Raw genomic sequence first — 57671 nt, 5'->3', positions numbered from 1 at the left:
CTATGGGTGCCGCTGTAAGCCGGTGTGGATACATGCACCAGTGGGGGACCCTCCGCTTGGTGATTATCCTGATAGGTCTTGATCATGCCGAGCATGTGATCCCCGATGGTTTCAGAGAGGCAGGTGGTGGCGACGCCGATCAGTTCGGGCTGGTATTGGCTGATGACGTTTTCGATCCCCAATTCAAAATTGCGGGCACCTCCGAAGATCGCGTCGTCTTCGCTAAAGCTGGAAGAGGCGATATCGACCGGCTCGCGAAAGTGGCTGATCATGTAGCGACGGATATAGGTGGCGCAGCCTTGGCTGCCGTGTAGAAAGGGGAGGCAGCCGCGGATGCCTTTAAAGACCATGGCCGCACCCAGTGGGGCGCAGAGTTTGCAGGCGTTACGAGTGGCGGCTTCGGGCTCAGGGCCGAGGGCAGGTGTGCCTGCGGTGGTGGTGCAATCTGTATTCGTTGCGATCAATCGTTGCCTGGGTTTAGGTGGATGTTTGTTTTGAAGCTCCGGCGCGGCGCGAATTTCCAAACGGGGCTGAGCACGCTGCGGGCGACCTCATCGGCGAAGTGCAACATGCCCTCGAAGCCGGCCAGTGGGATCTTGCGCTCGTGGTTATGGTCACAGAATGCAACGCCCAGCTTGTAGGCGATGGGGCGCTCTTTGACGCCTCCGATGAAGAGATCGACGTCCTTCTCCAATACGAATTTGGCCAGTTCGAGTGGATTGGAGTCATCGACGATGACGGTGCCGGGGTCGCAGATCTCTTTGAGTTGCTCGTAATCTTCGGCATTGCCAGTCTGTGTGCCAGCTAGCACGGTTTGCATGCCGAGTGCGCGCAGTGCCAGCACTAGGGAAAAGGCCTTGAAGGCGCCTCCGACATAGAGTGCTGCTTTCTTTCCCTTCAGCTGCTTTTTATAGGCTTTGATCCTGGGCGCATACTTGGCGATTTCTTCGCGCACCAGTGCCTCGGCTTTATCCATCATCTCGGAATCGCCGAAATGTTCTGCGGTATCGTAAAGTGCTTGAGCGGTGTCTTCAAAGCCGAAGAAGGAGACACGCTTCATGGGAATGCCGTGCTTGTCTTCCAGTAGTTTGGACAGTTGCGTCATGGAACCAGAACATTGCACTAGATTGAGCGAGGCTCCATGACAGCGGCGTAGGTCATCGACGCGGCCGTCGCCGGTGATGGTGGCCACGACTTGCACGCCGATGCGTTCAAAGTATTTGCGTATCATCCAGGCCTCACCTGCGATGTTGAATTCGCCCATTAGGTTAATGCTGTGTTTTTTTATGCCATCCGTCTTAGCGGTGCCGACCAGTTTATAAGCAGCTTCGCAGGCGGCTTGGTAGCCGCTTTTATTGGTGCCTTTAAAACCTGGAGAGTCGACCGGGATGCAGTCGATGCCAGTCATTTGCGTGACTTGTTTGCAAATGGCTTCGACGTCGTCACCGATCAAACCGACAATGCAAGTTGAATACACAAAGGCGGCTTTAGGCTTATAAAACTCGATCAACTCGATCAGCGAGGCTTTGAGTTTCTTTTCGCCGCCGAAGATCACTTCCTTTTCTGCAAGATCGGTTGAGAAACTGTTGCGATGTAATTGCGGTCCCGAGGAGAGGGATCCGCGTATGTCCCAATTATAAACGGCGCAACCGATCGGACCATGCACGATATGCAGTGCATCGGCGATGGGGTAGAGCACGACACGTGAGCCGCAGAATGCACAGGCGCGTTGCGTGACGGCGCCGGCAGTGCTCTTGCGGTCACAAGCAAACTCCTTGCTGGAGCCTTTGGTCCAGACTTGAGCCGCCCTGTCGTCAAGAACGTGGATGCTTTCGCCTGTTTGGTCTGGTGTCATATGGCTGCTGTCGCGGTAAGTGGAAGTCGGTATTCCTCATTACGCTGCGTCAGCAGCGTTCAGTTCTTTAACGATATGACGATCGAGATTATAAATGGCTCCAGAGCATTCGGCGCGCTTTGTGAGCGTGACCATGGTGGATGCCCAGGACTCTTCTTCGACTTGCTCTTCAATCAGTGACAGCAGCAGTGGAAAGGAGGCGAAGTCGCTGACTTCTTGGGAAATGGCGTAGCATTGGTGAATGTTGGCGCTATTGCGTTGTTCGAGCGTTTCGGCCAGTTGCGCGACTTCAATCAGTTTGGTGAACTCGACGGTGGGTGCCTCCAGCGCAGTGAGTTTGGGCATGACACCACGGTCCAATAAGTGGCGAATAAATTTGTCAGCGTGCTCCAGTTCTTCGGCGGCTTGTGCAAAGAAAAATTTGGCGAAGCCGTTGTAGTCCCGGTCGTCGCACCAGATCGCCATGGCGCGGTAGGCGTGAGCAGCATAGAGCTCGTGATTGGCTTGATTGGTGAGCGCGGCTTGAATGGATGGATTCATGTATGTGATGGATTATGTTGGTGTTGATTAAGGATGAACCGGGCCCGATGCCGTGTTTTTTCGTGTCATGAGTGAGTGCTTACGCGGCACGCCATTGAGCCCGGGGCATCCGAAATAACGTTTTATTTGCCCAGTGTAGATTTGATTAGCCAAATCTCCTTTTCTAGTTTGATGATCAGGCCACTTAGCATGTCCTGAGTTGGAATGTCGCCTTCGGCGAGGCCATCCGCTTTTTTCGCGGCTTCGATGAAATGCTGGAAGTCCTTGATCAGGCTCTCCATTACGAAACCAGGTTTGAAATGGTCTCCGCTTTCATCTTCGAGTGTGGCTAATTCCAAATAACCACTGACTGTCGCGACAGGCTTATCTTCAAGTTGTAGAATGCGTTCAGCGACGTCGTCGAATAGTCCAAAGAAGTAGTCGTAGTAACCCTCCGTGATTTCGTGGATGGTATAAAACTGCATGCCGTATACGTTCCAGTGATAGTTATGCAGTTTGGCGATCATGACGTGCATGTCGGAGAGAATCACATTTAACGCTTTTGTTAGTTCAGTTTGTTTCATTGTAGATTTTTGTAATAGGCGGTTTTGAAAAAAAATATCCGGCACTTGTAGCAGGCTGCAGTATGGCACGAACAGGTGTGAAAGATCTGCTACAAGGCCGGAAAGTTGATTTAGAGCACGAGCTCGATGTTCTCGTCGGCGTCCTCGCGGTCGCGTTTGTCCAGGAAGGCATCTGTGATCTTTTCGACGATTCGTAGGCCACCGGCATATCCCAAAGTGGGGAAGGCACGGTGTCCGACGCGGTCGAGAATCGGGAAGCCGAAGCGGACGAAGGGGAGGTTTTCGGACTTAGCGACGAACTTGCCGTAAGTGTTGCCCATCAGCAGATCAACCGGGTTGGCCTTTACCCATTGGTGTAGATAATGGATGTCCGAGAAAGAACGTACTTCGACGTTCTCATTTACCGGTTTGCAGATCTCGCGAATCTTAGCTTCCCACTTTTTGCCACGTGTGCCACTCACGACGATGGCGGGCTCCATGCCGATCTCGACCAGGAAGCTGACCATGCTGGTGAGGTTGTCTGGGTCGCCGAAGATAGCGACTTTCTTCTTGTGCAGATATTGCGACATGTCGCTGATCATATCGATTAAGCGGCCACGTTCGCGCTCGAGTTCGCGTGGTACTGAAGTATCACCGGCGAGGCGTAAGGCGTTGAGATACGCATCGGTAGCGGCGACACCGATTGGGAGTTCTAGGACCTGACTTGGGACTTGGCACTTTTTCTCGAGTGTGGTTGCTGCGGTGGTGCTCGCTAAAGGACCCATGGCAAGGGTCAAGAAGCTGTCACCCATTGCTTTGAGATCGTCGATGGTGGTGCCACCTTCGGGATACATTTCGTATTTACCGTCCATCGCGCTATCCAGCACATCGGAGGTGTCGGGTGTCATGATGAACTCGACGCCGACCAGCGTCGCGAGGCGTTTGAGCTCGCGCATATCGGCTGGCTCGACCCAACCAGGGAAGAGGTTGATCACGTTTTTGGTTTCCCCCGTCGATTCTGACAGATACTTGACGAAGGCCTCGCATTGATTGGCAAAGCCCGTGACGTGGCTGCCGACAAAGCTCGGAGTGTTGGCGTGGATGGCGATCTTACCCTCAGGGATGATGCCTTCGACGGTGGACTTCTTGATAATGGTCGGGATGTCGTCCCCTATCACCTCGGAGAGGCAAGTGGTGTGGACCGCGACGATATCAGGATTGTAGATCGAGAAGATATTACTGAATGCAGTCTTCAAGTTGGCGAGTCCGCCGAAGACGGATGCCCCTTCGGTGAAGGAACTGGTCGTGGCGACGATGGGCTCCTTGTGGTGACGGGTCAGGTGACTGCGATGATACGCACAGCAACCTTGTGAGCCGTGTGAGTGTGGCATGCACTTGTGAATGCCGAGAGCGGCATACATGGCGCCGATCGGTTGACAGGTTTTTGCCGGATTGACGCGAAGTGCTTTACGTTCGCGGATTTCAGCTGTGGTTCCTTCTAACATGATTATAGTTCTCCAGTGTTCGGTGGTTCGGTTTTAGTTAAGCGTTGACCGGTTCTGGGTCGGCTTCGGCTGCAGGTGCTTCGTCGATGTCCTGCCAAGGCGCGCGGGTGAGTTTCCAGATGTTGGAGGAAGTCATACGGTCAATTTCCTTGAAGAAATTGATGGCTCCCTTGAAGCCGGCATACGGGCCACCGTAGTCGTAGGAGTGCAGCTGCTTACAAGGCACGCCCATCTTCTCGATGACATATTTATCCTTCACGCCGGAGCCGATGATGTCGGGCTTGTAGAGTTCGATTAACTTCTCCAGTTCGTGGTGCGAGATGTCGTCGATCACCAACGTGTCTTTTGCCATTTGGCGCATCATGCCCTCGTAGTCTTCGAAGGTGAATCCAGCTTCTTCCAGTGATTTCTTACGCTCGGCATGGCTCATGTTGTAGCGTTCCGGATCGGCTTCGACTGTGATCTCTTCGATGTTGCGGCTGTCCGCATCGACTTTAATACTAGGTAAGACGTCGCGGCCTTCGTAGTCATCCCGGTGGGCGAACTCGTAGCCAGCGGCGATTACTTGCATGTCCATGTCGGTGAACAGATCCTGATAGTGGTGTGCACGGCTACCACCCACAAAGAGGGCAGCGGTCTTGCCGGCAGTGCGTTTTCTCACATCTTCCACAACGGGGCGAACCTCCGCCATCTCCGCGGCAATGACTTCCTCAACCTTGTCGATGAGTTCCTTATCGCCGAAGTATTCTGCAATCTTACGTAGCGACTTCTTGGTGCCTTCGATGCCGATGAAGTTCACCTTAAACCATGGGATGCCGAACTTCGTTTCCATCATTTCCGCCATGTAGTTGATCGAGCGGTGGCACATCACCACGTTGAGATCTGCCATGTGGCAATTGGTGATGTCGTCGTAGCTGACCCCGCCGGAGAGCGTGCCAATAATCTTGATACCACAACGGGCAAAGATGCGGTCGATCTCCCAAGCATCCCCGCCGATGTTATACTCACCGAGGATGTTGATCTTATACTTCGCTTCAACCGGCGTGTCGTCGAGACCGATCATGTGTTTGAACACACCGTTGTTGGCGATGTGGTGACCGGCGGATTGGCTGACACCCTTATAACCTTCGCAAGAGAATCCGAATACATTGATGCCCAGCTTTTCCTTCATGTTGCGGCAGACCGAGTGAATGTCGTCACCGATCAGACCCACCGGGCAAGTGGCATATACGCTGATCGCCTTCGGCTTGAACTCGTCGTAGGCCTCTTGAATCGCAGCGGCGAGTTGTTTCTCACCACCGAAGACGATGTGGTCTTCTTGCATGTCGGTGGACATGCTGTATTGCAGATAATTCGTTTCCCCCTCCTTGCGGATCTTGTTCATGTTCCGGCGGGAGAGCCAACTATACCAACCGCAACCGATTGGGCCGTGTGTGATGTGAAGCACGTCGTAGATGGGGCCGATCACCACACCCTTACAACCGGCATACGAGCAGCCACGTTGCGTGATGATGCCAGGCACGGTGCGGCTATTGGCGCCGATCTCCGCAGGTGATTTTGGGTCGGTGTTGACCAACATTTGCTTGCCGCGCTTGCGGAGCGTTTTCTTGGGATAGGCTTCGAGCATTTGCTCGCGCGCCTCGGCCGCACTAGGGCCGTGTGGCCCCATCGGCGATGGATTTTCTTTTTCTTCAGACATGGTTATTTAATGGCGAATGAATGATTGATGATGGCAGAGTTGCTGATGACAGGTGGGGGGATGAGAAATGTCGGTATGGTCCATACCCCGTCTCGGTCTTATTCAAAAAGGCCATATTCCATGAGGAGTTGTTCGAGCTCTTCGATTTCCAAGGGACTTGGGATGACGCGCATTTCGTTGGCATCGATCTTACTTGCGAGCGCACGGTATTCCGCTGCTTGCTCGCAGTCCGCATTCCAATCGATCACCGTCTTGCGATTAATTTCAGCGCGTTGCACGTCGTTGTGACGTGGCACGAAGTGAATCATCTTAGTGCCGAGGCGGCTGGCGAACTCTTCGATCATTTCCGCTTCACGGTCGCAGTTACGACTGTTGCAGATGAGACCACCGAGGCGCACGACGCCCGTTTCTGCGAATTTCAAGATACCCTTACAAATATTATTAGCCGCATACATCGCCATCATTTCACCGGAGCAAACGATGTAGATCTCTTCCGCCTTACCTTCGCGGATCGGCATGGCGAATCCACCGCAGACCACGTCCCCGAGCACATCGTAGAAAACGTAATCGAGCTGATTCTCTTCATCGTATGCGCCGAGCTGTTCCAGCATATTAATGGAAGTGATGATGCCGCGTCCGGCGCAACCCACGCCAGGCTCCGGGCCGCCTGATTCCACGCAAAGCGTTTCAGAGAAACCGCCTGAGCGAATATCTTCCAGTTCGACGTCTTCACCTTCTTCGCGTAGTGTGTCGAGCACGGAGCGTTGAGCCAAGCCGCCTAGCAGTAGGCGAGTGGAGTCGGCCTTAGGATCGCATCCGACGACCATGACCTTCTTGCCCATTTCTGCCAGAGCAGCGACCGTGTTTTGTGTTGTAGTAGATTTTCCAATACCACCTTTCCCGTAGATAGCGATTTTACGCATTGCTTTTTCAGCGACCTTTTCAGCCGTAGGTTGTTCAAGTGTTGTGACCATTGTTTGTATTTATTTTTGAGTGATGATTGCTTGTGACTCGGTAGCAGTCATAACAAGCTACATGCCAATAAATGTTGTGCATTCGTAAGTGCTTTGCATTCAGTAGAATGTAATTTTATTAAAATTCCTTAGCAGGATTTTTACGTTTTGGGCGCACTCACAGCCCTGCGATTTCCTACATTTAGGTAGTGCGGTCGCTGTGAATCCTACAAATATGTAGGATCGCAGCCGGCGGTGTTCAGTTGGTGGCTAACAGTGTGTATTATTGTCTGTTGTAGCGGGTCTAATTGCTTGTTTAAATTGCGGCAGATCTTGTACAAAAAGCTCAGTCCTGGCGGTCAGGCATTCTTTTAGCTGCATTGAGGACAATGAGTTTTGCTACAAAATGTAGAGGTAAGGAATGCGATCTAGCGATCGACGGACCCTCGTCGGAGATCTTGGATCGTGGATTTGGTGTGCATTGTCGTTCGGTGCAGGAATTGAGCTTACTTTTTGCCGTCAGTCAGACATTAGATAAGAGCTTTGATCTTTCGGAAATAGTGAAGCCGCTGCTGCGACGATTACGTGATATGATGGGGATGGAACGCGGTATGATCGCGATTTTGAATCGCGATGATGGGCAGATTTTACTCTCGGACGCGATCGGTGTGCCACGCGCCGTGCCAGCGTCGCAGTATTTCGACCTGATCCATCCTCTACTTCAGCGTACCGTGGAAAAAGCAGCTCCGGTGATTACGCCAAATTTTCGCGAGTGGGTTTCTGAGAAATCTGAACGTGCACAATTATCGCACGGCCTTGAAATCGATGCCGCTACAGGACTGATCAGTGTGCCACTCAAGTTTGGTGAGAAAGTAATTGGCACCTTGAGTGTTGAGCGCCCGCGCAATTCGCGTCAGGGTTGGGAGGCGGACTTGCGTCTACTGACGATGATCGCCTCGGTCATCGCACAGGCCGCGCGTTTGCGGCAAGATGCGGCTGAGCAAATTCAAAGTCTACGACGCGAAAATACACGCCTGCAAGAGGCCATGGCGCAGGATTTCCGTCCGAAGAATATGATTGGGACGGCCGATTCGATGCGTTCGGTGTATTACCACATCGAACAAGTCGCGCAGAGTAGCACGACAGTATTGATCCGTGGTGAGAGCGGGACCGGCAAGGAGTTGGTGGCTAAAGCCCTGCATGAAAAAAGCGACCGTCAGAACAAGTCATTTGTGAAGGTGAACTGCGCCGCACTGCCGGATTCGATCATTGAGAGCGAGCTGTTCGGGCACGAAAAAGGCGCTTTTACTGGCGCGCTTTCCATGCGTAAGGGGCGCTTCGAGTTAGCCAATCGAGGCACGATTTTTCTGGATGAGATCGGTGACATTTCGGCCTCTACTCAGGTCAAACTCTTACGTGTATTGCAAGAGCGTGAGTTTGAGCGCGTCGGTAGTCAGGAGACGATGCAAGTCGACGTGCGCGTGATCGCCGCCACCAGTCGAAATCTCGAACAGATGATCGCGGATGGAAGTTTTCGCGAGGATTTATACTACCGACTCAATGTTTTTCCAATTTACATGCCCGCTTTGCGGGATCGGAAGTGTGATGTGATGTTGCTCGCCGATTTCTTTATCGAAAAGTTCGCCCAACGGCAGGGCGTAAAGCCGATGCGTATCTCGTCCGCTGCGATAGATTTGCTCGTCAGTTATCACTGGCCGGGCAATGTGCGTGAGATGGAAAACTGCATGGAACGTGCGGTGCTGCTAGCTAAGGGGCAGTCGATTAAAGCCCACCACTTGCCGCCCACCTTGCAAAAGAAGTCGGCGAAGGAAACCAGTGAAGTCTCTACATTAGAAGATGCGATGGTGGCCTTGGAGCGAGAGATGATCATCGATGCGCTCAAAGACACTGGTAGTAATATGGCAGAGGCGGCGCGTCGACTCGGTTTGACGGAGCGCAAGATGGGGCTGCGCGTGAAGAAATACGATATAGAATTGAGCCGTTATAAGTAGCTTGGAGCTATTGGCGGTTCGATTTGGGAAGATGTTCGACGTTCATTCGTTTGCTGTCCACTTGCTTTCTGCGGCTTGGAGTTCTTGGGAGAGTTGGTAAAAGCCGGCGCGTTCGGCGATGATCGCGGCCGTGCGGCCGGGGAGATTCTTAGTCGTTGGATTGGCTCCTGCAGCTAGTAGTCGTTGGCAGCGGTCTGCATTGCCTGCGCTCGCTGCGTTCATCAAGGGCGTGTAGTAGGGCTTTTTCTTTCTGAGTTCTTCTTGGGTGGCGTAATTGGGGTCCAGACCTTCTTCTAGAAAGTAGTCGACCATGGCTTCGCGTGACTTGTGAAATCCACTGTGCACATGTCCGAGTGGGCTGCGGCCACTTAAATCGCGGACGTTTAAATCGAGGCCGTATGTGCGCAATTTACGGATCAAGGTCAGGTTGCGTTTATTGATCGCATTGAAGAGGATGTGCTCTCCATTCATATCGGTCGCGTTGGGGCTGGCTCCGGCATCGAGTAGTTTGTAGGCTTCACTATATTCCCGTCGATAGATGTGGTAGACGAGCTGTTCATCCAGCGATAATTGATCTGGTTCCCACTCAGGAACCCCGTGGTTTAGTAGGGTTTGAATGAGGCTTTTGCTGTTACGATATTTGGCAGCCATCATTGGTGTGAAGCCGGCGTTGTCTTTGAGTGTGGGGTCGCCATTATAATCGAGCGCGATTTGTAGCATGCTGGCTTTGCCATGGCGGACGACTTCGTGCAGCATGGTTTCGCCACGATTGTCGGCAATGTTCGGGTCGGCGCCATGCTCTAGCAGAAACACGGTATATTCGTCGGCCTTATTGTAATTATGGGCGCGTCGATTGATTACTTTGAGTAGAGGAGTGTTTCCATATGCGCCGCGGGCATTCACGTCGGCTCCGTTTTCGACTAAAAGGCGGATCGCTTCGTAATGACTGGAAATACAAGCCATCCACAAGGCAGAATTACCACCCGCTGTGCGAATCTCTAAGTCGGCGCCTCGGTCGCAGAGCAATTTCAACACGCGCAATTCACCACTGGTGGCGGCTTCCGCGACTGCAGTATACTTGTTGCGGCCTTGCACATTGATCGGCATGCCCGCGCGCAGGTAGAGTCGGACGACTTCTTCGCGACCTTCGCCAGCGGCTTGCACAAAGTCGATGGCATTGAAATCGTAGCCTTGTAGCCCAAGCACCTGTAAAATACTGATCAGCTCGTCTTCGTGTAAGTGAGCTTCTCCCTCAAGCTTACTAAGCTCCGAGAGTGGACGTGAAAATGTGGGCCGGGCGCTGATGAGCGCCTGTGACTGATCGGCTGTGGCTTGTTCTTGTACGCTCGCGATCAAGGGATTTTCGGGGGCCAATGGATCGCCCAGTAGGGATGCCAGGTGTGTAATGCTGGCCTCGTTTTGTGGACTCGGGGCAGTCAGTTCTATCAGCGATAGAGCGCTCACTGCGACGGCGCCCTCTAGGCGGCGTAGTACGATATGCTTGGCATTGGGGTATTCCGAGAGTGGAATGACTAAGGAGGTGAGCGATGCCTCGTCTACGGTGGTTCTTGCGGCCAGTAGATCGACCGCGAGTGTACGTTCGTTGGCATCATAAAGTTGTACTGCGATGTTGGCAGTGCCTTGACTGAAAAAGCTGAGAGCGAGGTCGTGTGTGAGTTGGTTGCGATCGAGTGAAAGATAGAGTCGCCCAATTCCAAAGGGCTTGCTGGCATCTAGTTGCCAGCCAAATTCTGGATCAAACTCTCCGCTGGATTCGGTGATCTCCTCGAGCCAGTCGGGGAAATTGCCTTGTTCTCCATCGAGCTTTCTGAGGTCGAGCTCGAAGTAATTAGGACTTTGTGCAGAGGCAAACAGCGCGCTTAGGCAGAGTAGGAAGATAATTGGGGCATGGGATCGCATGCGTTAGTTCATAACGGTCTATTGTTTTTATCAAGAGTGAACTGTCACTGATTGACTGACCGTTTAGAGGGCTTGTGAGAGCATATGCTTGAGTCGTATTTTAATAGATACGCGCCGCATTGGTCTTGAAGACGATGTAGACTTGCATTTTGGGTGCGAGTTCGAGCTCTTGCACGGCGCTGGCCGTTAGTTCTGCGGCGAGTTCGGTCTGGGCGGCGTCGTGTAATTTGACGATCACTAAGCAGGCGGAGGGGAGGCGTTTTATGCGCTCGATGCGGCAGGCTATGATGTTGCGCGCGGAGATGTCGACAGGGGGCGTTCGTGCGATCAGTAAGTCGCTGGCGGCGATCCCAATTCTGATTGGGTGTTTTGTGTCTTTCTTCTTGCTGTCTGGAATTGGAGGCAGAGCAATCGTTTGAGATGTAGACTTCGCTTCGATCAAATATGCGATGGTTTGTTCTGAACTTTGCTCCATTAGGTCCAGCTCTAATATGTTTTCGAAGGCCGTCGCGATGCCGGGGTAGATGTTGGCTTGGGTGAAGACTTCCATCGGACTGCCTTGTGAAACAGCTTGGCCGCGCTCTAGCACGACGACTTCTTTGCAGAGCAGTTGTAGTTCGATCGGGTTGTGAGATACGATGAGGATGGGGAGGCTCAGCTCTTCACGCACACGCACTAAAAAGGGGAGGATTCTTTGTTTGAGCGAAGCATCGAGTGAGGCCATGGGCTCATCCAGCAGTAAGAGCTCGGGCATGGCGCAGAGTGCTCGGCCAAGGGCGACGCGTTGACGCTCGCCTCCGGAAAGTTGCTGAATACGACGTTTTAATAAAGGCTTGAGCTCCAATATTTCGACTGCTTCCTGAAAGCGCGTCGCTCGCGCCTCAGCCTTGATATGTTTTTGTGGTCGTCCAGCGAGTAGGTTGCGTTCTACGTTCCAGTGTGGAAACAGGCAGTGGTTTTGAGGCACGTAGCCTACGCCGCGCTCAGCCGGATCCAAGTCGATCGAGTTTGTTGTATCCAGCAGCACATGCGAGCCGCAGCGAAGGTAGCCGGAGGCCTTGCGTAGGCCTGCGATGGCTTTTAAACAGCTGCTTTTTCCGCAGCCCGACGGGCCAAAGAGGCCGAGCACTGGGCTATTGGATTGGAGTGCGAGCTGCAGATCAAACTCGCCCAGATTCAGCTGAAGATCGAATTCGTAAAACGCTTTCATTGTAGGCCTTTCTGGTGCCTAGATTTGGGGCGTAGGCAGATCTCAGTGAGAAAAATCGCTGCGAATCCGACCGTCAGAGCAATGGCGACCAGTAGTAATGCCCGTTCATCTTCGCCCGATTGTTGTGCGCTGTAGATCGCGGAGGCCAGAGTTTGAGTTTTGCCCGGAATATTGCCTGCAATCATCATGGTGGCTCCGAATTCACCTAAGGAACGAGTGAAGCCCAATAAGATGGCGGCCAGCAGGCCTTTCCAAGCCAAAGGGAGCGTGACTTTGAGGAAACTTCTCAATCGGCTGTAACCGAGGGTGCGTGCCATCTGCTCTAATTCCGGGTCGACTTCTTCGAAACTGACACGAGCGGTTCGTATTAATAGTGGGGCAGCCATCACACTGCAGGCAAGCACCACCGCCTTCCAAGTGTAGAGAATGTCTAGGTCGATGTATAAGTTATCTCGGCCCAAGAGGCCGTGGTCCGCTAGTAATTGAAGTAGCAAGAAACCGACTGCCGTGGGAGGCAGTACCATGGGCAAACTGAGTAGAGTTGATAGAATGCGATGGCCGAAGAATTGATGGCGTGCTAGTAGATAAGCGATTGGGAGGCCAGGTATAGCCACCAGAACTGTGGCTGTACTCGCCCAAAGCACAGTCGACAGGATGATTTCTATGGTGGTTGACATGCGCTTAGTCGAGGCGTGTGAGCGAACGGTTTATCGGAGTAAAGCCGTATTTCTCGACTACCTGCTGGTTTTGCTTCGATTGAAGATAGTTTAGAAATGCAGTCGCTGTTGCCGCATGAGGACTGTTGTTAATGACTGCTCCGTAATAGTGGATAGGAGCGGTGGCCTCTGTTGGGATTGTATGCAGCAGTTGCAACTTGTTCACTTGCGTGAGGTAGTCAGTGAGATAGACGATTCCAATCATGTCACGGTTTGCTTGCACGCGCGCAAGGGCAGCATGCGCATCCGTGGCTGGTATCACTCGTTCTTTGACTGCTTCCCATGCGTTGCTTTCTCCGCAACTTAGACTTTGCAACCAAGCGCGCGCATATTGACCGGCTGGGACGTAATCGGGATCGCCTATAGAGATGCGAGTTGTTGCCATTGTTGTTGCGTGGCAGATGTCTAGCGGTTCCATCGTTTGGATTGGAGCGTCTGTGTGGCTGACCAATACCAGTTGATTGGCAAATAAAGCCTGCGCGCTTGTGCGATCCACCGCGTTTGCTTCCAGAGCTCGTTGCATCCATTGTTGATTGGCGCTGAGGTAGATCTCGCCGCGCGGAGCGGCGATTAATTGACGTGCTAGAGCTCCTGAACTGGCAAAGTTATAATTAATACTGAGATTATGCTTTGCGCTGAAACGATCCCCTAATTCGCGAACCATTGCACTTAGACTGACGGCTGCATGAATGGTTATTTCTTTCTGCTTGCTGGTGCCCGCTGAAGGCTCATTTGAGCAGGCACAGACCGAGAGTAATAGAAGCAGCAAAGGGATTACTTTTAGAGGTGCACACATGAGAATGAGGTGGAGCAATATGTGTGCCCACGGTGCTTGCTGTCCATCTTCATTATCAGTAGTTCTAGCAAGAATAAGCCCGTCAATTGCGCTTTGATCAATTATTAATACGACAGCATCATTGTCTAATTATAGTCTGCAAAGTGCGTCCACTTGTTTTCGTTTTGGTAGTGCGTTGCGTGCACCTGCTTTTAGGCAGGTCAAAGCTGCGGTGGCGCAGGCGCGTCTGAGATTTTCGCGTAGCGGCATGCCTTGTGCGAGTCCTAGTGCGAAGGCGCCGTGAAAGGCATCGCCTGCTCCGGTGGTGTCGACGGCTTCGATGTCGAAGGCCGGCATGTGGTGCTGGCCCTCCTCATCTTGCCAATAAACACCCTCAGCGCCCCAAGTCACTGCGGTGAACGGCGCCGCACCGTCCAGTGAGGCCAGTGCCGAGCGTGGCGCGTCTTCTCCACTAAACTGACGGGCAAATTTCTCTGAAGTGATCAAGTAGTCGACCTTGTTATAGAGCAGTTGAGTACCGTCGTTGATCGAGCCGGCATCCAACACACTGGGTATGCCCAGGCTCCGTGCCTCGTCTACCAGCTTTAACGAGAGGAGTGGTTGGTGACCATCGACCAATAAGACACGGGCGGGGCTGCTGTGCAGGCTTATGCTGTCATCGGGGGCGAGTGCACTGGGTGCACGATAATCTATAATCGAGCGTTGGCCGTCTGGCTTAATGGTGACAGCAGCCACTGGGGTGGGGGCGGCGGCGCGATGGACGCCGCTGCTTTGGACGCCCGCTTCGATCAGCTCGCGCAGGTGGGATTCACCAAAGGCGTCGCTGCCTAAATAGCCGGCAAAAGCGGCATTGCCTCCCAGGCGTGCGATCGCCACGGCTGCGTTGGAGGCGGGGCCGCCACCGCAGCTATGCATCGACAAAGCACGCACTTTTTCGTCCGTTCCAGGGTGGTGGGGTGCTGTGAAGTTAATGTCGACACAGGCGTAGCCCACGCAAAGCACATCAATGATGGGGGAGTTCGTTGTCATAGCGAAAACTGTATAAAGAGCGCATACGCATAGACGGCGAGTAGGCCGGCCGCCACTAATTTGGGTAATTCCTTGAGCAGTTGTAGGCAGAGCAGGTGCACCAGTGCGAGCGCGGATAGGAATAGCAGGCCGTCTAGTAAAAATGTCGGCAATGCCAGAGGTTTGAAGATCGCACACAGAGCGAGGCAAAGCGGCATGCAAATATGAGCGTCGCTCAGTTGCGAGTGGTAGACCGCGTCCGCACGTAGTTGGCGCGCGTAGTGCCAGGCTAGCATTGCATTGGGCAATAGCATGAGTGCTCCCGTGAGCAGGCCTAGCTGTTGGATGCTGAAGAAGCCTGTTTCTTGTGCCATGAGCGTCGTGACGATACCATCGACGGCGAGTAGGCTGATAAAGCCACCCACCAAAATGAGTAGGCCATCGAGCACGCTCAGAGGGATACTTACAGTGCTTGCAGCAGGTGTTCGTTTGAGCGCTTGAAAGATTTGTAGGCATTGCCACAGGGCAAAGAGACCTAGTAGAGCGAAGCCTTCGTTACGATCGATCTCGCCATCTTGCCCCAGCTGCCAGGTGGCCAGGCTTAAGAGTATGAACGTGACACAATTCAGTATGAACGGGCCGCGGATTGTGGGGGATGCTGGCGACGATTTTTTGCTCTGTGCGTCCGGAATGAGTTTAAGCCCCCAGAGGAGCGCGGGTAAGGCCAGCATGAGGCTGAGACTCGTGAGATTATTTGTCCATAGGTTGAGGGGGATCGCTTCGGTGGGGCCGTCGATTCGGAGCAGCAGCCAGACTAAGCATAGGTTTCCCCATCCCGTGGCATAGGGCAGTAAACCGGCACTCAGGACGGCACTGCTGCGGCCGCGTTGCGCCATCGCATGCAGACGCCACAGAATGAGCCCGGAGCTAAGAGTATAGAGCGCAAGCAAAGCCCAAGGAGTCCAGTCTCCCGCGAATTCAGCGATCTTTGTGTGTAAATATTCCAAGCCGCCAAGCTGAGTCGTGGATACGTGAATCGCAAATAATTATTCATTTCCAGAGGCTTCATCAATGAAGCCCCTAGGTCTTAGCCTGCACAGCAAGACTTTGTGGTCTGCTGGCGGCTTTTCCAATACGAGAAAACCAGCAAGCCGATCAGCAATATACCGGTGGCATGTTGCCAGAGGCTGGGGTGCATGCTGCCGTGCGCGTGCATGGCGCTGGCATCGGCATCTTGTTTGAGGGCAGAGTTTAATAACCAGCCAGCCAGCCAAGAGATCAGCAAGAGGCAGAGTAGGTAGATCGCGGTGGCGCGCCGGCCGAGCATCTTCCATACGGTGACGATGGTGGCGGTATTCGTTGCAGGGCCTGCAATCAGAAATACCAAGGCTGCGCCGGGCGAAAGCCCCGCTGCCATGAGTGCATAGGCCATCGGGATGGAGGCGGTCGCACATACGTAGAGTGGTAGGCTGATCGCTGTCGCGAGTAAAAAGGCCAGCGGGCCAGTGCTAAAGGAGCCACTCAGTAGGTCGGTCGGCAGCAGGGTGGTGATCAAGCCAGCTAGCACTAGACCGATGATCAAGGATGTGGCTAAGTCGGAGGGCAAGGTGACGAAGCCGTAGCGGAGTGCATCTATCGGCTTGCGCTTGGGCTCGGGGCGACTGGAGCAACATGTGCCTAGTTTGGCAGTGGTGTCAGTTTGGTCTTCGGGGGCGGTACTGATTAAGGGGCCGGTGGGCAGTCCCATGGTTGGGGTGTGCGTGGGGGGCGCCAGTGAGAGGGCGGCAAAATTTGCACTGTTCGGCACCACCACAGGTTTTATTGAGGCGGCGGGGGTGCTGGGCGTATCTTTACAAAAGAGCTCAATGATGTAGCCCGTTAAGATTCCTGTTACAAAGGCGACTGCGATGCGCACCATGGTGAAGAGTCCACCGAGCAGGGCGTAAGTTGCCAGAATGCTGTCGATGCCCGTCTGCGGGGTGGAGCTGAGGAAAGAGGCGGTGGCCCCGCGAGTGGCTCCACTTTTGCGCAAGGACGCGGCGACTGGAATGACTGCGCAGGAGCACAGGGGCATGGGCACTCCCAGTACACTGGCTTTGATGACGCCGCCCAGTCCAGGTTTACCCAGCCAATGTTGCACGAAGTCCTTGCGTATCAAGATATGCAGCAGTCCCGCAAAGGCGAAACCGAACAATAGATAGGGGGCCATTTCGGCCACCATGTCCCAGGTATTCCGGGCGAAACTTGTGATAAAGTTATTCATCCTTTATTCAGAGATCAGAAGTCAGAGATCAGAGATCAGGCAACAGAAGCTAGTCAGCGCTCATCTGTATTCTTGATTGGATTCACGTTTGAGTTTCCTTGCTCGTCGTCCGCGTCAGATCCAGACAGACTATATCTGGCTGAGCAGTTCTTTGATCACATCCTGTGAAGAGTAGCTGGTTGTTTCCCAATTTACAAAACGGCTGAGCTTGGTGACATCATCACCACTGGTCACCATGGCTGGCTCTTCGCCGCCGTCTTTATATTTTTGTGGCATGCCGATGGCTGCCATCAAGCCATTGCATAGGCATTTGCGACCGACCGTATCTTCTTCTTTGCCGCCCTTTTTGATGTAGTCTTTGACCGGCTCAGAGGGGCAGCGATAGCCGATGGTGGCGTCGGCTTTTTTGTAAGGATGACGCAGATAGCATAGGTCGCAAATACGCTTGCGCGATTCATAGACCTCGGGCTCGAAGAGGGTGCCCTCCAGATTGACGACTTTAAATGGAAAGCCTGTCGGCGAGCCGCGAGAGTCGGTGAAGATTTTAGCCTCACCGGTCTTTACCTTTTCGAGCACACGTTTCTTGATGGATGCATCAAAGCCAGACTCATCACAATAGGCGAAGGCTGTGCCGACTTGGATGCCGGCCGCACCAGCGGCCAATGCATCTTTTAGCCCCGTTTCGGAGGAGCCGCCGCCTGCGAGCCAAAAGGGGATGCCCATCTTGCTGAGCTGAGCCAGGTTGGCTTCATCCTTGGGGCCATAGATCGGTTCGTCATTTTCGTCCAATTTCATGCCGCCGCGTGGCGGCGCATTGTGGCCGCCGGCGATGTGGCGCTCGACGATGAAGCCGTTGACTTTCCCCGTCGATTTTTTAGCCAAAGTGAGGGCTAATACATTGGAGGAAATAATGGGAAAGAAATCGGGCCGTTTGAGCTTAGGGAGCTCAATGTCAGGGAGGTGTGAGCGTATCCACTCCAGTGGGTCGAAGCGGCTGAAGTATGCATCGTCTTTGTCGGCGTCTTCTACGTTGATACGCATCTCCACTGGCTTCCACTCTGCGAGCGAGTCCAAAATGCCAGGAATCGTGCGAGGGATGCCGGCCCCCATCAGGACGTTGTCCACGCCCGCGAGCATGGCGCCAAACATGGAGGTCAAATTGGGCAGTTGAATCTTTTCCAAATAATTCACGCCGACATGGCCATCGTGCCCTTCTTTGGCAAGGAAGACTTCGACGAAGTTAGCTGCGATCGCGAGATCCATCGCATGGCCGGTGGGATCGATGCGGAAGCCAGGGATCAGGCGGAGCGGCTTTTCCGTTTGCTCTGCCTGTGATTTGTAGTAGCGCCCTAAGATGCGTTCTGCCACTGCGGGCACTGGGAAGGCGGCCAAGCCCCGGCGCATGTGGCCCCCAATGTCGCCGAGTTGTAGGCGTCGCACCATGACTGTGTCTAGGGCGGTGCCGGAGATCACGCCCAGTTGTCCAGCCGAAGCTACCGAATTAGCGAGTTTCCAGTCAGAAACACCTGCACCCATACCGCCTTGAATTATTTTTGGAAGAAACATAATTAACTTAAATATTAGACCTTAGTAGACTCTGCTGACTATAAGTTCCAAACTCAATCAAGCAAGCGGCCTCTCGAATATTATTCCTATAGGGGGAGTGGGCTGTGTAGCTGCTTGGCGGGAGCAGTTACTGTGATTCGTCGCCTTCCGCGCTCAGGCCGAAGACATCGCTGACGGCGTCGTCGGACAAGGTGCGGCGGCGAGAACGGCGGCTTCCGCGCGCGATGCCTGATTGCGCGCTGTCCAAGTGGATCAGCTCGCTCTGATCGACGCCCCGGAGTTTGAAGAGTAGCTCGGGGCAGTCGTCGAGTCGTGCGCCCACGCCGTAGAGCACGGCGGCCACGTGTTTGCACATGTCGGCCCAGTCGGGGCAGTTGCAGTTGAAATGAATCTGCTCTGGCTGGGGGAAGAGCCCGCTGGCGGGATGGGTCACTACGCGCATGATCTCGTCGGATAGCTTGCCCTGTAGCAATTCGATCAGGCTGGCGATCTTACCTTGGCAAGCCTGCTTGACCGCGGTCCATTGCTCGGGGGGCAGGGGGTCGATCTCGATGCTGAGTTCGTAGAGCTCGGAGCCGTGCACCATGGCTTCGATCCTGCCAGGCTCGATGGAGAGGTGCAGGATGGCGCCGTTGCGCAGGTAGCTGCGGCCGCGTGGCAGGCGACTGTCGTAATCGCTAAAGGACTCCAAGTGGCGGCACCAGCTGCGCCCCCAGAAGCTGCTGGCGATTTTTTGGCGGCTCTTGAGCTCGCCCAGCGGCTTTAGCTGGTAGCCTTCTTCTGCCAGTTCTTTCGCTTTTTGGGCCGCGAGGCGCTTGCGCTCTGCGACGCTCAGATAGCGGGGGGATTCGTCGTCCCAGCTCATGATTGGGTGGATTGGCTCAGGTCGAGGCGGACGAAGTCCATTAGCTCATCGTTGTTCATATCAGTGAATGCTTTTTCTGCACTGCCGCTGGTCAAGATCTGATTGGCAGTGTTTTGTTTTCCAGAGATCAGTTTGTCGATTCTTTCTTCCAGCGTGCCTGTGGTGATGAACTTATGCACCAAGACGTGGCGCCGTTGGCCAATGCGAAAAGCGCGGTCGGTGGCCTGGTTTTCAATGGCGGGGTTCCACCAGCGGTCGAAGTGAATGACATGTGAGGCAGCTGTCAGATTGAGTCCCGTGCCGCCGGCCTTGAGAGAGAGTATGAAAAAGGGCGGGCCGTCTTCGCGTTGAAAGCGCTCGACCATGCTTGGGCGCTCTGTAATCGGGGTGCCGCCATGCAGAATGAGTCCGTTGCGGCCGAAGACCTCGGCCAAGCAGGCTTCGAGTGGATCGGTGATTTCTTTGAACTGTGTGAAAATGAGAACTTTTTCGCCGCGCGATTCAATCTCACTGCAAAGCTCGGCGAGTCGGGTGAATTTTGCGCTGTCTTTGGGCGTGTAATCGCCGGTCTTAGTGAGTTGGTCGGGGTGGTTGCAGATCTGCTTGAAGCGCATCAGGTAAGCGAGCACCAGGCCCTTGCGCTGGATGCCCGCGGTGCTTTTGAGTTCCGTCTCTAAAGTTTTGGCTGTCTGCTGGTAGAGTTTGGCCTGCTTCGTGGAGAGGCCGCAGAAGACCTTCATCTCGGTCTTATCGGGCAGGTCGCTGATGATACTTTTGTCAGTTTTGAGCCGACGCAGAATATACGGAGCCACCAGCCGGCGTAGCGGGGCGTAGTTCTCGCCGTCGCCGGAAGCTAGGGATTTGGCGAACCGTTTAAATTGGTTGGCGTTGCCGAGCAGGCCGGGATTGAGGAAGTCGAAGAGTGACCAGAGGTCGCCGAGGTGGTTCTCGATCGGCGTGCCAGTGAGGGCGAAGCGCGCGTGGGCCTGCAGTTGGCGCACGGCTTTGCTCTGATGTGTGCTGTGGTTTTTAATTGCCTGCGCTTCGTCCAATACCACCCAGTGCCATGCGACTTTGCTGAGCCAATCGAGGCGCGAGAGCATGCCGTAGGTGGTGATGATCAAATCGTATGCGCCCTCGGCGAGTCCTTCGGCGGAGTGTCGCATCGCGTCGCTGGCCGCGGAAGAGCGGTGGGCGATTCCGATCCGAAGCGAAGGTGCAAATTTCTGCGCTTCGCGTTGCCAGTTCCCAATCAGAGAGGCGGGAACCACCAGTAGGCTCGGGGGCGTGTCGGGCAGCTCGGCTTGTTTGCGCAGTAGGGCGGCCAGCACTTGAATGGTCTTTCCCAGTCCCATGTCGTCGGCCAAGCAGGCACCCAGACCTGTCTGCGCACAGAACCAGAGCCAGTTGAGCCCTTTTTCCTGATAGGGGCGTAAGGTGGCCTGCAAGGTTTCAGGTGGTGCCGTTCGCTCCGGATTGCGCAACTGATCAAGTGTTTCCTGGAGCCAGTCGCCTGCCTGGGCGAAGGCCCATTCTTGGCTGCCTTCGCTTTCCGCTTCCTGACTCAGGTCGGCGGGCGCGCCTGCCAATAGACGCATGCCCTCGATCAAGGAGAGGCCACCTTGTGCTGCGACTGCCTGCCAGTGCTCGAGGGCTTGCTGCAGTTTGGCGCGGTCGACTTCGATCCACTGCCCACTCAGTAGCACCAGACCATCTTCGCCGGCGAGCAGCTGTTCTATTTCCGCTGCCGAGAGTGGCACGCCATCGATTACGACCTCCAATCTGAAATCCAACAGCGCGTCTTTGCCGACGGAGCTGCGCTTTTTTTGTCCCAGCGTCGCGCTCACTTGAGGCCGCTTGCCGCGCTTTTTCCACCAGTTCGGTAGGCGCACCAGCAGGCCTGCATCTTCGTAGATGGGCGCATTTTTCAGAAAGCGGAAGGCCTCTTCCGGTAGCCAGACCAGCGGGTGGAAAATGTCGCCCGTCTCGATTAATTCGTTGAGGAAGTCGCACTGCTGCGCGGCCGCATGTAGCGGTGAGAGCAGCTTTAACAGTGCGCCCTTATCTTGCGCGCCTGCGTATTCTTGCAGCGCTTTGCCGAGCGGGAGCTGTTGCACTTGTCCCGAAGCAGTGAGCCCCGAGGCGTAGGAGGCCATAAATGCGAAAGGATACTCGGGGTCGCTCTTGTTCTCGGCGAGGTGTAGGGTGACCCGCCCGACACGTGCCCAGCGCGGCGCATGCTCGGCTAGAAAAGGGGCCAGCCCATCGCGGGCGATTTGTGCTGCGGCCCAGTCGTTCAGCCGTTGCCAAATCGCCAATAGACAGTCGCTCGAGAGGTATTCCGCCCCCCGCATGGGCGGCGCGGTGAGTATGCGCTCGGCCAGTGTGCTTGGATCCGGGGCGGGAATATTGACCGTAGTGCTTGTTGTCTCTGGTAGGTGACAAAATGCGCGGATAAAAGATTCCGTGAAGGCTTTCCAAAAATGGACCGAGGCATCTAGGTCGCTGGGGAGTTTATGTCCTGCAATCTGAAACAGCCCGGCCGACTCGGAGTCGCTAAAGGCTTCGAGTGACGCCGCCACGGGGCGCTGCGCGATGACGAGTCCGTGCGGTGTGAGTTCTAGTTGGCTATGCATTGCAGGGGCGCCTTCAGGCCTTCAAGCATCGCTTACATTCCTTTAAACAGTTCGTCCCATATCTTATCGGCCTCGGTGCCGGAAGAGGAGGAGGCGTTGTCTTTAGCCGTCTGATAGAGGTAGGCGGCAAATGCTTGATCCTCTTCGCAAAGCATGCTTACGGGCACGTCGAGCACTCGTTGGTCGGACATGCGGCGCACTTTGAGTGAGTATGCGCTCGCTTCGATCAGTTCGGCGGTGAGGGAGCGATCCTTAGTATCGGTCAAGGTGAGGGCGCTCATTTGTGCGCGTGTGGCAAATCGATCGGAGGCCGGTGGTTTTGCTGGTACCGGCGTGGGGATGGCGATTTCTTTAGGAGCCGGGGGCGCTTCTGGTAGAGGCTCAGCTGCTGGCATCGGTGCTGTGACAAGCGGTGCCGGCACGGGCGCGACACTGCGTTGTTTTTTGCCGAGGGTATAGCCTGCGATAAAGCAAAGAGCTGCAATGGAGATTAGGGTAATGAGTGAGCGCATGGGGCGCAGTAATGCGGATTCGCTCGTGCTTGTAAATCCAAACCTCCTCGCGCTTCATTATTGCGGTCCAGGTTTCGGAGGCTTTTTATCGGCGATCTATGAAATGTCCTTGTGCGAGTGGATTGGAATACGAAGGGTGCTGCCAAGCTTACCATACTAGGCCGGGCACTGCGCCTACGGCGGAGGCGTTGATGCGCTCGCGCTACGCCGCTTATGTATTAGGCGAAATCGATTATTTACTCGCGACCACGCATCCCACTGAGCGCCAGCCCGACCTGGCTGCGGGCTACCGCTCGACTGCGGAAAGTATTCAATGGATGGGTTTGGAAGTCGTGAGCACTTTTCAAGGCGGCAAGAACGACAAAATTGGAAAAGTCGAGTTCAAGGCCAGTTACGTGCAGGCGGGGCAGCGTGCGATTCATCACGAAAAGTCGCGTTTCAAGCGGCATGCCGGGCAATGGTATTATTTGGATGGAATCGTAGACGACCAAGCGCTGTGAGTCAGTGGTGGGTCTATATGATTCGCTGTGCGGATGGTACTTTCTACACCGGAATTTCCACCGATGTGGCACGGCGTTTTGAAGAGCATGCGAGCGGCAGTCCCAAGTCGGCGAAGTATGTACGTGGGCGTGCGCCGCTGGAATTGATCTATAGCAAAGAGGTGGGCACGCAGTCGGAAGCCACGATTGAGGAACGACGTATTAAGCGTCTGACAAAAGCGCAGAAGGTGAAATTAGTTGGAGTTCAATAGCCGCGAGCACGGTATCATTGGGGAGCGTCAGGCATCGTCAGGGTTGTTGCGACGCTATGCCAATAGCGTCTGCGGTGAGCCAAGATCGGCAAAGTAGATGAATGACTTGCCAGCTTAGGCGGAGGCTTCCAAGTTTCGGGGATAATGCTTCGAATCTTACTTCAAATTTTCCACTGGTTGCTGACTTGGCTCTATTTTGTGCTGATCATCTGTTTTACAGGGGCCATGCTCGGGGTGCTCTCGCATCTGTTGTTTGGGCTTTGTTTCATGGATGGCCCGGACTACGGGTTCTTGGCGGCCTTTGGTTTTACCAATGGATTGACCTATGGAGGCGTCTGGGCTGGTGGCTTGGCGATTGTGCTCTGTGTGATGCGGGCGCGTAAGGAATACTTGCAGCGACACGGGGAATCAGAACAGTAGACGCTTTATGAAAACTTCAGATCGTATTATCGTCTATGGCGTCGGCTTTTTTATCGGCATGTTAATTGTCTCAATGCTATTGGCACGCCGCTCACAGAAAGAGGAAGCCGCTGTGGATCCATGGGTGGCGCATAATGCCGAAATGGTGGCGGCTGGAGCGGAGCCTTTACCGAGTGGTATGCCAGCGGCGATTCATCAGGGCCAGATTATCGATTTCGGCTATTTGCCCAATGCGGAGCAGCCTGAACAGCGTGTGTGGCTGCTGAACTTTGAGGAGAGCTACCCTTATGTGCGTGCGGTTGAGTCGTTGGATAGCGGTGAATTTAGTTTTATGGCGGCCGATCAGATCTCGATTTACTTGGCGGAAGGTGTCGATGTTACTGAACTCAAGCCTATGTTGGATGAGTTAGGTTTGCGTCTACGCATGTTTAATCGCAAAGAGAGCATCGCGGTGGTAGGAGTGCTGAATACTCAAATCGACGCAGTGCCCGCGACGATCGCAGCCGTGCAGCCGTGGAGCGATATGTTTGTGGCGGCCAAGGCCGACGACTTACATTTCAAGGGCACTCCGTAATGATGAGGGAGCTTTGACGCTAAAGCGTAGCTATGATATTTAGGGGCCAAATACCGCGGCGCTGAGCGGGGGCAGGCGGCGAGTGTTGGCTGCGGGATCGGTGCTCTGGATGACTTTTAAACCGTCGAGGTAATCGCCGTCGAGGGTGACATCGCCTTTGCCGCGATTGAGGACGATCACTAAGCGTTGCTCGCCGAGTGTGCGTTCGAAGGCGAAGAGCTGGCTACCGTCGCGGGTTTCGAGGACTTTGAAATCACCTCTGCGCAGGGCGGGCTGGGCGTGACGTAATTGGAACGCGCTTTGATAGCTGTTGTGGATTTCTGGGTCGAAGCGGTGCCACCAGGTGGGCATGCGGTCTTCGGGGTCGTCCGCGCCCCACATGCCGACTTCGCTGCCGTAGTAGATCATGGGTGCGCCGACATAGGTGGCTTGAAAGAGGGTGAGCATTTTCCAGATGCGGCGTCCGTCGGCGTCGGGGGGGCCGTTGTTGTAGCCGTGGGTGCGGGCGTGCACGCGTTCGCCGTCGTCGTAGTCGAACCAGTCGGCGTTTTTGTAGCTATCCCATGTGACGCGGTTCGCGATAGCGGATGCCACGCGTTGGGTGTCGTGTGAATCGACGAGGTTTTGCAGGATATAGGCGCTGTCGCCGTGGCTGTTGCGCTCTTGGTTGAGTCGTGCGGCGAATTCGCTGGCGGTGATTTTGCCGTCGATCAGCCAGCCTTTGACCGGGATGGCGAAGCCACGGTAGTTCATCGTGGCGGCGAAGTGGGTGTCTTTGAGGTAGTTCGCCGCGCTGCCCCAGATTTCGGCGGAGGTGAAGACCTCGGGGTTGATCTCGCGGATGTAGGCGTGCCATTCCTGCCAGAAGCCGGCTGGCACTTCTTCGGCCACGTCGAGGCGCCAGCCGGCGATGCCGTCGCTGGGATCGCCGTCGTTGTTGGGGTCCATCCAGCGCTTCGTTGCGTTGAAAATGTAGCGCTTGGGCCCTGGGGCGAGGTTGTTGCCGCTGGGATCGTTGGCAAATTCGGGCAGGCTCTTGAAGCCATACCAGCCGTGGTAGTCGAACTCGTTGCGCGCGGTGCGGGGATCGTCGAACTCTTTGATGTGATACCAGCGCGCGTAGCGGGACTTTTGAAAGGTGGTGCGAATGTCGGCGAATGCGAAGAAGTCGCGCCCAGTGTGGTTCCAGACGCCGTCGATAATGACACGGATGCCGCGCGCTTTGGCTTCTGCCAGCAGCTTGAGGAAAAGCTTGTCGGCGGCGGTCCATTGCCAGCTGCGCGGATTGCTGGATTCTTCGGCGATCAGTGCGAGGTCACCCTCGGGATCGGGACCGAAGTAGGGATCGATATGGTGAAAGCTGTTGCCATCGTATTTATGCAGTGAGTTGGCGTAAAAGATCGGGTTGAAATAAATGCCAGTGATGCCGAGCTCTTTCAAGTAGTCGAGCTTGTCGATGACACCTTGCAGGTCGCCACCATAACGGCGGTGTTGTAGGGTATCGGGGAAATGATAGCTCATCTCCTTTTCCCAATTCGCGCGGTCGAACCATTCGGAATCCCACGGGGTGATTTCCCATTTGGGCGAAACGTTGCGCGGGTCGTCCAGTGAGGCACGGGTGGGATCGTTGCTTGGATCACCGTTGTTAAAGCGCTCCGGGAAGATTTGATACCAGATTATGTCCTTCGCCCAATCGGGGGCGGCCTGCGTGGTGGTGCAGAGGCTGGCGGCGAATAGGCAGGAGGTGAGGACTTTTTTTAGCACGGATTTTTGAAGGGATTCTTTTGTCGGGGCGTGACTTGTCACGCCCGCGGCAGAGTGGCTCCTACAACTCGGCGGGCGTGACAAGTCGCGCCCCTACGTTTGAGGCTCTATTCCACTACGATGCGATAGAATTTCTTTTCGGGATCGGGGTTGGTGTCAGTCCAGCTGCCGGAGCTTTGGCCGGTGGCGTCGTTGATCCAATCGCCTGCGACTAAGTCGACGCGGGATTGAATGGTGTACGTCTTCCCGCCAACTGGATCCCAGGTGAGGGTGAAGTCGCCGTTGCTTGCTACTGTCTGGTCGCCGATGACGAATCTCGAACTATTATCCAGCGGGTTGGTGCCTGCGATTTTTTCGTCGGCATTGGAGAGGCCGTCGTGGTCTTCGTCGCCGTTTGCGGAAAGTAGTTTGACGAACTGGCTCTGCGAGCTGGTGGGGCCTTTGTTCTCGGTGGCGTTTGGATTGACCGCGCGGACCGAGATGGAAACTTGCTGACCCTCAGAGGCGCTGACGGTGTATTCGCTTTCAGAGGTGATGTAGGTGGTGGGATCGCCGCTGTTGATAATCACGGTGACTTCGTAGTCGGGGACAACGCCTGCCGAATCCGCAGCCACGTCTTCCCAGTCGAAGGTGGCCTCGGTGCCGATTTCGTAGGCGTAATTATTCGGCATGTCCGGAGTGGCGGGTGTCGTAGTTGGTGCGGTGACGTCGTAAACTTTGAGATATTGCGCTTCGTAAGGAGCACTGCTCCAGTCGCCATCCGTGGTCGGCACTTTGTTGAGGCTGACGAAGAAACCGCTGTCCTTGAGGTCGGCGCCGGTGATGCCGCTGCCCCACAGCCAAGTGTCACGGCGTCCGCTCATGCCGATGGAGTCGTTTAAGTAGGCGGCGATGTTTTTGACGTTATAGGTGCGTCCATCTTGTAAGCCGAGCAGGGGAGCGAGACTTTCAGGAATTTTAAAGTTATCACTTTGAGCGTTGTTGCGATCGACGTTGACGAAGCCGAGCACGACATCGCTACTGGCGGGCGAGGCGTTGGCTGTTTCGTATTTCGCGGCCGCAAAAATCTTGGTGTTGTTGCCGTCGCCGTCGAGGAACCAACGATTGGAACTGGTGAGTGCGGGGCTATTTTTACGTGCGGTTTGAATGCCGGAATAGACCGGGTAGAGTTGATCGTTGCCGAAGTTGCCATCGTTCCAGATCGGCATCATAGAGTTCCAGCGTTTGAAATGGGGAATGTCTTTGCCGAAATTGTTTTCGTAGTGGCTGTAACCGAAGGTGCCGGCGATCCCAAGCTCTTGGCCGGGGAAGATCATGCTGGTGCCATCCATCATGCCGACGGCTGCGGTGCGCACCACGGATTCCCATGGGTCGCTGGGGGTGGCTTCGTCGTGCGAGGTGTTGTTGAGCAGCACGAGGCCTTGTCCGTAGGCGTTGCGACGACCATCGAAGATGGAGCGGTAGCTGGCCTTATCGCTCGCAGAGTTGAGCGAGAAGGTGATGTTCTCGTTGAGAATGTCGAAGTGTCGATTGGAACGGTAAGTCACCGCGCCACCGTCGAGGGATTCGGACATCATCACGAAGTTCCATTTGCGGGTGCGGGCGACGTTGATCATGTATTCCCAGGCCCGGGGAGGGAGGCCTTGGCCAAAGTCGCAACGCAGACCGTCGATGCCGAGGTGGCGGTTGGCTTCGATCTTTGGGGTGCCGTCGACGTAGCCCGTTTGATCGAGCCAGAAGACTGCATATTCAGCAAAGTAATCCCAGACGCGGCGGGTAACATTTTGCAGACCTGGGGCCACTGTATCGTCGTCGTTTGTCCAGTCGCTGTCGGTGAAGTCGAACCAATCGCCTTCGCTGTTATAGCTGGAGCGTTCCGGTTCTGAGTCGTATTCGACGAGCGAATCGTAGCGACCGAAGAACACATCTTTGACGTCGTTCCATTTGCCAAAGTCAAAACGGTCGGGGCCGGCGGCGATGTCACCCGCGCCGGTTGCGCGGTTGCCGTAGTTACCATCGGCGGAGAAGAAGCGCGCGTCGCGATCACGAATCTCATCGGTGGGTGCCCACGTTTCGCCTGAACGCTCAAACAAATCGACGCCGATTTGCGCGAGCTCGACATCGAAGGCCGTGTGATTAAAGGGCGCGTCGAGCATGATGCCGACTTCTTCAGTGTCGGCGGCGGCGACGAAGTTTTGAAAGGCAGTCATCGAGGCGGCGCGATTTTGTGCGATGGTATTGGCGCCGTTGTAGTTGATCGTCATCAGCTCGTTGACTTCGAAAAAGTTCTTTACGGCGTAGGGGCTGCCGGGGTCATAGGGATCGCCGCTGCCGCCCCAGCCATCATTGGGCTCGCGGCCGTCGATGCCGTTGGGGTGGATCGGTTGGAACCAGAGCCAGTTCATGCCGAGGTTTTTCAGGTAGCTGAGATCCCAGCGATTACTGGCGTTGTGCGCGGCGCCGGCGGCATTGTGTAGATCTTCAAAGGTGGAACGTGTCTCGAAGGTGTCGCCTGAGGCTTCGATATTGAAAACATTGATCTCGTAAAGACGCACTTCCCGTGCATCGACTGGCGAGACGACGACGGCGTGGTCGCGCAGGCCATACCAGATCCAGTTATTGGGATCGTAGTTGTTTTCCGCGATGGAGTCGGATGTTTTGAAACGTGCGGTCAGGCGGTAGGCTCCAGTCTTGGAGGCAGGGATGGTTAACTCCCAAATATTGTTACTATCGCCATCCGTCATGTTGAGCGGGGCGTAGTAATGGCCGGTGCTGGGATCAACATCTGCAGGCGAATCGGTGATGCTGTTACCGTCGATCGGCTGGATGCCGTCGGCATAGCCGTCGCTGTCTTTATCAATGCGAGCGAGGTCGCGGCGGTTTACATTGGTAAAGACTTCGACGTCGGTGATGTTTGAAAACCCTGCCAAGTTATAGAGGATCTCGATGTCCACCGAGGTGCCCACGATTTCGTCGACGAAGACGTGGGTGGTGGTGTATTCCGCACTGCGAAAATCGTAACCGGGTGCATTGACTTCGAGGTAGCCCGCGGCTTGCGCGAGACTCGCGGCACCGATGAAGAGGGCTGTGTGTGTGAGGGGGGCTTTCATTAGAGGAGGGGTGCTAAGGTCGGGTGATCTCTATCTTGAAAAAGCGATTGTCGACTGTAGCGGGATCGGGATTGGTGGCGGAGCCGTCGTCGGTCCATGTGTAGGCGGGGGCGTCCTCGGTGAAGGAGAAGCGACCGCCGGCGGGTTGCCAAGTTTGTGTCAAATCATCGACATACCAGACGCGGTAGCTGCGGCCCGCGAGAACGGGGAAGGTCACAGTGAAGTGGCCGCTCTCGTTGCTTTCAATCAGGCCCTGCGGTAGACCGTTGAACTCCGCCTCTGTGAGGTCGAGCCCGAGCACGTATTCTTCGAAGTTGGTGAAGGCGTCGCCGTCGTCGTTGCCGGTTTTTCCGTTGCTGCCAGTGGCGTCGTCGGGATCGAGGCCGTTGTCCAGCTCCCACCAGTTGGGCAGGTCGTCGCCGTCGTTATCGGTCATGCCGCTTTCGAGGCTTAAGGTCATCGAGAAGCTGTTCTGACCGTCGACGTTGGTGAACTCGACTTGTTGCGTTAGCGCTTGGTTGCGCATGTTGGGCGCATTCCATTCGAGGGTGCCGGGTTGGTCGTCGACTGCGTCGCCGTTGAAGACTGTGTTGGCATCGTAGCTGACTTGAGCCACGACGGGCTCGGCACCGCCACGATTGGCGAGGCGTATCCGGCCTGCGGATACGCTGAGATTGTCGAGGTCGTATTGACCGCGGCTGATCAGGTTCCAGAGGTTGGGTGAGAGACCGTGACGCACGTAGAGTTTGTCGACATTGGTGCCGCTGAGGGTGTAGTCGGCTTGCAGGTCGGGGAGCACGTCGTCGAGCGTGATGGTCTTTATGATGTGGCTACCGGGTGCGGTAAACGTCCAACCATTGCTGCCACTGGCGGCGACGGTGTAGAGGCTGTTTACATATTGTGTGGTGCCCCCGCCGGAACCGTCGGCATACCAGTCCTTAAACGCGGAGGTGCGGCGTGCGCCGATGTTGCTAGCGTCCACGTTGGCGGTGCCTTCTTCTTCGGTTTCGTTGCCGGCGTAGCTTGGCTGAGTGCCGATGATTTGATAGACGGTGCCGCTGACGGGGTTGCGCGCAAAGGCGGCGACGCAGCGTCCGCCGATGGCTTCGAAGACGGCGAAGGCGGTTTCATTGTAGAGCAGGTATTCATCTTCGCCGTCGAGGTCGATGTCTTCGGCGCTGGTTTGTGCGATGACGGGTGCGGCGGCGGCCCAGGCGTCGACACGTTGGTAGAGGGCGGCAAAGCGCAACTGCGACTGTGCCAGTTTGGAGAACTCGGCCAGGTTGTTGAAGTCGGTGTCGGGGTAGATGTAAGTGCCGGTGGAGAACTTGCTGAGGTCATTGTTCTGCTGCTCATGGAAGGCAGTCACAAACATGGCCGCGTGCGCGACGGAGCGGCCCAATTGGCTAGTGCTGCTGTTACTGATGGCGGTGACGTCGCCCCATGCATCGTCGGCGATACCGCTGACGCCCACTTCGCCGAAGGCGGCGGGCACGTTCACGCCTGGGCGCACTTCAAAGGTCTTACCCGCGAGACCTTCTTCGCGGCCGGATTGGCCATCATACCAGTTGCCGTAGTCCTCTTGGGTGGCGTGGTCGATAAAGTCCTTGGCGGTGCGTTGCAGGCTTTGGCCGGTGCCGCGGTCGACGGTACTCCATGTGTCGCCGCTGCCATCGGCCGGCTGCGAGAGGTCGATATCGCCGTGCGCGACATCGTCGAGTGTGACGAGTTCGATCCACGGGCGGTTGGCGATCCAGCGCAGGTTCAGATCGTAGGCCTCGGCGTTGGCGGCGCTACGGAAGTCTTCCCAATCGCTGAGCAGGCTGAGCACTTGATCTTGGGTGCCGCTGCGGGCGCGACGACCGAGTAGTTCGCGCAGGGAGATGTTGAGCCCGAGATCCTGGTTTTGGAAAAGGAAGGTGCTGGCGAAGTCGTGGATTGGGAAGAGGCCGACGTTGTTGACTTCGTTGATCTGGTAGCCCGCTTGTCCGAGAGTTTGCGTGCGGCCAAACCATTTGAAGAAGTGGCGCATTTGATCCACCACAGTGTGGCTGTAGTCCATCGATTGGATGGTGGCGAGCACGCTGTCGTCGACCACGCGCTCGGCGGGCCAGAAGGTAGTGCTGGAAGGCGCCGCGCTGTAGATTTCGGTGAGCACGGTGTTGGATAAGTTGACACTGTCCTGCGTGAATGCGGTGGTGGCGAAGGGCACGACTTGGTCGGCAAAGGTGGTGCCAAAGAGCATGGCATCTCCGGAGAGCAGGAGGCTGCTAATGCGCGCGTTGAGTGTCGGACCGTCGCGGTAAGCTTTGCCGATGCTTGGATCGACGGCGGCCCATTGCAGTGCCGAGGCGAGGGTTGGTGTGATGTGCAAATTGACCGCGGCCGCAAAGGCATCGTGCGCGTCGACTAAGCGGAAGTAGCCCGCGGGATCGGTGCTGGCATCGTCGTGGATGCGGTCGTGCATTTCGTTGGCGGAGCGAATGGCTTGATTGCCATGTGTGATGAGCGCGACCTTGGCGCGCTTGCCACGGTCGTTGTCGCCTGTGCGGCTGAACCAGCTGTAGAGGATGCTCTTGTCGCCGCTGAGATTGCTTTGATCCTTATAATAAGAAGACGCGATGTAGTCGTTGCGGATGGAGTCGCGCACGTCGCTGCGGCCACCGATATCTCCGAGGCCGGGACCTGAGTTGTCGATGCCGTCGCGGGTGGTGTAGACTTGGAAGTTGAGGTTGTCGGCATTGCCATTCCAACCCGCGTCGAGCAAGGCTTGGCGACTGATAGAGGCTTCCATCGCGTCCAATTGGGAATTGAAGTAGGCTTGTTTGAAACCGTTGGTATCGGCTTGGGTGCGGCGCACGACGCCCTTGCTGAAGAGGTCCTCGCCGATGGCGGTGGTGTTGCTGCCGGAGTCGGTGTCGATATAAACGGCGCCGTTGTCGGCATTGTAGATCGCGACGACGGCCTCCCATTTCATGTTGGTGCGGGTGTCGACTTCTTCGGGCAGGGCGGACTCGCCGACGGCGGTGTTACCCGTGTCGATGACGACGTAGGCATCGAGATTGCCTTCCTCGGCAAAGGCTTTGAGGTCTTGGAAGTCGAATCGGAAGTAGAGTTTGCCGTCAGCGCCGCCGTCGCGGAAGTAGAAAGCCACGATGTCGCGCGATTCATCGAAACCGTCGTAGGCTTTATAGATATCGGAGCCTTGGTTGTTGCCGCCGTTGCCATCGTATTCGTCGAGCACCAGCAGGTCGTCGATGGTCCAATCGGTGAACTCGTTGAGATTGCTCACGCTGCCGACGGAGTCGTCCTCGGCGGGGCCGATGATGATTGAGTTGGCGGGGGGCGGTGGCACGTTATCGTCTTCCAGCGGGCGTGTGCCGTTGGCGAGTTCGGTGGCATTGTTGAAGCCGTCGCCATCGGGGTCACCGGTGGCGCCTTGGTTGATGTCGCCATCGTCGACTGCGGCGGTGCGTAGTGAATCGGTGCCGTTATCGAGCGGGTCGAGGCCGTTGTTGATTTCCCAGCCATCGGGCAGTCCGTCACCGTCGGTGTCGCGATTGAGAGGATCGGTTTCGGACCATGCTTCACCTGCATCGTAGACGCGATTGTTGTTGCTGTCGCCTGCGATGACGCCATCGAAGTTGCTGTCTTCGCCGTAACCGTCGCTGGCACCATCGCCGTCGGTGTCGGCGTTGTTGGGATCGGTTTCGGTCCAGGTTTCGCTGGGCTGTTTGACGCCGTCCGGCCAGTCGCGTTCTGCCCATGGATTGAAGTCGACGGGGATGATGGCACCATCGCCATCGACCCAGCCGTTGCGGTTGGCGTCTTCGACCCCGTCGGAAATGCCGTCGTAGTCGGAATCGGGATTGGTGGGGTCGGTGACACTGCCCGCGGACTGACGTGTGCGGTCGCCGCCTGCGCTGATGCTGTCGACATTGGGCACATTGCCGTAGTTATCGACCGTGTTGTAAAAGGGCGGATCGAGGTCGCCGATGAAGTTCTTAAAGCCGTCGCCATCGGTGTCGGCGTTTGCATCGGTGTCGGCGTTGAGGGCATTGCGCCAGCCGACTTCGAGCCCGTCGGGCAGGCCGTCGCCGTCGGTGTCGGGCGAGAAGGGATTGGAACTGCCGAATGCGAAATAAGCGTGAATGTCGCCGTTGGTCCATTGATCCGAATTGACGATGGGCAAGAGCTGAGCGGTGTTTTCATCGGCATCGAGCAGGCCGTCGTTATCATCGTCGGTGTTGTTGGGGTCTTCCTCGACCAGCTCGCGGAAGATGACCTTGGTGTTGCGATCGGCGGTGCCGGTGCCACCTGGAGCGGTGACGGTGGCGGTGAAGCGGTAGCTGCCCTCGGCGATGGCGGACCAGGTGAAGTCCCAGAGTTTGCTGTTGCCCGAGACTACGCTGCTCGGCGTGCCGATGCTGGAGCCTTTCAAATCGACGAAGTTGAGTGCCACGTTGGTCGCATCCAGATTGGTGGCGATTTGTATGGTAAACTCGCGCTGGTCGGCAGTGGGGGCAGGCACGTCGGCCAGAATGATTTCGTAAGGGCGGCTGTCAGAGCCGAGTTCCGGCGGGTTGACGATCAGCACCCGTGGCGTGGTGACGGGGAGCGCGCGCACGATGCGGGTCGACTCGAAGTCGGTGGCGGGCGTGGGGCGGTCGTGGGTGACGGTGATCTTGTGATCGTAGTCGTTGATGTCGTTATAGAGATTGGGCAATTGATAGGCCAGCGCGTGGTATTCGCTGGTCTCGTTATAAACGATCGAGTAGTCGTCGCGGCTTTGTGATTCACCGGCGTCGTTCTCTTCGGTCGAGCCGATGTTAATCAAGAAGCGATCGATGAGTTGCTGTTCAGTTAATCCATCGGAAAGTGACTTAGTGAAGTAAACCTTCATCACGTAGCTATCGTCCACGATCTGGCGATTCTGTGCAGGGAAGGCGATGAACATGCGTTCGTCGGGGCCGGCGGTGTTGACGGTGCGTGTGAGTGTGGTGAAGTGGCCAGCTTCGTCGCTGAGCGCAAAGTCTTCGTAATTGCTAGAGGAGAGTTCGCGGAAGCGCACTTTGATGTCGGCGCTGCCGGTGGCGGGTACGTTGACGTAGTTGAAGCGCCACTCTTTACGATAGGCAGGATCGCCGGGGGTGATGTTGAGGCTGGGTGTTTGCTCGGAGGCGAGCGCCCAGATTTCGGCGACGTTGTTATCCCACTGTTCATTGCCGTTGAGGTCGTCGTAGCTTTCGCCAGCGTCGCGGGTGCCGTTTTGATTGGTGTCGGTGAAGGGCTCGAATCCGACGCCGTTGCCATTACTGCCGCCGGTGTTGACGTCGTCGTTGGTCGTATCGGAATCTTCGATACGATACCAAACTTCTTCGACGGTGGCATCGGTGCGCACGACGATGCCGTAGCTGGAGCCGCCAATGGTGTCGCCGTTGTTTTCCGGGTAGCGCACTTCGCCCTGTGGGCGTTCGGCATCGTAGTAGAAGGTCTGTTTGAAGGTGTTGTAAATGGAGGCCTTGCTGGGGCGCTCAAGGAAGGTGCGTGCGGCGATCATGTGCATGCCTTCTTCGAGCCCGGTTTCGCTGACGCCGTAGTCGTTGTGCGGGCGCACGGTGACGGTGGTGAGGTCGCGCTCGTCCGTTTGGAAGATGGTCATCATCTTCGTCTTGAGGGCGACTTCGGCCGCGCCGCTGGGGAAGACGCTGTCTTGGTTAGTTTTATAAACGCCGATCTTGTATTTCAAAGTGCCCCCGGGTGTGGGGTTGATTTCGGCGCGCCACCAGTTGTCGCCGTCCTCGGTGTTGGGCACGACGTAGAAGGCTTCGGCGACTTGTGTCGTGCCGCGGCCCCATGCGCCCGCGCCTTCGGGGGGAGTGTCATCGGTGGTGTAATAAACGTAAGCTTTGAAGCCTGCGCCGACGCTGTTGGTCTTTACCCAAATGATGGTGGAGCTGCCGGTCTGGTCGAGCTGGGTGGCGGTGGCGAGCGCGCCGTCGTCCGGTGTCCAACTGCCGAATCCGGCTGTGGGATCGTGAAAGACGAAGGTGGCTGCGGCGGCTTCTTGTGGGTTGTCGCCGAAGCCGTTTGCGGTGACGTCGCCCGCGGTGAAAGTCTCCGCGCCAGCAGAGCCGAAGATGCAACGTGCGGTGTCGGTGGCGGCGAATTTTTCGGGGCCGATACGGTCGACGTAAGTGGCTTGTTCGTAGCCGAGGAAGGTGTCGGTCGCGAGTGCGGGAGGATGGTCGCGCGGGTCGCCGCCGGCGTGGTTGGTGTCGTTGAGGTCGATGCCGCCGTCGAGTTTGAGCAGGATGTTCTCGGCGGAGCCGTCGGCGCGGGCGACGAAGCGCACCTGTGTGCCGTCGGTGATGCGAGGCACGGTGGCGGTGTAGGCGAAGTCGTCGTTTTCGGGATTGCTGATGATGGGTTGGCTGGAGCTGGGCAAGGTATCGCCGTGAAAGTCGGCATCGCCGTTGGGGCCGTCTTTGCGCAGCACGTCGACGGTGCCGACTTCGACGCCGCCTTGATAGATGGTGAGCGGGCGGCCGCCGGAGTTGGCCCACAGGCTGGAAGGATCGGGGTTTTTCCAGCCGAATACGAAGTAGCCGCCGGCAGGGATGACCGTGGAGCCATTTGTTAGGTCGGAGGCATATTTGTAGAAGCCGCCGCCGTAGTCGGAGTAGTTGTAAAGATAGGCATCGTTGCCGCCAGCGGTGGCGGGAAAGCTGGTGCCGAAGTTGCGACCATGGCCGGTGGAGTAATCATCGTTGAGCATGAAGAGCATGGTGACGCCGTCGGCATCGGTCATGCTGCCGTTTTCGCGTTTGTCCATGCGCTCGTAGATCACGACGTCGCTGTCGGAGTATTTGCCGAGTTGGTAGCCGCGGGCAAATTGCTCGTGGATGTAGAGGATGTTGGGCACCCGTGCGTCGTCCCATTGGCCGAGGAAGGCAGTGTTGGCATGACGCGGGAAGGCGCCGCCAGACTCGCCAAGAGTTTCGGCTTGGTAGTTGCCATCGGTGTAGAGCAGGCCGAGTCCGGCACGTGTGAAATACATGGCGTGCTGAAGCTCGCGGCGGGAGGCGTAGTCGTTGTCGTGACTCTGCGCGTGCATGACCGTGAGCGAAGGATCGAAGCCACCCGCACCCGAGTTATCGAAACCATTGAGCCCATTCCACGGACTGCCGAGGCGGCTGTTGAATTCCGTGCGGAGGGGATTGTCGACCAAGCGCATGCCGGCGTCGAAGTAGGGGCCGTAACCGGGCGGTTCGCCGAGGTGTTCGCCGAAGACCATGGCGTCGTCGCGGGGCGCTTCGGTATCGAAGACGGTATCGCGGTGGTTGTTCCAATCGGTGAAGCCACGGGTGAGATTGTACTGCACTTGCACTTGGCCCAGGTAGCCGTAGTTGCTGGAGTCTTTGTCTTCGCCAAAGGTCGCGCCGAAGAAATCCGCCTGCGCATGTTTCACCGCGTCGAGGCGCAGGCCGTCCGCATGGGTGCGATCCATTAGCCAACGAGCCGCGCGGTTGAGGTAGTCTTGCACATACTCTTCGTAGTAGCCGGCGTTGTCTTGTAGGTATTGCTGTGCGCGGGTTTTGATTTGGGCCTCGCTGGGAGTGGGGTTGCCTTCAGTGTTTAACAGGCCTTCGGCGAGCGGGAGCAGGCCGCCGAAGCCGATGTAGTTGTCGTCTTTATCATAGGCGTATTGCTCGGGGCGATCGAGGTCGCGGATGAATTTGATCTTCGGAAAAGTGCTGCCTTCGGTGGGGCCAAAATTGTAGTTGGTGGTGCCGGGCTCCTGGGCAATGTCGATTAAATCGGCGAGGCCGAGGTTTTGCACCTGCCAGGCGCTGTTCCAGTCGCGGGTGTTGTTCCACTTGCGGTAAAAGCCCTCCTGGGTGGTCTGTAGGTGGAAATCTTCCGGCACCATGCCAGGGTAGACATCGATCGGGGTGTCTTCATTGTAGCCTGGGATGTCAAAGGCCCGGTGGTTCATGATGTTATCAAAATAGACCCGGATGCCAAAACGGTGAGCGGTTTTGACCAGCTCTAGCAACTCCGCTTCCGTGCCGTAGCGAGTGCGTACGGTGTTGCGCTGGTTCTTGCTGCCCAGGTCGAAGGGGTCCCACAGGTCGTAGCCGACGGAAAGACCGCCGCTGCCTTTAGTGGGGGGCGGCAGCCACAGCGAGGAGTAGCCTGCTTCCGCCAGCTCCGGCATCTTGCGGGTGATCTCTGCCCAGTCCGTGTTGAAATACTGGAGCATAGCCTCGCTAAATACAGTACGGCAACTGAGTAACAGTAAGAGCAAGGTAGACAGCCGTAGCGAGACTGAGAGTGGTTTTAGGGATAGATGCATGGGCTTGGGGTGCCTACAAAGTAGACGGGTGCGGGATCATTTGAAGCGAAGTTAAGCGATTCATGCCGAAACTAAAGCGAGGCGACGGTTCGACAGTCAAACAAACGTAATTTGGCCTTGTTCAACTGTTAACTTAATGCTTCAATTGTGTGTCCTGTTCTTATTTAATACCTCTATTAGAAATGCCCAATACCCCTGAGCGCCGCCCTAATATGCAGCAAATCGGCGATGCTGCTGGAGTCAGTAAATCTGCTGTTTCACTTGCTCTGCGTAACGATCCACGTATTCCCGAGGCGACTCGCTTGCGTATTCAACAGATCGCTGAGGAGATGGGGTATCGCCGTAATCCAGTTGTGGATTCGCTGATGACTCAGCTGCGTGCGGGGCGCCAGCCGACTTTTCAAGCCAATCTAGGGCTGATTAATTGCTCGCCAGTCAGTGATTTGGGTCAGAATCACACCTTTCGACGCCTGCGTGAGGGGGTCTTACGCCGGGCGGAAGCTCTCGGTTATGGTATCGAAGAATTTTGGTTGCAACAGCCTGACATGCGACCGCAACGACTGAAGCAAATTGTGGAGACGCGTGGGATTCGTGGTCTGATTTTAATTGCGGCGCTCAGCCCTGATACCATTGATCGCGGCTATGTCGATTTTTGGTATGATTTCGCCTGTGCCGTGATTGGGGTGACGCATCTGAATAATCGACTTAACTGTGCTTCCAATGATCAGTACCTCACCGCGCGTCGTGCCACTGAAAAGGTATTTGAGCTCGGTTACCAGCGCCCGATGCTAGTTGTGCCGCCAAATGATGATGCGCTGCTAGAAGATAAGTTTAGTGCAGGATTCTACAGTGCAGTTCGGCGTTTATCGCCGCAGAATCAGTTAGCAGTGGTGCCACTTGATATGGACGACCCGAGCGTCGCTTTGCAGGCGATTCGTTTAGAGAAGCCCGACGTGGTGATTACTAATCAATCGGAGTTTTATGACATCCTACATGATGCCGGTTTTAGCATCCCAAGGGAGCTCGGGCTAGTGCATCTCGACTGGCACTGTGCATTGGCTAATATTGCTGGCATGCGGCAAAATAATCGCGTGGTCGGTAGCGCGGGCGTGGATTTAGTGGTTGGACAATTACAGAAAAATGAATTCGGTTCGCAAGAATTTCCCAAAGTTGTGCAAATTGAGAGTATATGGGTTGATGGCCCCAGCGTGAAGATGCAGTGATTTATGTGCGGACGGACTGCTTAGTTCTTCGTCTCTTTGGAGCTGCGAGCGCTTTTGATCTCGTTTTCTCCGCGAATCACACGGTTCTTGCCGGCGAAGGAGCGCACGTAACTGTTTAAGGACTTTTCCGCTTCCTTGTTGAAGGCTTCATCGCCTGCGAGGAAGAGAATGACGTTAATCGATGGCTTTGCCGATCCTTTGTCGGTGTAGAGCACATCGACTAGTTCTCGGAAATATTTTTCGACGTCACGTTCCTCGATCCAGTGGGATGGTTGCCAGCCCGGGTGTTTCGTTTTCCATTCCAGTTCAAGTTCGCCTGCGTTGGAGTAGACCCCATAGCGTTGAGCTAACACGCGTGGGGGCAGGCCTTTTGCTTTTCGCTCTGCATTTTGTCTGTCGAGCTCCGCTTTGACTCTTTGCTCCATTTCCGGGATTTCAAGTTTATGTTCTGCCAGCTGCTTTTGATACTTGCTGGATGCGGTAGTTCTCGCCCATTCCTCGTTTTCACGTTCAGTTGGTTTGCGGCGTATACGTTCAAAGCCTTTGTGGTAACCTGTAATGAAGAAAATTGCATCCACATTTTGCTCCAATGCATATTGAGTTAAGAAAGCGGTTTCATTGCCTCGGTCGCCTGAGTAAATGATTGTCTCGTGCACGACTTCATCGCTGAGTGCTTTCAGCTTAGGCTGACGTGCCTGCGGGACGCCTTCTAGCCCAGGTGCATTGGGATTGGAATTGACCGGAGTGATCCATTGAATCAATTGCTGGTGCACCTGATCGCCTGCGGAGACTAGATGGTCCTTGAAGAGCATCGTTTTACGACGATCCTGCAGCATTACGTTGAACAGGGTGCCAGTCGAAAGATTGCCGACCATGTCCGTGATCTCGTCCTTGATGACTTTATAACTATTCAGCCCTCCTTTGGCATCAGTGACCATGTGGCGGTTGGCATCGATCACGAAGAGGATACGTTCTGCACGTGTTTTGAGGCCGAATACGCTGACGTCGGACATACCGATACCTATGCTTCCGCGTGTGCCGCCAAGTAGAGAGCCACCTCCAAAGCTCCCCAGGCCTGCGCTTACGGTAAACGACTCTTGCATGCTGGGCAGTTCTACGTCCACCGCAGTCACGGAAATATTACCTACTTGCTTCATGCGTAGGCTTTGCATCGACTGTGCTTGTGGCGCAGCTTGTTGCTTAATCTCAATTTTAACCTCTGGGGGAGGTTGCTCTTCGACGATGGCGGGCGGCTCTTCAAACTGCGCCTCGTCAGGAACTATATATTTATAGACCGTGATGGATCCGAGAATAAATAGAGCGAGTGCGTGCACGCCACCACTGATCAACAATACGTTGAGCAGCATCGGATTCATTTTGCGCTTTTTCCTAGGGGTAATCATGGGGCCACTTGGGGCTGGATTTTATTCTCCGTAAGCAGCGAAGGAAACTTTTGTGATCTTTGCTCGGGCAGCGGCGTTTAAAACATCAATCGAACGTTGGTGGGGGGAGTCGGGGTCTGCTTGGATTTTTACCACAGTATCGATACCAGCGCGGTCGGAAGACAGCTTGAGTCGTGTCAACGTAGTGCTGAGTCGGCTCATGTTGCGATCATTGATGCCATCCATTGGCGCGCCATTGAGTAAGATCAAACCATTTGGGAAGACTTCTACGATGTGCTCACTCGGCAGGTCCAAGCTCTCTGCTGGAGGGGCGTTACTGGGGAGTTTGATACTGATGTCTGCTTCTTGCTGTAGAGGCAGGAACATGAAGTAAATGAGTAGAAGGAAGACCACGTCGATCATCGGTGTGATGTCGACTTTATCTTCGGATTCGAGTACGGAGCTGACTGCCATAGATTAGTCCTTAGCTGATGCGAAGATGAGGTCGAAGATGCCGGCCTGTGCCGTGGCCTCCATGACGCGATTGACGTGACGGTGCGCAGTGTTTGCATCGGCACGTAAAAATACCTGAATCTGCGGAAGTTCCGCTTTGAGCGCCGCAAGGTGCGCAGTGAGGGCTTCAGGAGTGATGGGGGTCGCGCCCAGGAATAGTTGCCCTTCAACATCGACCGATATATACTGACGTTCGCCAGGTTCTTCGGGAATGGTGGCTTGTTCGGCTTCTGGCAATTCTAGTTTCACCAGCTCTGCGCTGATGAAGCTGATCAATGTCATGAAGAACGCGATAAGCAGGAAGACGACGTCAATCATCGGAGTCAGTTCAAACTCCGGATCGACCTCTTCTGGGGTCCACATTGCCATATTTATATTTGGGTGAGCGAGAGAAGGAAAAGAGATTAAGCGCGGTTGTTAATCGCCTTATTCAGAGTGAATTGCAGGTCGCCAACGACGCGTCCGATACGCGAAGTGATCTTACCGTAGCGATTCTTGAAGAAGAAGAAAAAGAACATCGCGGGAATACCGACGATCATTCCGGTGGCGGTGGTGATCAGAGCTTCCGAAATATTACCAGCCAGCGCTTGAGCACTACCTGCACCTTCAGCTTCAATCACGTTGAAGGCTTTAACCATACCAGAAACAGTTCCAAGCAGTCCCACCATAGGAGAGAGAGAACCGACCACGGAGAGATAGTTGATCAACACGAAGGGGCCTGCCAATTCTTCCGCGCTGGACTCTTCGATCGCTTCTTTGACTTGCTCTGAATCGTAGTTATTGACGTCGACGCGGTTCATGCCGGATTCGACAATGTTTGTTACAGGCGAGGGGTTTTCCTGACAAATGCTCTTAGCTTTCTCGATATCGAGGTTCTGAAGTGCTTCATCGATCTGGGTGGTTGCGGCTGAGTTCAGGATCGGCTCTGGGCGCACAGCCATGAAGTTATAGACAATCAATCCGAAACCACCAATAGAGAGCAGGGTGAGCGGATACATCGCCCAGCCACCTGCTTTATACATGTCGATCAGTGATTTTTCGCCGCCAGCAGGTGCGGCTTCTTCTGCAGACGCCTCTTCGGTATCTGCTGGTGCCGCGTCTTGCGCGCTCAAAGGCTGTGTGAGCACCCACTGTGTCGCGATGGCAAACAGTGCGATGGCAAAGAAGGTGGGGAGGAGACGTAACGTAGGTGTTTTCATGATTGTAGATGTAACTAGATGTTTTGTTTTAAATGTATGGGTGTTTTATAAATGTTATTCGACCGCTTGAACGGGCGGAAGTAATGCAAGTGAGTTTTCAGCGCTCTGTGACCAAGGGGATTCAGGATACAGGATCACGATTTCCGTCCAGACATTGCGTGCTGCCAAATTATCATCGGAGCGCGCGTAGCAGTCTCCGATGAGGTAAAGCATTTCAGGCACCCAGACGTAGGAGGTTTGGGCACGTACGAAGCCACGTGTGAGCAGGTCGAGCGCCTTACCATAATCCTCACTGCTATGGGCGCGTGAGCCTTGCAGCAGTTTATACAGTGAGAATAAACGCTCGTTCGGGTCAGGCTCCTCAAGCGCATCGATCATTGGGGTGGCTTCATCGACGCGGTCTGCTAATACAAGACTGTAAGCCAGCCACATTTGCACGTTTTTCTTTACGTCATCGGGCACAACCGCTTCAATTTGTTGGTAAAGAGGAATCACCGCTTCGTATTTGCCTGCGGCTCGTAGCGAGTCAGCGGCATCGACGATGGGGCGGATGTTAACGGCATATTGACCTTGGACCGGAATGATCTGTGTCATCCCTGCGGCGGCATCAAAGTTCTCTTTGGCGAGATAGGCATTCATCAGCGCGATGGCGCTTTCGCTATACTTGAGACCGACTTTGTCCAATTTAATACGGTTGAGCAGGTCGTAGGCTTCATTCAGTTCATCGGCACGAATTAAGGTGTCGATCAAAGAACGAATGGGGATGTGCAGCTGAGTGAAGCTCTCTGGCACGGCGTGGAATTTAACGAGTGGATAAGCGTAAGGACGCAATAAAGTAAGTGCCCCCGTGTAGTTGCCGCTGCTGATCATCCGATTGACCTCGGGCATGGTGGAGCTCTCTAGGCGTAGTGTTTGCACCATCGATTCACTGACGGGCAGGGAGACTTCGCCTACGCCGCCTTCGAGTTCGGCGACTAGCATGTCGTCCTTATAGGCTACGAATTTAAGTGTCTGGCGCGCGCCATTATTGTTTTGTTGGATCAATACGGGCTCGTTGCCAAATTCAATCCAGTAGGGATTGGTCTCTTGAGCGGTGGCTGCTGTTTGAGCCAGAGCTGCCATGAGCAGTAGGGTGGAAATGCGCTTCATCATAGTGCGTCGGTTTCTGATTGGGGCAAAGGTCATACTTGAAGCTCCTTAAGTTTGGCTTTGATCGCTTCTAGGATATCCTCAGGGGCATTGGCTGGAAGTTCCTTAATCGCCTCTTGTAAAGTATTGATCGCGTCCTGCTTTTCACCCATGCCGATCAGTGCGTCTGCGTCGGAAAGGTAGGCGCGTGCGCTCCATTCCGGCAGGTGAGGGTAGCCGAGGAAGGTGCGTTCGAAAAAGCCGTGTGCCTGAGGATAAGCACTTTCGGCCATGTAGGACTCCCCGATTTGTTGTAGCGCTTGTGCGTGTAGCACACCACGCCATTCGGGCACGCGTAGGATGTATTGATATTTTTCGCGAGCTTTGTCGCCGCGGCCCATTTCACTTAATAGTTCCCCTTGGCGTAGCATCACGGCAGGGATCTTGGGAGAGCCGGGGAATTGAGTGACGATCTGTTCTAAGTAGCCGAGCGCTCCAGAGTGATCACCCTTTTCCGCGGTGACATCGGCCAAGCGCATAAAGGCGACGATCGTGGTGTCGTCGGTCGGATAGTTGATCAAGATTTGGTTCCAGGCATCCTCGGCGAATTCCAGGCGCTTGTTGCGCTCATAATCCGCGATATAGAGGATGGCACGTGGTGTGATGGTCTGGATCAGTGCACGGTCGAAGCGCTGGCTGGGTGCGAGTTCGACTCCGATACGATAGAGGCCCATTAGCATACGAGTCTCTGAAATGAAGTCGTTCTTAGCCTTGGCCTTGGCGAGTAGGTCCTTGAAGTAATCTTCTGGTTCTTCACTGGGGTAGCGCTCCAATTGTGTGCGATAGGGCGTCATGAAGTCCTGAATCGGGCTGAGGTCGTTGACGAGCTCTGGAGTGAAATCCGGATCGTTGCGCAAGCGATTGTAAAGGGACTGATCGATGTTTGGCGTGACGTAGAAGTGCTCAAACAGGAAGCCACGGTCGGTGACAATCTTCTCACGGAATTCGAGATCGTTCTGTAGTTGATCGAAAAAGGCGACCGTGCGGGAAATAATCGTTTTATTTTTGCTGTATTTCTCAGCATAGCCTTCGATCAAGGCATCCACACCGCTGTTGTGGGGGTCTTGGGCGTATTTTTCGATGTTTTCACGGTAGAGTGCGAGCATCTCTACTGGGCGCATTAGATACTCGTAGGCCAGTCCGAGTTGCAGCACGGCACGTGTGAGGTCGCCGTTTTCGCCGTAAAGGTCGATGTATGCTCTAAAGTGGGTGGCCATTTCCTCATAGCGGCCTAGCTCTTCGAGAACGCCGCCGATGCGGAAAGCCGCGCCGTTGTGTACGTCTTGGAGAGTCGTGATTTCGTCGGCCTTGCGGAAGTGTTGCAGTGCAAGCTCTAAGTTGGTCGCCAGATATTCGACTTCACCTAGGAAGAAATATGCTTGGTCCAGGGCGCTGCCTTGGGGATATTTTTCAACGTAGGCGTAGAGGGTGTCGCGAGCTTCTTCGAAGCGTTGAGCATAGAACTGGGAGGCGCCTTTTCGCAGTAGGCCGTCTTCAGCGTAGGCGCTGGTGGCATATTGATCCACTAGACGAGAGAAGCTGGCGACCGCGTCTTCGAACTGGCTCAGTTGTAACTCTGCTAGGCCGCCCCAGTAAAAGATGCCATCTTCGTAGATGCTGTTAGGATGTGCGTTGTACCATTCCGCTGCTTGATTGATGAGTTGTGCGTATTCTTTATGCTCGATCAAGTAGCTGGCCCATTGAGCGAAGAGGCTGGGCCCCACGGGGTCGAGTGGGCGGCTGCCGAGAAAGTCGACTGCGATGGCCATGAACTCTTCGTTGCGGCCTGCCTTCTTTAATTCATTAGCTAAGGCGCCCGTCACGTCGGAGTAATAGTCCCCATTGGGGAAGTTACTGCGGTATCTGCGGCCGACTTCTATCGCAGTTTCTATTTTGCCGATTTGAAGTGCGTTTGAAAAAGTGGCAAAATTATAAAACTCAGCTTGTGGATCGTCTGGGTTCTCTTCCATCAGGTCGTTGAACATCCAAAACGCTTCATAGCGGCGAGCTGTCTTTGTGTAGTTACGTGCACGGCGCACCAGGAGTTCGTTTCGCAGAGTCGGCAATTTACGCAGATGTGTTAAATTGTTTTCTAAGGTTTTGATTTCTTGCTGTAAGCGCTCGACCTCGTCCTCGCCGTTGCCAAATGCGATACGTTGCTCCATGCGCGCGGTTTTGCTACTTACTTGTTCCTCGTGCCACTCGATCATAATGTCGGTGGTCTTGATTAGGTTGAGGGTGAGAGCTGCGTCATTGACGCGTCCTGCATCGACTAAGGTGTCACTCGCTTTGAGCAGCGCCACGTTGAGGCGTGGGCGGTAGCGAACTTCCGATTCTTTTGCCAACATTGGCAATAGTTTGATCGCATCGTCTAGGCGTTTCGCTTGAAAGAGCGCTTCGAAGCTGGCTGCGGCTGCCAGTGCCTGATCATTGAGGTCACGAGCGACATCAAGTAGCTGCCCAAAGTAGGGGAGTCCGGCTGCCAGTTGCCCAGTGCTGTAATAAATCTGAGTCAGATCCTTCAGCATCTTTGTCTGTTCCGAATAGCTGAGGCGCACATTGCTATAGGCTCCTGATAGGATCTTCTGCATGATTGCGATCGCCTCGTCATTGCGGTTCAGCACGCGAAGCACATCAATCCGTTTCAGTAGCATGTCTTTGATCTTGGACGAATTTGGAAATTCTGCTTCCAGCTTATCATACCACTTGAGCGCTTCCTGTAGTTCACCAGTTTGCCCCGAGGCTACATATTGTTGGATGTGCCCTGTGCCTATGAGGAAGATCGGAAAGTCTAATTTTATGTCAGGGTTGTCGGTGGCTTCGACCCGCTTGACCAATTCCTTGAGCAGCGGCATCGCTTGAACGAGCTGGCCCTCTTCTACTAGAGCATTTGCTTGGCTTTGAAGACCTGTGAAGCCGAGCTGGCTGGCATCCTCGGCCTGAGCATGCGCTGATTGTGCGCAAGCAAAAATTAAAACGGCGGAAGTTAAACTATTAAAAGTAGATCGAAACAGCATCACAAATGGACGGGGGAGAAATGGTCGAAAGCGCATAAGGTTCGCTTTTCAACGTAGCTTGTAAAGCGAAAATACGTAAATAGGTAATAGGGGAGAAGATGATTTAGTTAATGTGACTCAACTCCTCGGAGGCGAGTTCCCACTCGTAGTTCTTTTCTTCGAGATATTTGGCGATGCGAGCAGCCTTAATGTTGAGCTCCTTGGCTGTGGCGGGATCCGTGTAGGCATTGGGATCTTCCAGCTGCTTCGATAGCTCTGCTTGCTCGGCCTCGAGTTGCATGATTTCGGCTTCGACCTTGGCTACGCGCGCCTCTGCTTGTTTGCGTTTCTTGTTGTTGGCCTTTCGCTCTTCGGCGGCAATGCGCCGGCGCTCCTTCGCGCTGATTGTCAAGTGTTTGCCTTCGCTAGCGGGCGCACCGTCGGGGCGGGCGTTTTTCAGGCCTGCAATCAGTCCACTTTGCTCGGATTCGGCGCCGGATTTGCGTAGATAATAATCGTAATTGCCGGCGTAGTGGGTGACTTGTCCGGCTTGGATTTGAATGGTGCTCTCTGCGATCGCGCGAATGAAGTGCACGTCGTGACTCACAAAAAGCAGCGTGCCGGTGTAGTCTTTGAGAGCGCCGATCAGTGCGTCGATACTGGGCATGTCCAAGTGCGTGGTCGGCTCGTCAAGTAGTAGAAAGTTTGGCGGTGCGAGTAGTAATTTTACTAGCGCCAAGCGGCTCTTTTCGCCCCCGCTGAGCACTTTAACCTTTTTAAAGACGTCGTCGCCCCGAAACAGGAAGGCCCCCAAGATACTGCGCACGCTTTGCTCGCTGGTGCCAGAGGTGCGGTCCATCGCTTCGTCGAGCACGTTGCGCTCCATGTCCAGCACCTCCACCCGCTGCTGGGAAAAGTAGCCTACGGTGACATTGTGGCCGAGCTCGCGGGTGCCGGCTTGGATCGGGATCATTTCGGCTAAAATCTTGAGTAGTGTGGACTTGCCGGCGCCGTTGGGCCCGACCAGCACGGTGTTTTGTCCCTTTTCGATTTCGAGGCTAATGTCTTCATACACCACGTGATCGCCATAGGCCTGCTTGACATTGGTGAGTGTCGCGATCCGTTGCCCGCTGCGCTGAGGCTGTGGAAATTTGAAATGAATGGTGTCGGCCGCGCTTTCGGGCGGAGCGATCCGCTCCATCTTTTCCAGTTGCTTCATCCGCGCTTGCGCTTGGCTGGCCTTACTGGCCTTGGCACGGAAGCGACGCACGAAGTCTTCCAAATGTGCGATCTCGCGTTGTTGGTTATTATACGCAGCGAGGTGTTGCGCTTCGCGTTCGGCTTTTTCTTTTAGATACTTTTCGTAGTTGCCGACGTAGCGGTGCAATTTGCTGTGTGCAATCTCCACGATGCCATCACAGATTGCATTGAGAAATTCGCGGTCGTGCGAAATCGTCAGAATCGCGCCCGAGTAGCGCTTGAGCTGGTTCTGAAACCAGCCCAGAGTTTCCAGGTCTAGGTGATTGGTCGGCTCGTCCAGCATTAGCAGGTCTGGCTCCATCACTAATAGGCGTGCCAAGTGGGCGCGCATGATCCAGCCGCCGCTCAAGGTCTTGGCAGGCATGTCGTAGTCCTCGTGGCGGAAGGCCAGTCCTGCTAAGATGCGTTTCGCTTTGGCTTCCAGATTGTAGCCATCCAGCTCGATGAAACGTTCGACGGCTGCTAAGCGCTCCGGCGCATCGGGATCGGGGACTTCGCGTAGAGTCTTGTAGATTTGGGTGAACTCCGGACTGATTGAGGTCGCCAGTTCGGCCACTGTCTCGTCGCCGGCGGGTGCACTTTCCTGGGGGAGGAAGCCGATCCGAGTGCCGCGTTCCAGCTCGATTTCACCGCTGTCGGCCTCTAGTTCGCCCATGATGATGGAGAAGAGCGTCGTTTTGCCGGCACCATTCGGGCCAACCAGGCCTATTCGTTCGCCGCGTAAGAGGCGTAACGAGATGTCGGTGAAGAGAGTTTTTTGGCCGAAGCCTTTACTGATCTGGGAAACGGTAAGCATATGTCGATAGTGTATACAGAGACTTGCCTGATTCGTTTCTTCGGTCTTCCCTGCTAGCCGACCTATGACTGAACGAACCAATCCATTCTATGTGCTCACGCTCTGGTATAAGCCAGCGCAAACGATGCAAGGCCTAATTGAATCCGGTGCGGGGCATCGGCTCGCTCTGGTGGTGGCGATGCTCTTCGGCATGGTGCAGGCAGACCGCTTTTATTTAGCCGATCCAGAGGCCGGAATCACCTATTATGTGATGGGTGCATTGTTGGGGCTGGTGGGCCTGTTCCTCTTTGGCTGGTTGCTGCGCAATTTTTCTCGTTGGTTCGGTGGACAGGCTGTCGTGCGCGAGGTGCGTGTCGCATTGGGGCTTGGGCTCTTGCCCTGGCTCTGTTTATTCGGTGCGCTCATATTTGTTTTGGGTGCTCAGCAGGATGCCGCCGAGCTGGCTAATTATTACTGGCTCTTCTTTCTAGGCTTTCTTTATGGTTACGTGATCTTATTGCTTTCGCTGGCTAGTGCTTTGCGCTTGTCGGTGCTCAAAACTTTTCTCTGCCTGATTGTTACTGCCTTAGTCAGTATTTTTCCACTGACGCTACTCATACAACTTGTTTCAACAGTCCTTTAAGACTCGCATTTAGATCCACATCCTATGCTGCAACATATACGCATCAAGAATCTCGCACTACTCGAAGAAGTGACCTTAGAGTTTGAGTCCGGCTTTACCTCGGTCACTGGCGAAACGGGTGCGGGTAAAAGTGTGCTGCTTGGCGCCTTGGGCTTGTTGTCTGGCGCGCGCACCGATAAAGGTATGATTCGTCAGGGCCAAGACCTGCTCGAGGTTGAAGCCGCGCTTTATTTTGCGGAGTCGCAGATGATTGATCGTTTATTGGACAACGCAGGCCTGCCCGCTTGTGAAGATGGGGTGTTACTTCTCCAGCGCAGTGTGCACCGTACTAAGATTCCACGCATACAAATTAACGGTCAAATGGCCACTTTGGCACAGCTGCAAGCACTCGGCGAGTCCTGGATCGATTTTCATGGTCCCGGTGAACCGCAAAAGCTCTTCCAAGAGAAGCGTCAGCTCGAGATGCTGGACACCTATGCCGGCAACACTACCGCAGGCCTCCGCTTTGCCGAGCAATACGCAGACTGGCGCAGCGCACTGCGCGAGATTGAGGCTCTCGAAACCGGCGAACGTTTAGATGCTGACGAACTTGAATTTGTGCGCCAACAAATTAAGCGGATCGACGCTGTAGAAGTCAGCGAGGAGTCGATCGAAGAGCTCGAGCGGGACTATACCCGTATGTCCAGCGCGCAGGAACTTGTGGGACTGGCTAATGCATGCGCCGAAGGGCTGATCGGGGAGCAAAGCATCAATGATCAGTTGGGCGCTGTACTCTTGCGGCTCGAAGAATTGGTCGAGCTCGACGAAGGCTCGCAGCCATTGCTCGAACGCGCTCGCAGTTTGCAGCTCGAACTTCAAGACCTCGGCGAAGAAGTCGGGCACCTCGCCGACGATTATGACTTTGACAGCGAGGCCATCGAAGCCGCCACCGAGCGCATGAGTCTGTGGCAAGAACTGCGTCGTAAATATGGCGGCAGTGTGGCAGCCGTGTTGTCCAAGCGTGAAGAGCTCGCCCAAAAAATAGCCATCCAGGGAGACCTCGATGGCGTGTTGAATCAAAAACGCAAGGCCGCTGCCGCACTCGAAGCCGAGCTGCGCAAGCAAGCCCTCAAGTTGACCACGGCTCGCAAAAAAGCTGCTAAGACGCTCGCCCAAAAAGCGGCCGACTTATTGCAAGCCCTCGGCTTTAAAAAAGCGCGGCTAGAGATCCAACTCATCGCTGACAGCAAGCTGCACGAGCACGGCGATAGTCATTGCCGATTCCTCTTTGCCCCCAACGCTGGACAAGACCTGCAGCCACTCAATAAAATCGCCTCCAGCGGTGAGACCGCCCGGGTCATGCTCGCGCTCAAGACTGTGCTGGCAGAGGCCGACGCCACGCCGCTGCTTGTCTTCGACGAAGTCGATGCCAACGTCGGCGGCGAAGTTGGCCGCGCCGTCGGGGCTGAGCTCGCCCGCCTGGCTAAGAAGCACCAGGTCCTCTGTGTCACTCACTTGCCACAAGTGGCTTCGCTGGCACATAATCACTACGTCGTCACCAAATCGCAGGACGAAAATTCAACCGCTGTCACCATTGCCCCGCTCGGGGACAGTCGCGAGGCTCGCCTCGAAGAGCTCGCTCGCATGCTAGGCGACCGCAAGTCCGCCTCCGCCAGAGCGCACGCCGAAGAGTTGCTCGGTTGAGTGCCAGTCCTGATGCAGAGAAATAAAAAGAGAATATTAAACCACGGATTAACACGGATGGACACGGATCAGAAAATGAAAAAGAAGGAATCATATCCGTGTCCATCCGTGGTTAAACAAAATCCAGCATGATAGGATTGACGAAGGTCTGCCGTAGATGGCGAAGCACTCGACCTGCTGGTGACCATCGGCCACTCTGGAGTTTTTGCCGAAAGAATAATTGAAGAGTCAGATACTTTGGAGGTGTTTCTGGTAGAATTCTGCACACAGCATAGTTCAGTTTTTGAAGATCTTAAAATCTAGAGGTCTTTCACCGTCTCTCAGTTGTTACCGATAGCCGGCAACTACGCGCTCGCTTATTTACGAAATTGACGGCGTTGCAGACCGAAGAGGCCGCAGGCTAAGCCTAGCCAGAGGACAGTTGATGCCGGTTCTGGGACTCCGGGAGCGTTGACTTCAACTAAAGGTGGATTCGTGGCCGATAGGAATAGGCCGCGGCGACTGCCTGAAGTGCCTGTAATTCCCCAGAGGAACTCAACACCATCTGTTCCAATTTGAGAATAAACAACTGAAGCGGTGTGCTGCTCTTGACCCGGGGCAGTTGTGGAATTGTCGACATTTCCTGTGACTAGGTAATTCGTGCTCTCGCCAGCTGCTAAAGTTGCGACTTCATATTCGGTGCTGTCGTATGTGAGCGTGCTGACCGCTAGGTTGGTGGGGTCATTTAGCATGACTCCATTCACTGTCTCTGAGCTGATGACTCCAAATGTATCCGAGAAATCATTACCGGTTGTGTCTTGATCAATATCATAGACTTGCACGATTACAGTGTCGGTCACCGCAAAGGCATTTTCGTTCGCGTCAATAAAGCGTAGGTTGAAGCTCACATATGCGTCGGTATCTGAGGCGATCACAAAAAATATAGACTCGTTGCCATCGCTGGAGTTGCCATTTCCATCTACAGTCGATAGGCCGTACTCATTATTTCCGCCGAGACCACTGCCTCCGTTGACTAAAGCACCATCGCCATAGTCCACTCCTGCGCTGGTCGAGTTTACTGTTAGAATGACGTCCAACGATTCACCATCCACTGTTGCTGCATTGACGAATCGATATTCATCTAAACCATTGCCACTGTCATAGACAGTAACAGAGGAAAATGAAATATCAATGGCGGCACTCGCGACACTTAGTGTTGCGAAGAAAAGACTATATGCTCCAAGTTTAGATCCCATGGGCGCAAGTTGCTACTACGCTAAAATCTGTAGTCAAACATCAAAATCGATGTAGGTAACTAAAATATGATTTATGCTCGTTGTCGTATTTGAAAAAAAACTACTTTGTTCCTGTTAATCGGGTTTGAATGATTAATCATGGGTGCAGAAAAGTATAAGTTTTGCGCACTTAGTGGTGAAAATTGGACACTTCAGGGAAGTGGCAATCAATTCGCTACGCGTAGCTGGGCATTTGTTTCAATGTGCTTTGCGGGATCTGGGAGGGCAGGTGAATTTTTTTTTAGAAAGTCGAACGAAATTCGGCCAATTTTCGGGCAAAGTTCTTTTTGAGTGTTTCGTCTTGGATGCCGTCTGCACTTGAAAAATTGTCGCTGAAGGAGGGCAGCGAGAAGGTCGCGGCAATTTTGGCGCCTAAATGTGGGAAGCTGCTGCTTGCGGTTCCCAGCACTGTGGCCCCGCCGCGTGCGCCTGGAGATGTGCTAAGTAGTAGCATCGGCTTTTCGGACCAAATTTTATGTTTATGGCGCGTGCCCCAGTCGAAGAGACTTTTAAAGGCTGCGGTATAACTGCCATTATGCTCCGCTAGCGAGAGAATGATACCATCGGCTGCTTCGATTTCTGCGACGAAGGCTTTCGCACTGGCTGGGATTCCATCCTTGGCTTCTGCGTCGACTGAATACATGGGAGCTGTAAAATCGTTTAAATCGATCACTCTCACCTGCACTTCAGGCAGGGCATTGGCTGCGTACTCGGCGAGTTGTTTATTGATGGATTGGCTGCTGGTGCTGGCAGCAAATGCGAGTATGGTCGGCTTATTCATTTGTAGCAGGAGGTATTTTGTTTCGAAAACTAAGATTTAGGCTTAAACAATGCGGCGTCTAAGATGGACCAAAGGTGAATCACCCAGCCCATGAGTATGACCCATAGCATACTTGCGAGGACAAAATGGATGAGCGCCATCAGTAGGCGGCCTTGTACTAATTGTCCTAGTCCCGGTATGAAAAAGCTGCATAGCGCAGCGATGACGTTTCCTGTTGATCCTTGTTCTGCCATGGGAGCAAGCTAAGCATTGAATGTTCTGCTTACAAGTGAGAGTTCAGATAATTCAGAGATTTCTGGGGGGGCATACGCTGAGTTAGAAGCCTCGGTTCTTCGAAGCGGGGAGTGTTGATTGCGGGCGTCGATTCGTTCCGGCCCCAATCCATAGGATTGAGGATACGCTGAGTTAGGGGCGTAGCACTGATCGCGTGCGCTAAGATAAGGCCGTGATTTTTTCGGCGACTGTATTTTCGTGTCCTGCTTTTGTGCGGATAAAGAGTTCTTGCAGGCCTTTTGCACTTTGAGTGGCAGCTTTGATGCCTGCTTGTTCGATACGCTGCACTTTAACGCTGCCTGTGCGGCTTTGTTTACCGAGTGATTTGCCGCCGTAGGAATGCCCAATGATCACACCAATGACCCCATCGAGCGCTTCGATCTTTTTGATCATCTGTCGGCATTCTTTAGAGGTGCTTTGATGGCGTCCGCGGGAAGGCATAACTAGTCGTCGATTCGTGGAATTTAGGTTTCGTGCGTGCGTCTGCTAAGCACGCTTATTTGAATGTTTGTTTCCAACGCAGGTTTCTCGAAGGTCTTCTAGGATCGAGTAAAATGCGGGGACTAAGAGCAGGGTGATGAAGGTGGCAAAGAGCACGCCGAAGCTGAGGGAGATGGCCATAGGAATGAGGAATTGGGCTTGTAGGCTGGTCTCAAATAGCACTGGCAAGAGGCCGGCGAAGGTGGTGAGTGAGGTGAGGATGATTGGGCGGAAGCGTAAGGCGCCGGCTTCTTCGATGGCTTTGCGCAGAGGCATGCCTTGGGCACGTTCTTGATTGATGAAATCGACCAGCACCAGGCTGTCGTTGACCACCACGCCGGCGAGTGCGACGAAGCCGAGCACGGACAGGATGCTCATGGGCTGTCCCATGATGATGTGGCCGCCGATGGCTCCGATCAGGCCGAAGGGGATGACGATCATCACGATGACCGGCTGAATATACGATTTGAGTGGGATCGCGAGTAGGGCGTAGATGATGAAGAGCGCGATCAGCGTCATTTGTTGTAGGCTGGCAAAGATGTCGGCTTGTTCGCGGGCCTCTCCCTCGAAGGTCCAGGATACGCCGGGATAGTCTTTCATCAGGCTGCTGAGAAAGCCGTCCAGCTCTTGCTTCCCTTTGAGGTCGGCCTTGATGAGGCCGAGGTCGGCGATGTTTTTGTCGGCGTCGGCGGTGATGTTGATCACGCGTCGGCGGTCGACGCGGGTGATGGAAGAAAAGCCGTCGGTGATTTTGAAATCGGCGACTTCATCGAAGGGGACCTCGTGCCCGTCGAAGGTGCGGATGCGTAGGTCTTCGAGGTTCTCGACGGACTGTCGTTCGTCGAGTGGGTAGCGCACCATGACCTTGATGTCGTCACGACCGCGTTGAATGCGTTGGGCTTCGACGCCGTAGAAGGCGGCGCGCACTTGGCGACCTAGGTCGGATTGGCGCAGCCCGAGGGGCTCGGCGCTGGGGCGGATGTCGAGTTTAATTTCTCGTTTGCCGCTGCTGTAGTTGTCTTTGATGTCGAAGAGTCCTTCATAGGTGGCGAGTTTCGCTTTGATCGCTTCGGAGGCGGCTTGCAGGCTGTCGAAATCGCGGCCGGAGAGTTGTATGTCGATTGGCATGCCGGCGGCACCGGCTGCGTTGGCATTGAAGGAGAGCTCTTTCACGCCGGCTACCGGGCCGATCATATCGCGCCAGCGATTCGCGAGATTGGGCGCGGAGAGTGATTCGATATTGCCGCCGCCGGGCAAGTCTTCGCGTTTGACCAGTTCCACTGCAATCTCGGCGATGTGGGTGCCGGTGTTGCTGCCACTGGCATTTATGGGGTCTCCATTGCCTTCAAAGGGCTGCCCACCGATGGTGATGACGACGTTGTCAAAGGGCTCGCCGTGGCCTTCTTCTTTGACCTCTTCGATCAACTGATTGAGCCCGTCATTCATTTGTTCAATCGCGCGGGTGGTGAGTTCGACTGGGGTGCCTTCGGGCATTACGAGTTTGGCGACGATGTAGTCCGAGGGCACGGGGGGAAAGAAGACAAAGGGCAGGTGCTTGCCCGCCAGCATGCCGAACATGATCATAAGTGTGCCGACAAAGGCGGCCACCGTGGCGTAGCGAAACTGTATCGCGCGTTTCAATACCGGTCGATAGCGATGCTCGATGAAGCGTTCCAAGCCGTCGGCTACTTTGCGCTGTTGTCGTTGTAGCCAGTTAATTTCTCCACGACTGCCGCCGCCTACGTTGCACAGCGTGAGGTGGTAGGGGAGCACTAGTTTTGACTCGATTAAGGACCAGATCAAAGTCGCGATCACGACCACCGGGATCGGGTAGAAGAACTTACCTAAGAAGCCCGGGATGGTGAGAATGGGCAGAAAAGCCACGATGGTGGTGAGCACCGCAAAGGTGACTGGAATCGAAACGCGCTTGGTGCCGGCGACAGAGGCTTCCACACCGGGGCCGCCGTGTTTTTGAAACTGGGTAAACACACTCTCGCCCACGATGATGGCGTCGTCCACCACGATGCCGAGCACCAGTATAAAGCCGAAGAGCGAGGCTAGATTGATGCTGATGCCTAGCATCGGCAGGAAGAGCATCGAACCGAGAAAGGAAATCGGGATGCCCAGCATCACGAAGAAAGCGAGTGAGGGACGTAGGAAGAGCGTCAGGATCAGCAGCACCAAGAGCAGGCCGTAGAGGCCGTTCTCGATTAGCATCTGCAGGCGTCCTTTGAGGTAGTAGGTGAAGTCGCGAAAGGCTTCGACTTGAATGCCGGCTGGCAGGTCGGCATCGATCGTTTGGGCGAAACTTTGCACGCGTCCGGATACATCCAGTGCGCTCTCGTCGCCCACGGCATAGATGCGCAGCAGCACCGCGCGTTGACCATTGAATTCAGTGATGAGGGGATCGTCCACGAAGCCGTCCTCCACGCTGGCGAGGTCGCGCACACGCACGACACTGCCATCGGCGCGAGTGATGACAGGCATATCTTCGAAGCCCGCGCCGGTGTAGGCTTTGCCTGTGGTGCGTAAGAGAATTTCGCCCCCGCGGGATTTGATCGAGCCGCCGGGGATGTCGACGGATGTGTTGCGGATGGCTTGCACCACGTCGTCGAAAGTGAGGCCGTATTGGCGTAGTGCGATCTCAGATACGTTGATTGAAATCTCAAATTCAGCGACGCCTTTGATGTCTACTTGTGTGATGCGCTCGCGGACGTTGAGCTCGTCGCGAATATACTCGGCGATCTCTTTGAGAGTTTTCACATCCGCGTCGCCATAAACTGCGAGTGAGATCACTTCATTGCGAATGAGTAGTTCTTCCACCTGCGGTTCTTCCGCTTCTTCCGGGAAGTTATCGATGGCATCGACGCGCACTTTGATTTTGTCGCTGACTTCGGTGGCGTCGTAGCCGCGTTCGACTTCGACCAGTACCGAGCCGTAGCCTTCGCCGGCGGTGGCGGTTATTTTTTTGACGCCGTCGACGTCTTGGATGCGGTCTTCGATCAGCTCGATAATGCCGCTTTCCACTTCCTCCGGGGCGGCGCCGGGGTAGGGCACGGCAACGCTGACCATGTCGAGGTCTAGCTCAGGAAATAGCTCCAGCTTGATACTCATCGCCGTGAAGAGGCCTGCGACAATGATAATGCCTGCGAGCAGATTGGCGGCGACGCCGTTTTGTGTGAACCAACGAATCATTTATTGATGGGTGATGGTGGATGGGTGATGGCGGATGAATGATGAATGATGGCGGATGAGTGATTCGTTATTATTCATCATTAATCCGCTATCACCTCTACGGGCATGCCTTCGACGTAGTAGGCGATCGGGCTGGTGGCGACTCGCTCGCCGGGGGCGAGGCCGGCGGTGATGACGACTTCTTCGGCATCGCTTTGAATGATTTGCACGGTGCGTGTGATGAGGGTGTTTGTCTCTGTGAGGATGTAGACGGTATTGGAGCCACGCAGGGCGTAACGCGGTATTTTGTAGGCATCGCTCAGGCCGCGGCCTTCGATCTCTGCGTGGAGAAAGGTGCCGCGTCGTAGCGCTGGTTGCTCGGGCTTGGGGTCAAAGGGCGCATTGATTCGAGCCACTGCATAGAGCAGGCGGCTGGTCGGATCGACATTGTCTTCGATACGAATGAGGGGCGCTTTCCACTGTAGCTCGTTGCCATTTTTATTTTGTGTGAGCGTGACAAAGCGTTGTCGTTTACTGCGCTGGTCGAGCAGCGAGGCTTCTTGTTCGGTCATCGGTAGGCGCACCTCTGCACTTTGAGTTGAGTAGATGCGACCGAGCGGATTGCCGGGGTTGGCGGTGATATATTGTCCCAGGTCGGCTTGTTTCATCAGCACAATTCCATCGTAGGGTGCGGTGATTTGGGTGCGCTCCAAATCGCGTTGAGCGCGTTTCAGATTTGCTTCGGCGCTGGCGATGCGCGCTTGCGCTTGAGCGAGTTGAGGCTTGCGCAGAGTGAGATCGCTGGCTGCGCCCTCACCGAGAGCTTTCCAATCGGCGGCCGCTTGTTGGGCCTGGGCTTCTTCCTGTGCCAGTGCTAATTGTGCGTTGGCTAAGTCGGCGGCCGCATTGGCGGCTGCGGCCTCGTAGTCGGCGGGATCGATTTTGATGAGCAGTTCGCCTTTGCGAAAGCGATTACCGACATTGAACAGCTCCGCCATTTCGATGATGCGGCCACTGACCTCGGCGATGAGATCGGTTTCGGTGGTCGGTAGCAGCGTGCCTTGGCTCTTGACTGTGAGTTGCACCGATTGAGGCTGCACTGTAATCACTTCGACATTGGTGACCGGTCGCTCAGGTGTGACCTCTGCCGCCTCGGGCTGTAAGATCACCAGTGCTGCCGTGATGCCGCCGGCGGACAGTAGAATGAGTATGGGAAGGAGGACTTTCATAAATAGTAGGGGCGTGACTTGT

General features: G+C 55.0%; 42 protein-coding genes (1 of these 42 running past the window's edge). 8 read left to right on the top strand and 34 right to left on the bottom strand.

Annotated features, from left to right (window positions below):
• The 7 genes from QEH52_RS12390 to nifH all read right to left on the bottom strand — a co-directional run.
• Positions 1-461, bottom strand: partial view of a nitrogenase component 1 gene (locus tag QEH52_RS12390; RefSeq protein WP_425609288.1) — the 5' portion only. It extends 940 nt beyond the left edge of the window; only the first 461 of its 1401 coding nucleotides appear in the window; the start codon lies at positions 459-461; its stop codon lies beyond the left edge, outside the window.
• On the bottom strand, positions 461-1855 hold the full coding sequence (nifE, locus tag QEH52_RS12385) for a nitrogenase iron-molybdenum cofactor biosynthesis protein NifE (protein WP_308950837.1): 1395 nt from the start codon (positions 1853-1855) through the stop codon (positions 461-463). Before nifE ends, QEH52_RS12390 begins: the two co-directional genes overlap by 1 nt.
• A 39-nt stretch (positions 1856-1894) precedes the next feature.
• Positions 1895-2395 carry a ferritin gene (locus QEH52_RS12380; protein ID WP_308950835.1) on the bottom strand — a complete coding sequence of 167 codons (501 nt, stop codon included), beginning with the start codon at positions 2393-2395 and terminating at the stop codon, positions 1895-1897.
• A 122-nt stretch (positions 2396-2517) separates the two neighbouring features.
• Complete coding sequence (locus QEH52_RS12375; RefSeq protein ID WP_308950834.1) at positions 2518-2958, bottom strand: Dps family protein; 441 nt, start codon at positions 2956-2958, stop codon at positions 2518-2520.
• Between the two features lie 110 nt (positions 2959-3068).
• Positions 3069-4445, bottom strand: a complete 1377-nt coding sequence (locus QEH52_RS12370) for a nitrogenase component 1 (protein WP_345785472.1) — start codon at positions 4443-4445, stop codon at positions 3069-3071.
• Positions 4446-4479: 34 nt separating this feature from the next.
• Positions 4480-6141, bottom strand: coding sequence for a nitrogenase molybdenum-iron protein alpha chain (gene nifD, locus QEH52_RS12365; protein ID WP_308950832.1), 1662 nt, complete (start codon positions 6139-6141; stop codon positions 4480-4482).
• A gap of 98 nt (positions 6142-6239) precedes the next feature.
• Positions 6240-7064, bottom strand: a complete 825-nt coding sequence (gene nifH / locus QEH52_RS12360; RefSeq protein ID WP_345785470.1) for a nitrogenase iron protein — start codon at positions 7062-7064, stop codon at positions 6240-6242.
• 419 nt (positions 7065-7483) lie between these two features.
• Here nifH and QEH52_RS12355 point away from each other — a divergent pair, with 419 nt between their 5' ends.
• Complete coding sequence (locus tag QEH52_RS12355) at positions 7484-9106, top strand: sigma 54-interacting transcriptional regulator (RefSeq protein ID WP_308950828.1); 1623 nt, start codon at positions 7484-7486, stop codon at positions 9104-9106.
• A 42-nt stretch (positions 9107-9148) separates the two neighbouring features.
• Here the strand turns inward: QEH52_RS12355 and QEH52_RS12350 are convergent, their stop codons facing one another.
• From QEH52_RS12350 to QEH52_RS12300, 11 genes are all read right to left on the bottom strand, one after another.
• Positions 9149-11026, bottom strand: a complete 1878-nt coding sequence (locus tag QEH52_RS12350; RefSeq protein ID WP_308950827.1) for an ankyrin repeat domain-containing protein — start codon at positions 11024-11026, stop codon at positions 9149-9151.
• Positions 11027-11126: 100 nt separating this feature from the next.
• Complete coding sequence (locus QEH52_RS12345; protein WP_308950826.1) at positions 11127-12236, bottom strand: molybdenum ABC transporter ATP-binding protein; 1110 nt, start codon at positions 12234-12236, stop codon at positions 11127-11129.
• Positions 12233-12913, bottom strand: coding sequence for a molybdate ABC transporter permease subunit (modB, locus tag QEH52_RS12340; protein WP_308950824.1), 681 nt, complete (start codon positions 12911-12913; stop codon positions 12233-12235). Before modB ends, QEH52_RS12345 begins: the two co-directional genes overlap by 4 nt.
• 4 nt (positions 12914-12917) lie before the next feature.
• Positions 12918-13748 carry a molybdate ABC transporter substrate-binding protein gene (gene modA / locus QEH52_RS12335; protein WP_308950823.1) on the bottom strand — a complete coding sequence of 277 codons (831 nt, stop codon included), beginning with the start codon at positions 13746-13748 and terminating at the stop codon, positions 12918-12920.
• 129 nt (positions 13749-13877) lie between these two features.
• Positions 13878-14777 (bottom strand): PfkB family carbohydrate kinase, encoded by a 900-nt coding sequence (locus QEH52_RS12330; RefSeq protein ID WP_308950821.1) that lies wholly within the window; start codon positions 14775-14777, stop codon positions 13878-13880.
• Complete coding sequence (locus QEH52_RS12325; protein WP_308950820.1) at positions 14774-15763, bottom strand: sodium:calcium symporter; 990 nt, start codon at positions 15761-15763, stop codon at positions 14774-14776. Before QEH52_RS12325 ends, QEH52_RS12330 begins: the two co-directional genes overlap by 4 nt.
• 80 nt (positions 15764-15843) lie before the next feature.
• The gene (locus tag QEH52_RS12320; protein ID WP_308950819.1) at positions 15844-17019 is read right to left on the bottom strand and encodes an SO_0444 family Cu/Zn efflux transporter; all 1176 of its coding nucleotides are present in this window, start codon (positions 17017-17019) and stop codon (positions 15844-15846) included.
• Between the two features lie 129 nt (positions 17020-17148).
• The gene (locus QEH52_RS12315) at positions 17149-18585 is read right to left on the bottom strand and encodes a nitronate monooxygenase (protein WP_308950818.1); all 1437 of its coding nucleotides are present in this window, start codon (positions 18583-18585) and stop codon (positions 17149-17151) included.
• Between the two features lie 127 nt (positions 18586-18712).
• Entirely contained in the window at positions 18713-19450 is a 738-nt protein-coding gene (locus QEH52_RS12310; RefSeq protein WP_308950817.1) for an SWIM zinc finger family protein, read from the bottom strand.
• Positions 19447-22086, bottom strand: a complete 2640-nt coding sequence (locus tag QEH52_RS12305; protein ID WP_308950816.1) for a DEAD/DEAH box helicase — start codon at positions 22084-22086, stop codon at positions 19447-19449. Before QEH52_RS12305 ends, QEH52_RS12310 begins: the two co-directional genes overlap by 4 nt.
• A gap of 32 nt (positions 22087-22118) precedes the next feature.
• On the bottom strand, positions 22119-22598 hold the full coding sequence (locus QEH52_RS12300; RefSeq protein WP_308950815.1) for a hypothetical protein: 480 nt from the start codon (positions 22596-22598) through the stop codon (positions 22119-22121).
• A 98-nt stretch (positions 22599-22696) separates the two neighbouring features.
• Between QEH52_RS12300 and QEH52_RS12295 the strand changes: the two genes are divergently transcribed.
• The 4 genes from QEH52_RS12295 (at position 22697) to QEH52_RS12280 (ending at position 24343) form a co-directional block, all read left to right on the top strand.
• Positions 22697-23098: a YchJ family protein gene (locus tag QEH52_RS12295; RefSeq protein ID WP_308950814.1), complete on the top strand. Its 402-nt coding sequence runs from the start codon at positions 22697-22699 to the stop codon at positions 23096-23098.
• Entirely contained in the window at positions 23056-23349 is a 294-nt protein-coding gene (locus QEH52_RS12290) for a GIY-YIG nuclease family protein (protein WP_308950813.1), read from the top strand. The genes QEH52_RS12295 and QEH52_RS12290 overlap by 43 nt, the downstream gene beginning before the upstream one ends.
• A 144-nt stretch (positions 23350-23493) precedes the next feature.
• Positions 23494-23769: a hypothetical protein gene (locus QEH52_RS12285; protein WP_308950812.1), complete on the top strand. Its 276-nt coding sequence runs from the start codon at positions 23494-23496 to the stop codon at positions 23767-23769.
• 7 nt (positions 23770-23776) lie between these two features.
• A complete protein-coding gene (locus QEH52_RS12280) occupies positions 23777-24343 on the top strand; it encodes a hypothetical protein (RefSeq protein WP_308950811.1) in 567 nt (188 codons plus the stop codon).
• A 39-nt stretch (positions 24344-24382) separates the two neighbouring features.
• Here QEH52_RS12280 and QEH52_RS12275 read toward each other — a convergent pair whose 3' ends face one another.
• From QEH52_RS12275 to QEH52_RS12265, 3 genes are all read right to left on the bottom strand, one after another.
• Positions 24383-26107 (bottom strand): glycoside hydrolase family 13 protein, encoded by a 1725-nt coding sequence (locus tag QEH52_RS12275; protein ID WP_308950810.1) that lies wholly within the window; start codon positions 26105-26107, stop codon positions 24383-24385.
• 107 nt (positions 26108-26214) lie between these two features.
• Complete coding sequence (locus QEH52_RS12270) at positions 26215-29217, bottom strand: hypothetical protein (protein WP_308950808.1); 3003 nt, start codon at positions 29215-29217, stop codon at positions 26215-26217.
• 13 nt (positions 29218-29230) lie between these two features.
• Positions 29231-37576, bottom strand: a complete 8346-nt coding sequence (locus QEH52_RS12265) for an alpha-amylase family glycosyl hydrolase (protein ID WP_308950806.1) — start codon at positions 37574-37576, stop codon at positions 29231-29233.
• Between the two features lie 182 nt (positions 37577-37758).
• Here QEH52_RS12265 and QEH52_RS12260 point away from each other — a divergent pair, with 182 nt between their 5' ends.
• Entirely contained in the window at positions 37759-38799 is a 1041-nt protein-coding gene (locus QEH52_RS12260; protein ID WP_308950804.1) for a LacI family DNA-binding transcriptional regulator, read from the top strand.
• Positions 38800-38819: 20 nt separating this feature from the next.
• Here QEH52_RS12260 and QEH52_RS12255 read toward each other — a convergent pair whose 3' ends face one another.
• The 7 genes from QEH52_RS12255 to QEH52_RS12225 form a co-directional block, all read right to left on the bottom strand.
• Positions 38820-40175: a hypothetical protein gene (locus tag QEH52_RS12255; RefSeq protein WP_308950803.1), complete on the bottom strand. Its 1356-nt coding sequence runs from the start codon at positions 40173-40175 to the stop codon at positions 38820-38822.
• 48 nt (positions 40176-40223) lie between these two features.
• A complete protein-coding gene (locus tag QEH52_RS12250; protein ID WP_308950802.1) occupies positions 40224-40655 on the bottom strand; it encodes an ExbD/TolR family protein in 432 nt (143 codons plus the stop codon).
• A 3-nt stretch (positions 40656-40658) separates the two neighbouring features.
• A complete protein-coding gene (locus tag QEH52_RS12245) occupies positions 40659-41063 on the bottom strand; it encodes an ExbD/TolR family protein (protein WP_308950801.1) in 405 nt (134 codons plus the stop codon).
• A 35-nt stretch (positions 41064-41098) separates the two neighbouring features.
• Positions 41099-41893, bottom strand: coding sequence for a MotA/TolQ/ExbB proton channel family protein (locus QEH52_RS12240; RefSeq protein WP_308950800.1), 795 nt, complete (start codon positions 41891-41893; stop codon positions 41099-41101).
• Between the two features lie 54 nt (positions 41894-41947).
• On the bottom strand, positions 41948-43045 hold the full coding sequence (locus tag QEH52_RS12235; protein WP_308950799.1) for a tetratricopeptide repeat protein: 1098 nt from the start codon (positions 43043-43045) through the stop codon (positions 41948-41950).
• Between the two features lie 29 nt (positions 43046-43074).
• Entirely contained in the window at positions 43075-46134 is a 3060-nt protein-coding gene (locus QEH52_RS12230; protein ID WP_308950798.1) for a tetratricopeptide repeat protein, read from the bottom strand.
• Positions 46135-46201: 67 nt separating this feature from the next.
• Positions 46202-48133, bottom strand: a complete 1932-nt coding sequence (locus tag QEH52_RS12225) for an ABC-F family ATP-binding cassette domain-containing protein (RefSeq protein ID WP_308950797.1) — start codon at positions 48131-48133, stop codon at positions 46202-46204.
• Positions 48134-48197: 64 nt separating this feature from the next.
• On the opposite strand from QEH52_RS12225, the gene QEH52_RS12220 reads away from it, so the two are divergent.
• Positions 48198-48755: a YIP1 family protein gene (locus tag QEH52_RS12220; RefSeq protein WP_308950795.1), complete on the top strand. Its 558-nt coding sequence runs from the start codon at positions 48198-48200 to the stop codon at positions 48753-48755.
• A 24-nt stretch (positions 48756-48779) separates the two neighbouring features.
• Positions 48780-50438, top strand: coding sequence for a DNA repair protein RecN (recN, locus tag QEH52_RS12215; RefSeq protein WP_308950794.1), 1659 nt, complete (start codon positions 48780-48782; stop codon positions 50436-50438).
• A gap of 356 nt (positions 50439-50794) precedes the next feature.
• On the opposite strand, the gene QEH52_RS12210 is transcribed toward recN, so the two are convergent.
• The 6 genes from QEH52_RS12210 to QEH52_RS12185 form a co-directional block, all read right to left on the bottom strand.
• A complete protein-coding gene (locus QEH52_RS12210) occupies positions 50795-51673 on the bottom strand; it encodes a hypothetical protein (RefSeq protein WP_308950792.1) in 879 nt (292 codons plus the stop codon).
• A gap of 280 nt (positions 51674-51953) precedes the next feature.
• Positions 51954-52493, bottom strand: a complete 540-nt coding sequence (locus QEH52_RS12205; protein WP_308950791.1) for an NADPH-dependent FMN reductase — start codon at positions 52491-52493, stop codon at positions 51954-51956.
• A gap of 29 nt (positions 52494-52522) precedes the next feature.
• The gene (locus tag QEH52_RS12200) at positions 52523-52726 is read right to left on the bottom strand and encodes a hypothetical protein (RefSeq protein WP_308950790.1); all 204 of its coding nucleotides are present in this window, start codon (positions 52724-52726) and stop codon (positions 52523-52525) included.
• Positions 52727-52925: 199 nt separating this feature from the next.
• Positions 52926-53207 carry a hypothetical protein gene (locus QEH52_RS12195; RefSeq protein WP_308950789.1) on the bottom strand — a complete coding sequence of 94 codons (282 nt, stop codon included), beginning with the start codon at positions 53205-53207 and terminating at the stop codon, positions 52926-52928.
• Between the two features lie 45 nt (positions 53208-53252).
• The gene (locus tag QEH52_RS12190; protein ID WP_308950788.1) at positions 53253-56441 is read right to left on the bottom strand and encodes an efflux RND transporter permease subunit; all 3189 of its coding nucleotides are present in this window, start codon (positions 56439-56441) and stop codon (positions 53253-53255) included.
• A gap of 80 nt (positions 56442-56521) precedes the next feature.
• The coding region (locus tag QEH52_RS12185) for an efflux RND transporter periplasmic adaptor subunit (protein ID WP_308950787.1) at positions 56522-57671 on the bottom strand (1150 nt) is incomplete at its 5' end.

This window comes from Thalassobacterium maritimum (assembly GCF_031127805.1).
Lineage (GTDB): Bacteria > Verrucomicrobiota > Verrucomicrobiia > Opitutales > Coraliomargaritaceae > Thalassobacterium > Thalassobacterium maritimum.
The sequence above is the reverse complement of the archived record's forward strand: the minus strand, read 5'-3'. Positions and strand labels throughout refer to the sequence as shown.

What these genes read in the sequence shown, in the direction of transcription:
- QEH52_RS12230 (WP_308950798.1), bottom strand. Translation starts at nt 46,134, where the DNA reads ATGCGCTTTCGACCATTTCTCCCCCGTCCATTTGTGATGCTGTTTCGA.
- QEH52_RS12320 (WP_308950819.1), bottom strand. Translation starts at nt 17,019, where the DNA reads ATGAATAACTTTATCACAAGTTTCGCCCGGAATACCTGGGACATGGTG.
- modB (WP_308950824.1), bottom strand. Translation starts at nt 12,913, where the DNA reads ATGTCAACCACCATAGAAATCATCCTGTCGACTGTGCTTTGGGCGAGT.
- QEH52_RS12245 (WP_308950801.1), bottom strand. Translation starts at nt 41,063, where the DNA reads ATGGCAATGTGGACCCCAGAAGAGGTCGATCCGGAGTTTGAACTGACT.
- QEH52_RS12350 (WP_308950827.1), bottom strand. Translation starts at nt 11,026, where the DNA reads ATGCGATCCCATGCCCCAATTATCTTCCTACTCTGCCTAAGCGCGCTG.
- QEH52_RS12285 (WP_308950812.1), top strand. Translation starts at nt 23,494, where the DNA reads ATGCTTCGAATCTTACTTCAAATTTTCCACTGGTTGCTGACTTGGCTC.
- nifH (WP_345785470.1), bottom strand. Translation starts at nt 7,064, where the DNA reads ATGCGTAAAATCGCTATCTACGGGAAAGGTGGTATTGGAAAATCTACT.
- QEH52_RS12270 (WP_308950808.1), bottom strand. Translation starts at nt 29,217, where the DNA reads ATGAAAGCCCCCCTCACACACACAGCCCTCTTCATCGGTGCCGCGAGT.
- QEH52_RS12300 (WP_308950815.1), bottom strand. Translation starts at nt 22,598, where the DNA reads ATGCGCTCACTCATTACCCTAATCTCCATTGCAGCTCTTTGCTTTATC.
- QEH52_RS12310 (WP_308950817.1), bottom strand. Translation starts at nt 19,450, where the DNA reads ATGAGCTGGGACGACGAATCCCCCCGCTATCTGAGCGTCGCAGAGCGC.
- QEH52_RS12200 (WP_308950790.1), bottom strand. Translation starts at nt 52,726, where the DNA reads ATGGCAGAACAAGGATCAACAGGAAACGTCATCGCTGCGCTATGCAGC.
- QEH52_RS12225 (WP_308950797.1), bottom strand. Translation starts at nt 48,133, where the DNA reads ATGCTTACCGTTTCCCAGATCAGTAAAGGCTTCGGCCAAAAAACTCTC.
- QEH52_RS12210 (WP_308950792.1), bottom strand. Translation starts at nt 51,673, where the DNA reads ATGGGATCTAAACTTGGAGCATATAGTCTTTTCTTCGCAACACTAAGT.
- modA (WP_308950823.1), bottom strand. Translation starts at nt 13,748, where the DNA reads ATGTGTGCACCTCTAAAAGTAATCCCTTTGCTGCTTCTATTACTCTCG.
- QEH52_RS12250 (WP_308950802.1), bottom strand. Translation starts at nt 40,655, where the DNA reads ATGGCAGTCAGCTCCGTACTCGAATCCGAAGATAAAGTCGACATCACA.
- QEH52_RS12330 (WP_308950821.1), bottom strand. Translation starts at nt 14,777, where the DNA reads ATGACAACGAACTCCCCCATCATTGATGTGCTTTGCGTGGGCTACGCC.
- QEH52_RS12235 (WP_308950799.1), bottom strand. Translation starts at nt 43,045, where the DNA reads ATGATGAAGCGCATTTCCACCCTACTGCTCATGGCAGCTCTGGCTCAA.
- QEH52_RS12260 (WP_308950804.1), top strand. Translation starts at nt 37,759, where the DNA reads ATGCCCAATACCCCTGAGCGCCGCCCTAATATGCAGCAAATCGGCGAT.
- QEH52_RS12305 (WP_308950816.1), bottom strand. Translation starts at nt 22,086, where the DNA reads ATGCATAGCCAACTAGAACTCACACCGCACGGACTCGTCATCGCGCAG.
- recN (WP_308950794.1), top strand. Translation starts at nt 48,780, where the DNA reads ATGCTGCAACATATACGCATCAAGAATCTCGCACTACTCGAAGAAGTG.
- QEH52_RS12265 (WP_308950806.1), bottom strand. Translation starts at nt 37,576, where the DNA reads ATGCATCTATCCCTAAAACCACTCTCAGTCTCGCTACGGCTGTCTACC.
- QEH52_RS12255 (WP_308950803.1), bottom strand. Translation starts at nt 40,175, where the DNA reads ATGAATCCGATGCTGCTCAACGTATTGTTGATCAGTGGTGGCGTGCAC.
- QEH52_RS12345 (WP_308950826.1), bottom strand. Translation starts at nt 12,236, where the DNA reads ATGAAAGCGTTTTACGAATTCGATCTTCAGCTGAATCTGGGCGAGTTT.
- QEH52_RS12195 (WP_308950789.1), bottom strand. Translation starts at nt 53,207, where the DNA reads ATGCCTTCCCGCGGACGCCATCAAAGCACCTCTAAAGAATGCCGACAG.
- QEH52_RS12290 (WP_308950813.1), top strand. Translation starts at nt 23,056, where the DNA reads ATGGTATTATTTGGATGGAATCGTAGACGACCAAGCGCTGTGAGTCAG.
- QEH52_RS12380 (WP_308950835.1), bottom strand. Translation starts at nt 2,395, where the DNA reads ATGAATCCATCCATTCAAGCCGCGCTCACCAATCAAGCCAATCACGAG.
- QEH52_RS12190 (WP_308950788.1), bottom strand. Translation starts at nt 56,441, where the DNA reads ATGATTCGTTGGTTCACACAAAACGGCGTCGCCGCCAATCTGCTCGCA.
- QEH52_RS12375 (WP_308950834.1), bottom strand. Translation starts at nt 2,958, where the DNA reads ATGAAACAAACTGAACTAACAAAAGCGTTAAATGTGATTCTCTCCGAC.
- QEH52_RS12315 (WP_308950818.1), bottom strand. Translation starts at nt 18,585, where the DNA reads ATGTTTCTTCCAAAAATAATTCAAGGCGGTATGGGTGCAGGTGTTTCT.
- QEH52_RS12295 (WP_308950814.1), top strand. Translation starts at nt 22,697, where the DNA reads ATGAAATGTCCTTGTGCGAGTGGATTGGAATACGAAGGGTGCTGCCAA.
- nifD (WP_308950832.1), bottom strand. Translation starts at nt 6,141, where the DNA reads ATGTCTGAAGAAAAAGAAAATCCATCGCCGATGGGGCCACACGGCCCT.
- QEH52_RS12280 (WP_308950811.1), top strand. Translation starts at nt 23,777, where the DNA reads ATGAAAACTTCAGATCGTATTATCGTCTATGGCGTCGGCTTTTTTATC.
- nifE (WP_308950837.1), bottom strand. Translation starts at nt 1,855, where the DNA reads ATGACACCAGACCAAACAGGCGAAAGCATCCACGTTCTTGACGACAGG.
- QEH52_RS12205 (WP_308950791.1), bottom strand. Translation starts at nt 52,493, where the DNA reads ATGAATAAGCCGACCATACTCGCATTTGCTGCCAGCACCAGCAGCCAA.
- QEH52_RS12240 (WP_308950800.1), bottom strand. Translation starts at nt 41,893, where the DNA reads ATGAAAACACCTACGTTACGTCTCCTCCCCACCTTCTTTGCCATCGCA.
- QEH52_RS12220 (WP_308950795.1), top strand. Translation starts at nt 48,198, where the DNA reads ATGACTGAACGAACCAATCCATTCTATGTGCTCACGCTCTGGTATAAG.
- QEH52_RS12355 (WP_308950828.1), top strand. Translation starts at nt 7,484, where the DNA reads ATGAGTTTTGCTACAAAATGTAGAGGTAAGGAATGCGATCTAGCGATC.